Annotated in this window: 48 protein-coding genes and 1 riboswitch (1 of these 49 running past the window's edge); of the genes, 14 read left to right on the top strand and 34 right to left on the bottom strand. The window is 50.0% G+C overall.

Translation table 11 applies throughout. The features are described 5' to 3' along the window. Both dtd and HNR75_RS13740 read right to left on the bottom strand, forming a co-directional pair. Positions 1-308, bottom strand: the 5' portion of a protein-coding gene (gene dtd, locus HNR75_RS13745; RefSeq protein ID WP_188027559.1) for a D-aminoacyl-tRNA deacylase. Its footprint begins 133 nt before the window's first position; the window shows 308 of its 441 coding nt (coding positions 1-308); it begins with the start codon at positions 306-308; its stop codon lies off the left edge, out of view. Between the two features lie 124 nt (positions 309-432). Further along, the gene (locus HNR75_RS13740; protein ID WP_188027558.1) at positions 433-1734 is read right to left on the bottom strand and encodes a multidrug effflux MFS transporter; all 1302 of its coding nucleotides are present in this window, start codon (positions 1732-1734) and stop codon (positions 433-435) included. A gap of 258 nt (positions 1735-1992) precedes the next feature. On the opposite strand from HNR75_RS13740, the gene HNR75_RS13735 reads away from it, so the two are divergent. The 3 genes from HNR75_RS13735 (at position 1993) to HNR75_RS13725 (ending at position 4619) form a co-directional block, all read left to right on the top strand. Next, complete coding sequence (locus HNR75_RS13735) at positions 1993-2940, top strand: LysR substrate-binding domain-containing protein (RefSeq protein WP_188027557.1); 948 nt, start codon at positions 1993-1995, stop codon at positions 2938-2940. Between the two features lie 68 nt (positions 2941-3008). After that, a complete protein-coding gene (locus HNR75_RS13730; RefSeq protein ID WP_188027556.1) occupies positions 3009-3728 on the top strand; it encodes an HAD-IA family hydrolase in 720 nt (239 codons plus the stop codon). A gap of 3 nt (positions 3729-3731) precedes the next feature. Beyond that, positions 3732-4619 (top strand): DMT family transporter, encoded by an 888-nt coding sequence (locus HNR75_RS13725; protein ID WP_188027555.1) that lies wholly within the window; start codon positions 3732-3734, stop codon positions 4617-4619. Here HNR75_RS13725 and HNR75_RS13720 read toward each other — a convergent pair. Further along, the gene (locus HNR75_RS13720) at positions 4596-5231 is read right to left on the bottom strand and encodes a hypothetical protein (protein ID WP_188027554.1); all 636 of its coding nucleotides are present in this window, start codon (positions 5229-5231) and stop codon (positions 4596-4598) included. The genes HNR75_RS13725 and HNR75_RS13720 overlap by 24 nt on opposite strands. A gap of 134 nt (positions 5232-5365) precedes the next feature. Between HNR75_RS13720 and HNR75_RS13715 the strand changes: the two genes are divergently transcribed. Beyond that, positions 5366-6358, top strand: a complete 993-nt coding sequence (locus HNR75_RS13715) for a D-alanine--D-alanine ligase (protein WP_188027553.1) — start codon at positions 5366-5368, stop codon at positions 6356-6358. A gap of 63 nt (positions 6359-6421) precedes the next feature. Here the strand turns inward: HNR75_RS13715 and uvrA are convergent, their stop codons facing one another. Further along, complete coding sequence (gene uvrA, locus HNR75_RS13710; RefSeq protein ID WP_188027552.1) at positions 6422-9259, bottom strand: excinuclease ABC subunit UvrA; 2838 nt, start codon at positions 9257-9259, stop codon at positions 6422-6424. 194 nt (positions 9260-9453) lie between these two features. On the opposite strand from uvrA, the gene ssb reads away from it, so the two are divergent. Further along, the gene (gene ssb / locus HNR75_RS13705) at positions 9454-10008 is read left to right on the top strand and encodes a single-stranded DNA-binding protein (protein WP_188027625.1); all 555 of its coding nucleotides are present in this window, start codon (positions 9454-9456) and stop codon (positions 10006-10008) included. Between the two features lie 111 nt (positions 10009-10119). Here the strand turns inward: ssb and HNR75_RS13700 are convergent, their stop codons facing one another. The 6 genes from HNR75_RS13700 to HNR75_RS13675 form a co-directional block, all read right to left on the bottom strand. Continuing rightward, on the bottom strand, positions 10120-10392 hold the full coding sequence (locus HNR75_RS13700; RefSeq protein WP_188027551.1) for a hypothetical protein: 273 nt from the start codon (positions 10390-10392) through the stop codon (positions 10120-10122). Further along, a complete protein-coding gene (locus HNR75_RS13695) occupies positions 10380-10595 on the bottom strand; it encodes a hypothetical protein (protein ID WP_188027550.1) in 216 nt (71 codons plus the stop codon). The genes HNR75_RS13700 and HNR75_RS13695 overlap by 13 nt, the downstream gene beginning before the upstream one ends. 226 nt (positions 10596-10821) lie before the next feature. After that, positions 10822-11091, bottom strand: a complete 270-nt coding sequence (locus tag HNR75_RS13690; RefSeq protein WP_188027549.1) for a hypothetical protein — start codon at positions 11089-11091, stop codon at positions 10822-10824. 59 nt (positions 11092-11150) lie between these two features. Next, the gene (locus HNR75_RS13685) at positions 11151-11906 is read right to left on the bottom strand and encodes an RHS repeat-associated core domain-containing protein (protein ID WP_188027548.1); all 756 of its coding nucleotides are present in this window, start codon (positions 11904-11906) and stop codon (positions 11151-11153) included. Positions 11907-12058: 152 nt separating this feature from the next. Beyond that, positions 12059-12424, bottom strand: coding sequence for a hypothetical protein (locus tag HNR75_RS13680; RefSeq protein ID WP_188027547.1), 366 nt, complete (start codon positions 12422-12424; stop codon positions 12059-12061). Next, entirely contained in the window at positions 12421-17052 is a 4632-nt protein-coding gene (locus tag HNR75_RS13675; protein ID WP_188027546.1) for an RHS repeat-associated core domain-containing protein, read from the bottom strand. The genes HNR75_RS13680 and HNR75_RS13675 overlap by 4 nt, the downstream gene beginning before the upstream one ends. A 292-nt stretch (positions 17053-17344) precedes the next feature. Between HNR75_RS13675 and HNR75_RS13670 the strand changes: the two genes are divergently transcribed. Next, positions 17345-18088: an Lcl C-terminal domain-containing protein gene (locus tag HNR75_RS13670; protein WP_246358959.1), complete on the top strand. Its 744-nt coding sequence runs from the start codon at positions 17345-17347 to the stop codon at positions 18086-18088. Position 18089: 1 nt separating this feature from the next. After that, the gene (locus tag HNR75_RS13665; protein ID WP_188027544.1) at positions 18090-18611 is read left to right on the top strand and encodes an Lcl C-terminal domain-containing protein; all 522 of its coding nucleotides are present in this window, start codon (positions 18090-18092) and stop codon (positions 18609-18611) included. A gap of 116 nt (positions 18612-18727) precedes the next feature. On the opposite strand, the gene HNR75_RS13660 is transcribed toward HNR75_RS13665, so the two are convergent. Beyond that, positions 18728-19798, bottom strand: a complete 1071-nt coding sequence (locus HNR75_RS13660) for an ROK family protein (protein ID WP_188027543.1) — start codon at positions 19796-19798, stop codon at positions 18728-18730. A 261-nt stretch (positions 19799-20059) separates the two neighbouring features. Here HNR75_RS13660 and HNR75_RS13655 point away from each other — a divergent pair, with 261 nt between their 5' ends. From HNR75_RS13655 to thiD, 4 genes are all read left to right on the top strand, one after another. Then, positions 20060-20461: a DUF2750 domain-containing protein gene (locus HNR75_RS13655; RefSeq protein ID WP_188027542.1), complete on the top strand. Its 402-nt coding sequence runs from the start codon at positions 20060-20062 to the stop codon at positions 20459-20461. 52 nt (positions 20462-20513) lie between these two features. Then, positions 20514-20606, top strand: a riboswitch (TPP riboswitch). 48 nt (positions 20607-20654) lie between these two features. After that, positions 20655-21458 carry a hydroxyethylthiazole kinase gene (gene thiM, locus HNR75_RS13650; protein WP_188027541.1) on the top strand — a complete coding sequence of 268 codons (804 nt, stop codon included), beginning with the start codon at positions 20655-20657 and terminating at the stop codon, positions 21456-21458. Continuing rightward, positions 21455-22090 (top strand): thiamine phosphate synthase, encoded by a 636-nt coding sequence (thiE, locus tag HNR75_RS13645; RefSeq protein ID WP_188027540.1) that lies wholly within the window; start codon positions 21455-21457, stop codon positions 22088-22090. The genes thiM and thiE overlap by 4 nt, the downstream gene beginning before the upstream one ends. Continuing rightward, positions 22087-22884: a bifunctional hydroxymethylpyrimidine kinase/phosphomethylpyrimidine kinase gene (gene thiD / locus HNR75_RS13640; protein ID WP_188027539.1), complete on the top strand. Its 798-nt coding sequence runs from the start codon at positions 22087-22089 to the stop codon at positions 22882-22884. The genes thiE and thiD overlap by 4 nt, the downstream gene beginning before the upstream one ends. A gap of 42 nt (positions 22885-22926) precedes the next feature. Here the strand turns inward: thiD and HNR75_RS13635 are convergent, their stop codons facing one another. The 5 genes from HNR75_RS13635 to HNR75_RS13615 form a co-directional block, all read right to left on the bottom strand. Further along, positions 22927-25224, bottom strand: coding sequence for a bifunctional diguanylate cyclase/phosphodiesterase (locus HNR75_RS13635; RefSeq protein ID WP_188027538.1), 2298 nt, complete (start codon positions 25222-25224; stop codon positions 22927-22929). A 281-nt stretch (positions 25225-25505) separates the two neighbouring features. After that, positions 25506-26225, bottom strand: coding sequence for a two-component system response regulator DcuR (gene dcuR, locus HNR75_RS13630; RefSeq protein ID WP_188027537.1), 720 nt, complete (start codon positions 26223-26225; stop codon positions 25506-25508). After that, on the bottom strand, positions 26222-27835 hold the full coding sequence (dcuS, locus tag HNR75_RS13625; RefSeq protein WP_188027536.1) for a DcuS/MalK family sensor histidine kinase: 1614 nt from the start codon (positions 27833-27835) through the stop codon (positions 26222-26224). Before dcuS ends, dcuR begins: the two co-directional genes overlap by 4 nt. A 131-nt stretch (positions 27836-27966) precedes the next feature. After that, positions 27967-29400, bottom strand: coding sequence for an NAD(P)-dependent malic enzyme (locus HNR75_RS13620; protein ID WP_281364954.1), 1434 nt, complete (start codon positions 29398-29400; stop codon positions 27967-27969). A gap of 62 nt (positions 29401-29462) precedes the next feature. After that, on the bottom strand, positions 29463-30800 hold the full coding sequence (locus HNR75_RS13615; protein ID WP_188027535.1) for a 2-hydroxycarboxylate transporter family protein: 1338 nt from the start codon (positions 30798-30800) through the stop codon (positions 29463-29465). Positions 30801-31136: 336 nt separating this feature from the next. Between HNR75_RS13615 and HNR75_RS13610 the strand changes: the two genes are divergently transcribed. Beyond that, positions 31137-31814, top strand: a complete 678-nt coding sequence (locus tag HNR75_RS13610; RefSeq protein ID WP_188027534.1) for a glutathione binding-like protein — start codon at positions 31137-31139, stop codon at positions 31812-31814. Positions 31815-31880: 66 nt separating this feature from the next. Here HNR75_RS13610 and gshA read toward each other — a convergent pair whose 3' ends face one another. From gshA to tssA, 18 genes are all read right to left on the bottom strand, one after another. Continuing rightward, positions 31881-33491, bottom strand: a complete 1611-nt coding sequence (gshA, locus tag HNR75_RS13605; RefSeq protein WP_188027533.1) for a glutamate--cysteine ligase — start codon at positions 33489-33491, stop codon at positions 31881-31883. 764 nt (positions 33492-34255) lie between these two features. Next, the gene (locus HNR75_RS13600; RefSeq protein WP_188027532.1) at positions 34256-36364 is read right to left on the bottom strand and encodes a type VI secretion system Vgr family protein; all 2109 of its coding nucleotides are present in this window, start codon (positions 36362-36364) and stop codon (positions 34256-34258) included. A gap of 19 nt (positions 36365-36383) precedes the next feature. Beyond that, positions 36384-37283 (bottom strand): serine/threonine protein kinase, encoded by a 900-nt coding sequence (locus HNR75_RS13595; protein WP_188027531.1) that lies wholly within the window; start codon positions 37281-37283, stop codon positions 36384-36386. Positions 37284-37325: 42 nt separating this feature from the next. Then, a complete protein-coding gene (locus tag HNR75_RS13590; protein ID WP_188027530.1) occupies positions 37326-38060 on the bottom strand; it encodes a PP2C family protein-serine/threonine phosphatase in 735 nt (244 codons plus the stop codon). Positions 38061-38067: 7 nt separating this feature from the next. Then, a complete protein-coding gene (gene tssM / locus HNR75_RS13585; RefSeq protein WP_188027529.1) occupies positions 38068-41589 on the bottom strand; it encodes a type VI secretion system membrane subunit TssM in 3522 nt (1173 codons plus the stop codon). Continuing rightward, the gene (gene icmH, locus HNR75_RS13580) at positions 41586-42452 is read right to left on the bottom strand and encodes a type IVB secretion system protein IcmH/DotU (protein WP_188027528.1); all 867 of its coding nucleotides are present in this window, start codon (positions 42450-42452) and stop codon (positions 41586-41588) included. Before icmH ends, tssM begins: the two co-directional genes overlap by 4 nt. A gap of 1 nt (position 42453) precedes the next feature. Further along, the gene (gene tssK / locus HNR75_RS13575) at positions 42454-43797 is read right to left on the bottom strand and encodes a type VI secretion system baseplate subunit TssK (RefSeq protein WP_188027527.1); all 1344 of its coding nucleotides are present in this window, start codon (positions 43795-43797) and stop codon (positions 42454-42456) included. Positions 43798-43853: 56 nt separating this feature from the next. Further along, entirely contained in the window at positions 43854-44447 is a 594-nt protein-coding gene (gene tssJ, locus HNR75_RS13570; RefSeq protein ID WP_188027526.1) for a type VI secretion system lipoprotein TssJ, read from the bottom strand. 5 nt (positions 44448-44452) lie between these two features. Continuing rightward, positions 44453-45745, bottom strand: coding sequence for a type VI secretion system-associated FHA domain protein TagH (gene tagH, locus HNR75_RS13565; RefSeq protein ID WP_188027525.1), 1293 nt, complete (start codon positions 45743-45745; stop codon positions 44453-44455). Positions 45746-45748: 3 nt separating this feature from the next. Continuing rightward, a complete protein-coding gene (locus HNR75_RS13560) occupies positions 45749-45889 on the bottom strand; it encodes a hypothetical protein (protein WP_188027524.1) in 141 nt (46 codons plus the stop codon). After that, positions 45886-46878: a sigma-54 interaction domain-containing protein gene (locus HNR75_RS13555; RefSeq protein WP_188027523.1), complete on the bottom strand. Its 993-nt coding sequence runs from the start codon at positions 46876-46878 to the stop codon at positions 45886-45888. Before HNR75_RS13555 ends, HNR75_RS13560 begins: the two co-directional genes overlap by 4 nt. A gap of 6 nt (positions 46879-46884) precedes the next feature. Then, positions 46885-49500, bottom strand: coding sequence for a type VI secretion system ATPase TssH (tssH, locus tag HNR75_RS13550; protein ID WP_188027522.1), 2616 nt, complete (start codon positions 49498-49500; stop codon positions 46885-46887). Beyond that, the gene (tssG, locus tag HNR75_RS13545) at positions 49487-50503 is read right to left on the bottom strand and encodes a type VI secretion system baseplate subunit TssG (protein ID WP_188027521.1); all 1017 of its coding nucleotides are present in this window, start codon (positions 50501-50503) and stop codon (positions 49487-49489) included. The genes tssH and tssG overlap by 14 nt, the downstream gene beginning before the upstream one ends. Further along, a complete protein-coding gene (gene tssF / locus HNR75_RS13540; RefSeq protein ID WP_188027520.1) occupies positions 50467-52224 on the bottom strand; it encodes a type VI secretion system baseplate subunit TssF in 1758 nt (585 codons plus the stop codon). The genes tssG and tssF overlap by 37 nt, the downstream gene beginning before the upstream one ends. Then, the gene (tssE, locus tag HNR75_RS13535) at positions 52214-52627 is read right to left on the bottom strand and encodes a type VI secretion system baseplate subunit TssE (RefSeq protein ID WP_188027519.1); all 414 of its coding nucleotides are present in this window, start codon (positions 52625-52627) and stop codon (positions 52214-52216) included. The genes tssF and tssE overlap by 11 nt, the downstream gene beginning before the upstream one ends. 2 nt (positions 52628-52629) lie before the next feature. After that, positions 52630-54105 (bottom strand): type VI secretion system contractile sheath large subunit, encoded by a 1476-nt coding sequence (gene tssC / locus HNR75_RS13530; protein ID WP_188027518.1) that lies wholly within the window; start codon positions 54103-54105, stop codon positions 52630-52632. An 18-nt stretch (positions 54106-54123) separates the two neighbouring features. Next, a complete protein-coding gene (gene tssB, locus HNR75_RS13525) occupies positions 54124-54615 on the bottom strand; it encodes a type VI secretion system contractile sheath small subunit (RefSeq protein ID WP_188027517.1) in 492 nt (163 codons plus the stop codon). A 13-nt stretch (positions 54616-54628) separates the two neighbouring features. Continuing rightward, entirely contained in the window at positions 54629-56176 is a 1548-nt protein-coding gene (gene tssA, locus HNR75_RS13520) for a type VI secretion system protein TssA (protein WP_188027516.1), read from the bottom strand. A 285-nt stretch (positions 56177-56461) separates the two neighbouring features. Between tssA and ppnP the strand changes: the two genes are divergently transcribed. Further along, positions 56462-56743, top strand: a complete 282-nt coding sequence (gene ppnP, locus HNR75_RS13515) for a pyrimidine/purine nucleoside phosphorylase (RefSeq protein ID WP_188027515.1) — start codon at positions 56462-56464, stop codon at positions 56741-56743. Between the two features lie 361 nt (positions 56744-57104). Beyond that, the gene (ybaK, locus tag HNR75_RS13510; protein ID WP_188027514.1) at positions 57105-57575 is read left to right on the top strand and encodes a Cys-tRNA(Pro) deacylase; all 471 of its coding nucleotides are present in this window, start codon (positions 57105-57107) and stop codon (positions 57573-57575) included. Positions 57576-57671 lie beyond the last annotated feature (96 nt).

The following is a 57671-nucleotide window of genomic DNA, read 5'->3' as shown; positions in this document are numbered from 1 at the left end:
GCCTGTGCCGGATCGGCGTTACGTTCGGCGAAACTGGCCCGCATCCCTTTGCGGGTATCGGCTGCCAGCGTGAATTGCGAAACCACCAGAATACTGCCGTTCACCTGCTGCACATTCAGATTCATTTTGCCGTCGTCATCACCGAACACCCGGTAACCCGCCACCCGGTGTGCCAGCTTGTCGGCTTTCGCCGTATCATCATCCCGCTCAATGCCCAGCAAGACCAGCAACCCCTGACCAATTTCGCCGGTCACCTCGCCGTCAACGACCACCCTGGCTTCGCTGACTCGCTGAATTAACGCAATCATACTGCTCCCTCTTCCACAATTCGGAGACGCTAGCTTAACGGATTTTTCCGGAATAAAAAAAAAGCGGCGAGAGGAGACTTCCCGCCGCTTAAAGTCCGCTTATTAAGCGTTTCTACAAAGGAACTCAGTGATGGACTGGATGATGGCGTGAATGCCAGTCATCGCAGGCAGGAATCGTGTTGCGGGCATGACGGGTCAGATACAGCAGTACTGCCCCCCCAGCCACCAGCACAACGCCCAGACCAGTAATCGACGTGATGCCCAGACTCACCAGCAGAGCACTGCCCAATGAGGCGGATAACATCTGACCTGCTCCTGCCAGCGCGGTAGCCGTGCCGGCAGTGCGTTTATAAGGTTCCAGCAGGCTGGAGAGTGCATTCGGGAAGGCCATGCCATTACCGAACGCGAACAAAGACAGGCTCAGCATCATCAGGAGAGCGCTATGCGGCAACAGCAGCATGCCCAGACCGGCAACGAGCTGCAGTAATGACGCGGCCTGCAATACGGATTCTTTGGAAAAAAAGTGACGGGTTTTGCTGGCCAGTATGCCGCCCAGCACCAGCGACACTGCCGGTAATAATGTCCAGCGGCCATAGGTATCCGCGTTCATGCCCACCTGCATCTGCATGATGAAGGGCATAACCGAAATGGAAAATACGTTCAGCGAATACTGGATCCAGACCACCCCGGAATAGCAGCGGAAATGATCGCTTTTCAGTAACTGCCAGTACTGATGCACAAAATCACTGACATGCGCCCGCTCATCCGCGGCTTCGGCCGCATGGGTCTCTTCGAAACGGTAGAACAGCAGGATCCACAGCAAACCAAGATAACCGGCCATGGTGAAGAAAATGCTGACCCAGCCGAAATGGGTGGTCAGAAAGCCGCCGGCCAGCGGTGTGATTGTCGGGACAAACGCCATCACAATGCCAAAATAAGCCATGGCCTGACGCAGATGTGCGCCTTCGTAACGATCCCGTAATGACACCCGGGCAATGACCGACGCGCAACCGGCACCGATCCCCTGGAGCACCCGGCCCAGAATGATCATCGCAGCGCTGTGATGTGCAAACAGACTTAACAGGATGCCCAGTACCGCGACCATCAAACCGGATAACAACACCGGACGGCGGCCATAGATATCCGATAACGGGCCATAAAACAGCTGTGATGGACCAAATCCCAGCAGATAGGCAGACACCAGCCACTGTGTCATCTGCGAAGAAATATTCAGATCCTGATGCATGGCAGGCAACGCAGGCAGCAATAAACTCATTCCGGTCTGACCAACAGCAATCAGTAGACAGGAATAGATCACGGGGATCCACTTCTCGCGGCGATTTAATTCTTTTTGCTGACGGTTCTGATGTTGTTGAATGACGGCGCTGTCTTTATAGTATGCGCCATTACCACTGTCACTGCTCATGATTGTTCTCTGGTATTAAACGGGAATACAAAGCCCGAACCATAGAAACATATTTCTATGGTGAAAAACTCTGCCAAATCAGACATTGGCGGTGTTTTTTATAATTATCTGTAACAAAACTGAAAACTGTCTAACGACTAATATTCATAGCCAGTGATAAGAAAAACTTTTCACGACATTTGGCGCAATTTATGCATTGCACATCTGAGTCCTGATTCATAGCCCGCGGCATCAGCATCTGCGTTTCAAGGGGTTAATGTGAACGTTCGTTTTCTGGAAACATTTTTGTGGGTAGCACGTCTGAACAGCTTCCGTTTAACTGCGGAAAAATTGTTCACCACCCAGGCGTCCATCTCTAACCGGATCGCTGCGCTGGAAGAGGAACTTGATGTCAAACTATTCGTGCGCGACAGCAAAGGTGTCCGTCTGACGCCGGATGGTGAAAAGGTCCGTGAATACGCAGAGCAGATCGTCGGGAAAGCCCATGCCCTGCGGATGTCGCTCGGTCAGGCCAACGGCTATGAAGGCAAGGTTCGTATCGGCGCGATCGACTCGGTGGTTCATACCTGGTTTATCGAACTGCTCTCCTGGATCACCGACCACTACCCGCACCTGGAAGTCGAGATCACGGTCGACAGTGCCCGCGGCCTGGCGAATCAGTTACAGAAAGGGTATCTGGATATCGCATTCCAGGCCGACCTGATCCGTCTGGAATCGATCCGCAATCTCGAACTGGCGCGCTACCCGATGCGCTGGATCGTCGCCGCCAATTCGCCGTATAACCGCCAGTTTTCCTCTCTGCAGGAGCTGGCCAAGGAACGCCTGATTACCTTTGTTGCCAACTCGCGCCCGCATCAGGACATTCTGAGTCTGCTGCATGTCAACGGTATCACCTCGCCCCGCGTCAGCTGTGTAAACTCGTTTGCCGCCATGACCCGGCTGATCGAAGACGGCTTCGGTATCGGCGTGATCCCGGCCGCTCTGGTGCGCGAGCAATTGGCTAACGGCTCGCTGGTGATTCTGAATATCAACAACAGCCAACCCGGATCACTGTCGATGTTGACGCAGGCTGCGTCATGGCGAACCGGCCCCGGACTGGATCACTGTGAAGCCATCGTCCGCCAGGCTCAGCGTATCGTACAACGTTTCTGCAATATTATCGGACCGGAACGGGGCATTGCCGCCAGTAATCCCTCTGCCAGCTGACAAGCCGATAGTCGGCCGATAGCAAATAGCGTTACCATAGAGACTGATATTCACTTTTGGAGCTCGTCATGCAGTTCTTCCGCCGTTTACAGGATATTCGAGCCATCAGTTTTGATCTGGATGACACGCTCTACGATAACCGCCCGGTGATCGAAAACGCGGAACAGTGGATGGTGGAGCACATGCGGGATCAGTATCTTGCCAGCGCCATGTACGACCGGGCCTGGTGGCTGCAGCTGAAACATGAATTGCAGCAGGCCGATCCGGCGCTGCATGACGATGTCAGCCGCTGCCGGCTGATGATGCTGGAAGTCGGTTTGCAACGTGGCGGGATGCCTGCCGCCGAAGCCAGACAGGAAGCACAGCGCGTGTTTGCCGAATTTCTCGAGATCCGCTCCCGGGTAACCGTGCCGGAAGCGTCGCTGGAAGTACTGAAAAAGCTCAGCCGGCATTTTCCACTGGTTGTCATCACCAATGGCAACGTGTTGCTGGAACGCATCGGGCTGGACGGTCACTTTAAGCATGTCCTGAAGGCCGGGAATGGCCGCCGGATGAAACCGGCCCCGGACATGTTCCGCATGATGGCGGCCCAGCTGAAATTGCCGCCGTCCCAGATCCTGCATGTCGGTGATGATGTCACCACCGATGTTTTCGGCGCGATAAGAAACGGTTATCAGGCCGCCTGGATCAACAGTCAGGGACAGGAGTGGCGTAACCTGCATACGCTGCCACACCTGATGCTGCAGGATATCCGGGACCTGCTGACCTTGCTGCCGGTACAGAAATAACCCATGACACAATCCGACTACCTGACCGGTTTATCGCTGGCCATCCTGGCCGCGACCGGTTTTGCCTGCAAGGCTATCTTCGTCAAACTGGCATACCGCTACGGTGTGGACGCGACCACGCTGGTGACCATCCGCCTGCTGCTGGTATTACCATTGATAGCAATGATGCGCCTGTTCCGGCGCGCGCAGACAACGCCACTTTCCTGGCATGATCGCAGCATGGTTTTTCTGCTCGGTATCCTGGGATATTACCTGGCCAGTCTGTTTGACTTTATCGGGCTCGAAACAGTCAGCGCCAGTATTGAACGCCTGATTCTTTGCCTTTATCCGACACTGACGGTACTGCTTTCCGCCTGGTGGAACAAAACGACCATCAGCCGCCGGATGTGGTGCTCAATGCTGCTGACCTACTGCGGTATGGCCATTGTGCTGGCACCGGATCTGGCGGGTGCCCGTCTCGATCTGCCGGGGATGTTATTTGTCGTTGCCAGCACAATCAGTTATGCCCTGTATCTGACCTGGAGTCCTCCGGTCATCAAACGGATTGGCGCCATGCGCTTCGCCGAACTGGCTCTCACTATGTCGGCTATATCCATGTTTGTGCATTACGCCCTGACTCGCCCGATCACTCTGCTAACCACGCAGCCTCTACCGGTCTGGGGATACGGCCTGATTATGGCGCTGGTGGCCACCGTATTACCTCTGTACGCGCTGTCTGCCGCCATGGCCCGGATTGGCGCAGGCAAGACAGCCTTGATTGGCAGCCTTGGTCCGGTATTGACGCTGTTCATGAGCATGGGATTGCTGGACGAGTATCTGACGCCATTGCAGTGGGGTGGCGTCTGCGTGGTATTGACTGGGATCTGGTTAGTCGGTCAACGGAAGACCTGATCCCTGCCGCAGCGACACCATCAGACGGGCAAACCCCCGTGCATACTCCCGCCGTGTCTGCCGGTCGATCTGAGGCCAATACGCCATCGGCATAAACGCATATTCCTGACGGCTCAGCACGTCCGAGCCATGCAGTGCGACCCAGCGTGGATTGTAGTGCCGTTGCGCGGTTTTATCCCGGCGCAGGGCCTGGATCATCGCTGCCTCCATCTCCGCCGGATGACTTAACGCATACGCGCTGATCTCTCTGCCGAACTGTTCACTGAGTCTGGATACCCCCGCCTGCACCGAGCTATCCAGTGCTTTATTGGCATCGCTGCGTGCCCGCAGTTGGGCGGTATAAAACCAGAACATCGCATCATGGTAGTGCTGCTGCTGACCGAGCTGATAAGCCAGCGCAAACAGAACCGGCGGCGTCACATCATCCGGGTGGAGCTGTACGCTCTGCAGCGTTTCCTGCTCCCCCTGCAATAGCGCATTGACCTGCCGTTGTGTCGTTTCCAGCGGTAACAAGCGGTATTCCCCCTGGGGCTGTAATGCGGGGGCTGTCGTTTCCTGAGCACATCCGGCCAGCATGATGACCAGCAATAACACCCCTGTTTTCTGCCACATACGCTTCTCCTGCTTGCACTGATTTAACGGGAAATCTGTCCGAAGGCTTTGCCCTGCCGGATCAGGCTTGTTAGACTGCGGGCATGCGGCCGCCGGAGCTGGCGACCCACCAGCCAATTGTAAAGGATATCAAGATGAAACACCTTCACGTACTGCTGCTGTGCGGCGGTGGCGGCAGTGAGCATGAAATTTCCCTGCTGAGTGCCAACTATCTGGAAAGTCAGCTGAACGCCCTGCCTGAAATCAGTGTCACCCGCGTTGAGCTGTTCCCGGATCACTGGCAGACCAGTGATGGCCTCTCCTGCCACCTGGGCATGGATCACCAGCTGCATTTCGATCATGACGCCAGACCGGTCGATTTCGTCGTGCCTTGTATTCACGGCTTCCCGGGCGAAACCGGTGATATTCAGTCTATGCTGGAACTGATCGGACTGCCATATCTGGGCTGTGGCTCTGAAGGCAGCAAGCTGTGCTTCAACAAAGTCAGCACCAAACTGTGGCTGTCCGCACTGGGTATTCCGAACACCCCGTTCCTGTTCCTGTCCGAAAACAACGAAGCCGCCCATGCGCAGGCACATACCGCCTTCCGTAACTGGGGTACCGTGTTTGTGAAGGCCGCCAGTCAGGGCTCTTCTGTCGGTTGCTATAAAGTGACTGATGCCGCGGCGCTGTCAGAAGCCGTCAATGCCGCGTTTGGTTATTCCGATCAGGTGCTGGTGGAAAAAGCCGTACGCCCACGCGAACTGGAAGTAGCCGTTTATCGTTATAACGATCAGCTGGTGGCCACCCGTCCCGGTGAAATCAGTACGCCAAGCGACAGCTTCTACAGCTATGAAGAAAAATACAGCGCTGGCAGCCACTCCACCACCTATCTGGAAGCGCCGGGTCTGAGTGAAGAACAGGTCAGCACCATTCGTGAATACGCTCTGAAAGCGTTCACCCAACTGGGACTGAAAGATCTGTCACGTATCGATTTCTTCCTGACCGACGAGAACGAGATCCTGCTGAACGAGATCAACACCTTCCCGGGTATGACCCCTATCTCCATGTTCCCGAAACTGCTGGAACATCATGGCGATAAATTCGGTCAGTTCCTGGAAGGCATCATCCGTGGCGCAGTGAAATAATTTCGCCGGAGACGGAAAAGCAAAGGGCCGGTGATGATACCGGCCCTTTTTATTGGGCGTTGTTTATGATGCCCGGTCGCGTTCCAGCAGCGGCTTCAGGAAGCGGGCGGTATGCGATTCGGCACACTCGGCCACCTGCTCCGGCGTGCCGGCCGTCAGGATAGTACCACCGCCAGAGCCGCCTTCCGGTCCCAGATCCACAATCCAGTCGGCGACTTTAATCACATCCAGATTGTGTTCGATGACCACAATGGTATTACCATTATCCCGCAGCTTTTCCAGTACCTGCAGCAACTGCTGGATATCGTGGAAATGCAGTCCCGTCGTCGGTTCATCCAGAATATACAGTGTCTGCCCGGTATCGCGTTTGGAGAGTTCTCGCGCCAGTTTCACCCGCTGTGCCTCGCCCCCGGAGAGCGTCGTCGCGGACTGCCCCAGGCGGATATAGGAAAGACCGACATCCATCAGTGTCTGCAGCTTGCGCGCCAGTGCCGGTACTGCATCGAAGAATTCACGTGCGTCTTCCACGGTCATTTCCAGCACTTCGTGAATGGTCTTACCTTTATATTTTACTTCCAGCGTTTCCCGGTTATAGCGTTTGCCCTTACAGACATCGCACGGCACATATACATCCGGCAGGAAATGCATCTCCACCTTGATCACGCCATCGCCCTGACAGGCTTCACAGCGGCCGCCCTTGACGTTAAAGGAGAAACGCCCCGGCTGATAACCCCGCGAACGCGCTTCCTGTGTACCGGCAAACAGCTCGCGGATCGGCGTGAACAGCCCGGTATAGGTCGCCGGGTTGGAACGCGGTGTGCGCCCGATCGGGCTCTGGTCGATATCGACCACCTTGTCCAGATGCTCCAGCCCCTGAATATCCAGATACGGTGCCGGCTCTTCCACTGTCGCCCCATTCAGGTCACGGTGCGCGATACGGAACAGCGTATCGTTGATCAGCGTCGATTTACCGGAGCCGGATACGCCGGTGACGCAGGTCATCACGCCGACCGGCACATCCAGATTGACCTTTTTCAGGTTATTCCCGCTGGCACCCAGCAACTTCAGCCATTTGTCGCCCACCGGACGCCGCTGTGCCGGGACTTCGATTTTCTTGCGTCCGGAGAGATATTCACCGGTCAGCGACGCGCTGTTTGCCATGATTTCGGCTGGTGTTCCCTGCGCAACGATCGCCCCGCCATGAACCCCGGCGCCGGGACCGATATCCACCACGTAGTCGGCATGACGGATCGCATCCTCGTCATGCTCCACCACAATCACGGTGTTACCCAGATTACGCAGATGAAACAGCGTGTTCAGCAGACGCTCATTATCACGCTGATGCAGACCAATCGACGGCTCATCCAGTACATACATCACGCCGACCAGGCCAGCCCCAATCTGGCTCGCCAGACGGATACGCTGCGCCTCCCCGCCTGACAGCGTTTCCGCGGAACGAGACAGAGACAGATAGTTCAGACCGACGTTGACCAGGAACCCTAGCCGCTCAATGATCTCTTTGAGGATCTTCTCTGCGATCTGGGCCCGCTGGCCAGTCAGGTGCAGATTGTTGAAAAAGTTCAGCGCCTCGCCAATCGACATTTCTGCCACTTGCGGCAGCGTCACCCCTTCCACGTAGACATGACGGGCTTCCTGACGCAGACGGCTACCCTGACAGCTCGGACACGGCTGATTGGCGATGAATTTCGCCAGTTCTTCGCGCACGCTGTTGGATTCCGTCTCGCGGTAACGCCGCTCCATGTTGTGCAGCACCCCTTCGAACGGATGGTTGCGTACCACCACATCCCCGCGATCGTTCATGTAGCGGAATTCGATCTGCGTGTGACCACTGCCGTTCAGCACCACTTTTTTCGCCTGCGGGCTCAGCGCATCAAACGGTTCATCCAGATCAAAATGGTAGTGTTCCGCTACCGACTTCAACATCTGGAAGTAGTAGAAACTGCGTTTATCCCAGCCACGAATAGCCCCGCCGGACAGGCTCAGTTCCGGATTGGTCACTACCTTATGCGGATCAAAATACTGCTGTACCCCCAGCCCATCGCAGCTCGGACAAGCCCCCGCCGGGTTATTAAACGAGAACAGGCGAGGTTCCAGTTCGCTCAGGGAATAACCGCATTCCGGACAGGCAAAGTTGGCCGAGAAAATCAGCGGCTGCGCTTTGTCATCGTCCATATCCGCCACATACACCAGTCCGCCGGACAGCGTCAGTGCCGTTTCAAAGGATTCCGCCAGACGCAGTTGCAGATCCGGACGCACCTTGAAGCGATCGACCACCACTTCAATAGTGTGCTTCTTTTGCAGCTCCAGCGTCGGTGGATCAGAAAGGTCACACACCTCGCCGTCAATCCGCGCCCGGATATAGCCTTGCGCCGACAGGTTTTCCAGCAGTTGTTTGTGTTCCCCTTTGCGGTTACGCACCACCGGCGCCAGAATCATCATCTTGCGGTTTTCCGGCTCGGCCAGCACCCGATCCACCATCTGACTGATGGTCTGTGCCGCCAGCGGCAAGTCATGCTCCGGACAGCGCGGTTCCCCCACGCGAGCATACAGCAGACGCAGGTAATCGTAGATTTCGGTGATGGTGCCAACGGTAGAGCGCGGGTTGTGCGACGTGGATTTCTGTTCGATGGAGATCGCTGGCGATAGGCCTTCGATATGATCCACATCGGGTTTTTCCATCAGGCTTAAGAACTGGCGGGCGTAGGCAGAAAGGGATTCAACATAACGGCGCTGCCCCTCCGCATATAAGGTGTCGAAAGCCAGTGATGATTTGCCGGAACCCGAAAGGCCGGTGATGACAATCAGCTTGTCACGCGGCAGCGTCAGACTGATATTTTTCAGGTTATGGGTACGTGCGCCCCGTATCTCGATCTTGTCCATAGAATGCCAGCTGTGAACCATATCAAAGTTTCAGTATGGCATAGCCGGCACTGGATGAATAGCCAGTATTGCTGCAAATATGTTAATGTCCGGTTCGCAAACTATTTGCGGCCTGTCATAGCTGCCGATCTGACTTTAACCACGATTATTGCTAAGATAGCCAGTTATAGCATTTGAACTTTTTTACGGAGCAGATCATGGCCAAAGGCGTGAACAAAGTCATCATCGTTGGCAATCTGGGGCAGGACCCGGAAGTGCGCTACATGCCGAATGGCAATGCAGTTGCCAATATCACCGTTGCCACCAGCGAAAGCTGGAAAGACCAGCAAGGTCAGATGCAGGAGCGTACAGAATGGCATCGTATCGTGCTGTACCGCCGTCTGGCCGAAATCGCCGGTGAGTATCTGCGTAAAGGCTCAAAAGTTTATCTGGAAGGTCGTCTGCAGACTCGCGAATGGCAGGATCAGCAGGGTCAGAAACGCTACACCACCGAAATCATCGCCAATGAAATGCAGATGCTGGACAGCCGTCCAGCGGGCGCAGGCGGCAATATGGGCGCACCGGCACAGCAGTCACAACAAGGCAACTGGGGCCGTCCGTCCGCACCAGCCGCTGCTCCGCAAGGTGGCGCAAACCCGGGTTACGGTCAGCCAGCCGCGCCGCAGGGTGGTTATGCACCGGCTCCGGCACAACAGCAGCCAACCTACAACGAACCACCAATGGATTTCGATGACGATATCCCGTTCTAGGATGGTATAAGTTAAAAACGTAAAGACAGATTTAAGTTAAATAAAAATGCCTCAATCTTTGAGGCATTTTTATTTTGTGTGGAATTTAGTTTGTTATATGGGTTATCAGAATTAATTTTTAGGGCATACCGTTTTTATACCTATCCCATCTTTAAATGCGTAATATTCTATGCAATTTTTATCATTAATCTTCACTGCTCTTTTCCCAATGTCACTTGATTCAATGTATTCAAAGAATGATGTAGTTCCATTTTGATCCCAATCCATTTCCTTCCATGAATAATTTTTACTGAAAGCAAAATAAAACCTGCAAAAAACATAAGAGAATGCAAATAAACCGAGCACTGTTAATATCAAAAAAATAGCCTTTTTTAACGAGCCCATGGCGCACTTGATCCATTAGAAGGTGAAGTAGCAGAATGCGTTGTACTACTATCAGAATAAGCGCCCAAATCTAACAGGCTCATTCCAACATTTGCAGGAAATATTTGATCACCTGTATCAATTCCTGGCTCTTTCAGGCAATCTTGTATTGGTGAGCCACAGTTATTTGATATTGGATCGTAACTACCACGATCTTTTTTCATGCATGCTTCAACCTTTTTCCCTGATCTGGAGTTAATTGAACCAGGATTCCCAGACCATCTCTAAAATTGTTTTTAGCATAATAATAAAAAGCTTTACCTGTCCACATCCCATCACGTCCAAACGAATAAACTGTGCCATTTATATCTGTGGAAACATGACCAAATGAGGGCCCACCCCAGCTAACAGGATGCTACTAGAGCAGGAACCCTCACATACCCATAGATATTAAGTCTTATCGGTTTTGGCTATGAATTCAGTATTCATTTTCCATTGTTTAATTTTTAGTTGCTGTTCGTTGTTCAGTAATGAAAAGTGATGACTTTGCTCAAATACAGATAAACTCTTGGTTAAAGCAGATGCATCTGCTTTAACCAGTTGTACAAACGAATCAACAGACTCTGCATCAAAATCAACATTCAATAGTATAATGGCATAGAAATCCAATCTATCCTGCAATTCAAGTTTTCGTATGTACGATTCTTGAGATAAAAACACTACCCGCACCAATGGAAATTAAAAAAATAATAAGAGTGTTATTCGTTTTAATAAATAAATCATTTTACTGTCACCGTTCCATAAAGAATGATAGGCACAGATGGCTGCTCTGATATTTGATACCAGCGTTTACCTGGATTGTATTGGATTTCACCTACATGTGTATTGGATATAAGTTGCTTAATTAGATTCCAATTTTTGTTATCTTCATCTCTATATTTATCTACTGTTAAACAGCCCCAAATAAATCCCCCATTGTGAAATCTTGCTCCATGCCTCAATTTCCCATTGTCATAGAAAGAATCATCAACATTACTCTTTTGTTCTAACACTGAATACCAATCAGCATGAGCATCCTTAGCTGGTCCAATATTTTGTGTTAACCAGTAAGTTCCATTAGGCAGTGGAATTTCTTTCCATGGTTCAGGGTCAAATGCACTAGGATTATGAGAGCCTGTAAACCCATATGCGGAAACACTTTGGCGTGTATTGTTATCTTGGACCGTAATAACCCCTGATGATTTATCAAGTGTTACATTCACAAGTAACCCCAGTGGGTCGACACTACCCAGCGGATCATTCCCCACATACCCATAAACATTCAGCCCACCATTTTCCCCGATCGGGTCTCGGCTTAACCAGCGGCCGGTCAGTGGGTTATAGGCGCGATACAGCGTCAGGTTTAGTCCAGTTGGTTCATGACGGAACATACCGGCATAACCAAAGCGTGGCTGTGACCCAATGCTCAGTTCGCGTTTACCATGGGCATTCACCAACTCCATCCCCGCTTGTGAGTTTGCTGAGCGCTCCTGCATCCTGAAATCCTTATCCTTTGTTTGTATGTTACTGATTTTTATGTTTTTTAAACAGAGATCTTACATGTGGTGTACAGTTTTTATGAAAAGTGAACGGGTTATTTAAAAGGATGACCTTCTCGCCTTGAAAGGCTCGGAGGTCACCCTATGAATTAATTTGAAAACCTAGAAACCATGATTAAGCACTGAATATTTGCCAATGGTTCCTTGAAAAAATACTTGACTTTATCTAGTGATAAAGTCCAATTTTTTATGGCATGAAAATTAAAATCATATATATATCCGTAATTTTTCTGGTCTCGCACATAAAAGTACATATCTGTTTTGCTATCAAAACAACCAAGTACATTAACTAAAACACCTTCATCTAAAGTGGTAATCTTTACCATTTCATCAACTGAAACATTTTCAACAGATTGATATATATCAGTTTTTTTTGTAATTTTAATGTCATATCCCGACATTGAAAAAACACAAATAAGCACAAAGAACAAACTAAACATTATTATTTTTTTCATTTTTTTGGTCCATACCAATTAAATGACTCAACAGTACCGCTATTTATTAATTCTTGCTGAAATGAACCAGGCATCACAGATGGATTAATATTAACACCTGCATTTATGAGGCAAGTCTGGGCGGCTGTTGTACAGTTATTCAATAACTCATTATATGATTCTTTATTTGTTTTTATGTCACTCATGCAACTATCATAGTTTTTATCTTGTTCTGATGTTAAGTCAACGACAACACCTAACCCTGTTCTTTTATTATTTTGTGTTTGCCGTTCAATGTATGAATTTGCTGTCGGGTATTTTTTATCCCATCCTGAGGGACCAAAAGAATTATTCTCCCCATTGCCACCTCTAGACGATACATGTCCGAACATAGAAGCTAGCTGAGGTAGCGGACTCCAAAATATAACTTCGCGATCTAACCCCAGTGGATCAACACTGCCCAACGGATCATTCCCCACATATCCATAAATATTCAGCCCGCCATTTTCGCCAATCGGGTCTCGGCTTAACCAGCGGCCAGTTTGTGGGTTGTAAGCACGATACAGCGTCAGGTTTAGTCCAGTTGGTTCATGACGGAACATACCGGCATAACCAAAGCGCGGCTGTGACCCAATGCTCAGTTCGCGTTTACCATAGGCATCATAGCGCGACTCACCCAGCAAGGAACCATTGGCATTCACCACCTGCATCACGCTGCCAAGTTTATCGGTAGCGTAGTAACGGTTTTTACCGTTGATTTGTTCCCCCTGTGGATAATACCGATCAGTCACAGCGCCGCTGCTGTCCATCGCCATACACAGTGTATCGCCACACCACTGAAAATAAGAGGTGATGGATTGACTGTTGCCGGCACTGTCTTTGACGGTTTCAGTGTTGCTGATACGACGAGACAAACCGTCATAAGCAAATGAACTAATAGCTCCGCTGGTTTTGTTAGTCGCAATCAGCAGGCGGTTTTCCGCATCCCAGGTGTAGGTGAAACGACCGTCATCCAGCAGGTTGCCGTTGGCATCATAGCTATAGCTCTGGTTGTTTTCGGTTACTACCTGATTCGCGTCATTCGCAGTAAAGGTGGTTTGTTTCCGGCCTTTGGTGATGCTGAGCATGTTATCGGCATCATCATAGTCAAAGGTGGTTTTACCGAAGGGCGGTTTAGTCCAGAAACCATGCTCTTCATGACCCCGGTTTCCCTGCCATTTACCCTGCATCACCGCAGTTAAACGGCCGGCATTGTCATACTCATAGTGGTCATGCTGACCCTGTGGCCAATCATGACGCTGCAGCAGACGTCCTTCTTCGTCGTGGAAGGTGAAGATGGATTTAGCACCGATGAGTTTCCTTGGGTGAGTAATGGCCAGTAACTGCCGGTCGAGTTGATTGCCGCTATACACATAGTCTGTACGCCATGGAGAATGTTGTAAGGCTTCGCTGCGCACCTGATTGGTCTCGCCCAGATAGGTATAGTCAAAGACCCCCAGAGCGTTAGTCAGTTGAGCGACTCGGCCCAGAGTATCGTATTGCCATGAATCGGTATTCTCACCGGCCGTACGGCTCAGTACGCGCCCGGCGGCATCATAGCGGTAAGTGATTGGCTGCTGTTTGCCCGCCGGTGTTTCTTTCACCAGTTGCAATGCGCCAACTGCACCAAGATCACCGTAGGTATAGGTAGTTTCACCGGTACCATCAGTCATGCGAGTCAGCCGCGGAAAGGTACTGTCATAGCTGAATGACACAGCTGATGTGGCACTTTGTGCATTGCTGTAGTTGATGGTTGCGATTTTATCATCGCCGGTATAGCTCAGTTTTTTAACCTGACCAAGCGGGTCTGTCTGGCTGATCTGACGACTACTGCTGTCGTAATCAAAACGGGTGACAGAACCATCCGGTAATAATTTACGGGTCACCCGCCCTTCAATATCGCGGTTCCATGATGTGGTGCGCCCCATGGCATCCGTCAGGGTCTTAAGGCGACCGTTTTCATAATAGCCATATTGAACCGTTCGCCCTATTGGGTCCGTTTCTGATACCAGACGACCCAGTTCATCATAATCATATTGGGTAGTGCGCCCTAAACGATCCTGCACACTGCTGACATTGAGTTTATCCCAGGTGTAAGTACGGGCGGTGCCGTCAGGGTAAGTGGTCTTCGTCAGGCGATCTAACTTGTCATACTCGTAATTGACTGTATATCCCAATGCATCGATGGTCGTGACCACCCGGCCCGCATCGTCGTACGTGTATTGGGTCGCGACTTTGCCTTTCGGGTTGATGATGTTAATCAGGTGACCACTTTCATCGTAGGTATACTGGGTAGTCTCCTTTAACGGATTGGTAACGCTGGTAAGCTGACCATTATCGTTATAGGTCATAGTGGTCGTCTGACCTGCTGCATTGGTATAGGTCAGTGGCAGATGCTGTTCATTCCAGGTATACGCCGCAATTTGTTTACCGCCCTGAGCTACCTCTGTTAAATCCTGCAGATTATCGGCGTAGGTCATGGTCGTGACACGTCCGGCCGGATCGGTGTATTGGGTTACTTTTCCAATGCTGTTGTAACTGATTTTAGTCAGCTGTGTACTACCATCATCCAGTACACGACCAATGATAGATGGTTTATCTAACGCGCCGGTTGCACCACCCCAGCCCTGGTTGGGGTAGTTAAACCAGATCCGGTTTTCAAGCGGATATTTGATACTTTCATGCACCGGTGCGGTCACGCTAGTATTGTGTGTATCATGCAACCAGTGGTGAATAAGCGCTTTGGTATAATCACCGGCACTTTCTTTCATGGCTGTTTTATCCCAGTAATAGGTATTACGGCCATTGATATAACTGTTAAACAGATTCATTCCTCTAGGCACGATTCCTTCGTTGAATGGAATGCCCGCCGCCCCGTGGTTGAACTCAACGCGTTCTTTATTGCCCTGCGGATCCGTTGCCTCCAGCCAGCGCTGAATGCCATTCTGCCCAGTGATGAATGACGTGGTGCCATAAGGCGTCGTCATGGCATTGATAAATGTGCCACTGTTATAACTGAACGATGAACGCATGCCGATACTGTCTGTCAGCGCATTCAGGCGCTGTTTCTCGTCATACTCAATACTCGCATAACGGCCAAACGGGTCGGTGACACCGGTGATCAGCAACGGATGAGCACTATTACCGTATTCCAGTGTGGTTTTCTGGCCCACCGCATCGACAATGGTGGTCAGACGTTGCGTTTCATCATAAATCAGGGTAACCGCATTACCCTGGGCATCCATACGGGAAGTAAGGAACACCCGACGGGTAGATGATGAGCTGCTGTCAGATTGTGTATAGATCTCTTTACTGCCATCCGCAAACCGGCGTTCATATTTGATCGGACTGGTCGATACCAACACCAGTTTCGTGCCGTCAGTGGATTCAGCGGTGAATTCGCCACTACCGCTGTTATAACCACGCTCCGTGCGGGCACCACCGCCAGCCAGTATGACTTTGACATTATTGCCAAGGCTGTTTGGGTTATCCTGTACCCAACTCATCCAGTTATGGTTCCACTTCTGCCCCAGGTTGGAGAAGGTAAACGTAGCTGGTTGAGTGGCTTCCAGCTGGTTGTAGGTCAGTGTGAAATTAACATCGGGGCCAACACTTGCCTTATAACCAACGGGGGTGTCGGTGATGTTCAGACTGACCAGCATAGAGGTCACCGCATAATGAGGCATACCTTTGGAGCTGCCAGCACCCTGACATGTATCGTTGCAGTCTTTCGTATCTGAATCAGAGGTCGCGGTGCTATCACTGCTTCCTGTGTATCCCGCGCCACGTATCGCGTTTGCTGCCGTAAGATCAACGGGTTTACCGATACCGGATAGTTTTTTCTCCACCAGATAATTACCACTGGATTCACGAAGAATACTGGCCGAGGTCATTTCATTATTCTGACCGGATATCGGGTCTGCAACGGTGTAATGATCGCCGTTTTTGGCCAGCACGGTAGCAAAGTGCCCAGACTTCCAATGTACCACTGCCGGAACCGGGATCTGGTGGTTTGTGTAAATGACGCTGGACTGGAAATGATGCTGACCTGCGATATTTTGCAGTTCGGCCAGTGAGAAGCCACCTTTCGGTGCAAGCAGGGAGAAAAGTTGCTGACTACCGGATAATCCACCTTGTCTCAGGAGTTCCGCCAAGGCGACAACGCCACAACGGAGTGACTCCTGCGGGTTATTCTGCATTTCCCACAATCCGCGTTTGGCCTGTGCAATGGAAGCATCTGCAATACCAGATTGATGGGAACCCGTCAGCTTTAATAACTGCTCTACTTGCTGCTGATGCCCAAGCTGGGTATGCAGTGACAATTGGGCTGCATAGATCCGGTCGGACAGCACAGACATATCATGATTTTTTAATACCCGTATCCCTTCGGATGCCTGCTCATATGCCTGAATAGCATCAGAATAACGACCGGATTGCTGATAAATCAGACCCAGGTTCAGCCAAAGAGAGTTTTTCCAGGCTGAGTGAGGGTGAGCACTGAGAAAATTCTCAATCGCTTCTGTCTGCATTGGGTCATGAGCAGTTTTATATTGCTGTAATGCTACTGAAAGATCTGCCAGTTCCGAGGGTGTTGCTGTGCCAGTTACCATCGGCGGCTCTTGGAACAAACCATAAAAAGAGGGTTCAGAATACCCACCTGGATTTTGTGCAAGTACACCTACCGGAAGCCCACTGGCCAGTATAGCGGCCAATAACCAAGGATGTTTTATCCGCATGCTCGATCCTTATTGTTTTATCTTTAAATAAACACATTCATTTGGAACTTATTGAAGCTTACAATAAGGACTCCAAGGAATCCAATAAACTTATGTCTTTTACGTTTTTCTGCTAAGGGAACGCAATATCCCCTCCCTTTCTGTTATCCGGATATTATTTGTGCAAATGGAGTTTCATATGACATGGCATGGTTTGCTGCTGGCAGGGCTTAGCTGCATTAGTTTATCCGGCTGTGGCGATAATGCCGCACAACCAAAAATCAGAAGAAATGACACAGGGATCACCTCCTGTGCTGATAATCAGCATGCCCGTTTACAATGTCCGGTGACCGGTTTTCCTGGCCAGCATGAAAGTGGACGTGATGTAACGGATTCTAATGACAGTGATGGTCATGCTGGTTTTAGTTTCACCAAACTGGATAAAGATGGTCATGATTTATCTTCAGACGCTAAAGCATGGTCATGCGTGCGGGACAATGTCACAGGGCTTATCTGGGAAATAAAAACAACATCAGGTCTTCAGAACAAAGATGCCACCTATACCTGGTATCAGGAAAATCCGAAAATCAATGCCGGTTTCATTGGTATAAAAAATGGTGGCCATTGTGAAGGCAGCGACTGTGACACCTCTGGTTATGTGTCAGCCCTTAATAAGCAAGAGCTCTGTGGATACCATGATTGGCGGATGCCAAACGTGGATGAGCTAAGCAGTATTACCAACCTGAATGAATCAGCACCGGCTATTGACGCCCGGTATTTTCCGGAAACTGTAGCGGCAGCCTACTGGACATCCGTACCAGTGGCGACACTACCAGCTAATGCCTGGGATGTTTATTTTAAAGGTGGTGGGAGCGATTGGGATAATAAACAAAATTTACTGCATGTGCGCTTGGTTCGGGGAGGAAAATAGCATGAAGCATTTATCCGGATTATTGTTTGGCCTGCTGGCAAGTCATGTACTATCTGTCAGTGCGCAAACCTGCGACTATGAGCACACCCCTGTTGATACGCCTGATGCTCGTTATCAAATCGACAATGACGGGACAGTAACTGATCTCAATACCCACCTGATGTGGCAAATCTGCCCGGCTGGCTTATCTGGTAAAGATTGTACGAATGGAAAAGCAACCGAAATGAACTGGCAGCAGGCGTTGTTGTATGCAGAAGAGCAGCGTGGGAAGAAGCTGGCTGGATACAACGACTGGCGACTTCCTACGGTTAAGGAGTTACGAACACTGTCTAACCGGCAGTGTAACTATCCGGCAGTCAACATCCATGCATTCCCCAATACACCATCTTACTGGTATTGGTCGATTTCACCAGTAATCTCAGATGGTGCCTATGCCTGGGGTATTGCATCCGATTATGGCTATGACAGCTGGAGTAATAAGCTTAACAAAGGTCTGATTCGACTGGTAAGAACCATAAGATAAAACAATTTTAATTCACACAAGAGTGATACACCAAACCAAAGTCAAAGAAGCTGGATATCACGCCGAGATAGGTAAACCGGGTACACAATGAACGCTTTTCAAGCCGGCGTTTGCTGCTATACCAGATACGATTCGTTGGTCAGTTCGATCAGCCCCAGGAAAGCCACATTATCATCCGGTTCCCGCAGAATGTGGGTAGATCCTGCTCCATAGCGATAATCGCTGTGCCCGGACAGATAGGCATCAATCTCTTCCTTGAGCAACGGATAAAAAACGCTCACTTCACCGTTAAGAATAATGGTCTTGATATTGAAAATCGTAATCAGCTGACTGAGAACATGTCCCAGTACCCGCCCCGCTTCGCGAATAACCTGTTCACACAGCGTGTTATGCCGGCTCAACTCCAGATTAATCTGTTCAAGTTGCTTCATTATCGAATCATCCGGCAGCAGCCGCGGTTCAGATCGGGCGATCTTGCCAAGAATGGCATGATAGGTCAGGTAGGTTTCCGCACACCCGCGGGCCCCGCAATAACAAAGCGGTCCATGCTCGGAATAGGTGACGTGACTGATCTCAGGCGCGGTGCCCTCGGGTCCCAGAATGATCTGCTTATCAATCACGATCCCCACGCCGACGCCATAACCGAGCAGCACGGCAATGAAGCTGTCATGCTGAGGATAAAGCTGCTGGATACGATGCGATGAGCAATAGGCGATATTAAAGATTTTGCTTTCAACACCGGTCGCAGCCGTAATAGCTGCCGTCAGATTAAAATGCTTGTCTTTAAATAGCTGACTGTAAAATACGTTGCCTGATGCCTGCGCCAGCTTGCCTTGCGTGGCCACGGTAATAATTTTGATGTCTGTGAGTACAAGCTGATTCCGGCCGCAGAGCTGAATGGCAATATTTTTTATCAGATCGACAAAACGCTCTACAGACAAGGCATTTTCAGGCTGAGTTAAATCCCATGTCTGCTGATACGCATCAATAATCGTATTGGTCTGATCAATCAGATTTCCGCAGATATTTTCTGTGGAAACATAGAAACAGAGGCTGTGATTAACCCGGGGCGTTAACTGCAATAATGTCTGCGGCCGCCCACCGGATCGGGGTTGGGATGAGGATTGGGTAACATCGACCTCCTCGATAATGCCATCATTCAGCAATTGCTGCGTTATTTTGGTCAAGGATGACTTTACCAGTCCCGTTTGTTTTGCAAGCTCAACCCTGGAATGCGGATGCTGTCGCAGCAGGCTGACCACTCTGTTCTTTCCATTGATATCCATTGTTACGTCTCTAGGCAAAGTATCCGACCGGCATTGCGCGGGGAATTCAGCCTATCGATATTAGCATTGTATACCGCTCGCGGGTGAGCTTATGATGAATCGATGTTTGTTCCTCCCGAATGATGCAGATATCATCGGATATTCCATTACAGAGCGTAAATCATGACTTATCAATTATCCCCGGAAGAATTTCAAACCATTCAGGCTCAGGATGCCGAGCAGCGTTATCACCATTTCCTGCAGCAGGCGGTGACGCAGGGAGAGATCTGGATCCTGAAAGATCAGGAGGGTTGTGTCTCGTTGTCCGCTGACGATGAAGACTGTATTCCGGTATGGCCACACCCGGACTATGCCAGAGCCTGGGCTGGTGATGAGTTTGCCGATTGCGAAACCTATGCCGTGCCATTGAAAACGTGGCTGGATCGCTGGGTTAAGGGGATGCATGAAGACGGCGTCGCGGTCGCGGTATTTCCATTAGCCGATGCCGATGGGGTTGTGGAAGATCCGGAAACCGTCGCGGATGATCTGTTGCGGAAAATGGCGAAGCTGAACCGGAAGAAATAATCCGCAACGGAGTTTTATTGACAGTCGTACCTCCCGACCGCCAGAATGCAGATGAATGTGACCGGGGTGCCACGCTGTGGCTGAGAAATACCCGTAACACCTGATCTGGATCATGCCAGCGTAGGGAGTTCACGACTGTGAAATCGTCCTCCTTTCTGCTGCGCATTTTGTCTGCCATTTTGAAGGAGGACTTATGCCGCAAGCTTTACCCGCAACCACCATTATCGCCCAGCTTGATCGTTTCCGCCGCACAGCCCCACTCACGCATGTCATCACCAACGATGTCGTGACCGGTTTTACCGCCAATGTCCTGCTGGCACTGGGCGCGGCACCCGCCATGATCACCGCGCCGGAAGAAGCCGGCAGTTTCGCGGCCATCGCCTCGGCCCTCTCTGTTAATGTCGGAACGCTGACATCTGCTCAGGCGGCGACGATCCGCATCGCCGTGCAGGCCGCCAGCCGGGCCGGCACACCCTGGGTGTTAGATCCGGTCGCGGCAGGAGTGCTCCCTTACCGGACCGAATTGTGCCAGGAACTGCTGCAGCAACATCCGGCCGCCATCCGTGGCAACGCGTCTGAAATCATGGCGCTGGCGGGCCAGGCTGCAGCGGGTAAAGGCGTCGACAGTGCCAACCAGAGCGACCAGGCCATTGATGCCGCCAAGGCTCTGGCTACCCGCAGCGGCGCCATTGTCGCCGTCACCGGAGAAATAGATTACATCACCGATGGGGAACGCGTCGTCAGTATTAAAGCCGGCGATCCGCTGATGACCCGCGTCACCGGGACCGGTTGTGCACTTTCCAGCGTCGTGGCGGCGTTTGTCGCCGGCTGTCCGGCCGAAGAGAGACTGAACGCTGTCGCCAGTGCCTGTGCAGTAATGGCGATTGCCGGTCAGCGGGCGGCCGCCAGAGCCAAAGGTCCGGGCAGTTTTGTACCGCTGTTTCTGGATAATCTCTATCTGCTGGATGCGATCACCATTACAGAGGCGCTGGCATGAAACCTGACTTATCACTCTATCTGGTTCTGGATCCGGTGATGTGCGGCGGCTTTGAGGCGGCGGTAAGCCTGACCCAGCGGGTACTGGATGCCGGTGTGACCACGATCCAGTTGCGGGCACCGCAATGGAAAAAACGCGACTGGCTGCGGCTGTCACAACAGCTGCTGCCGCTCTGCCGTGACGCCGGTGTGCCTTATCTGATCAATGACCATCTTGATATCGCGCTGGCCTGTGATGCCGATGGCGTTCATCTCGGCCAAAGCGATCTGCCGCTGCAGGTCGCGCGACGGTTATTAGATCCGGACAAAATCCTTGGTCTGTCGGTGTCAAACTTGCAGCACCTGCAGAGTGATGATTGCGCACTGGCCGATTATCTTGGGATCGGTCCGGTATTCCCGACCGGCACCAAGCAAGATGCAGATCCCGCGATCGGCCTGGTACAATTTTGCGACTGGATGACCCGGATCCGGCAACCGGTCGTCGCCATCGGCGGGATCGGACATTTGGAGACAGCCGACGTGATCCGGGCCGGAGCGGATGGTATCGCCGTCGTTTCCGCGATTTGCGCCGCATCCGATCCGGTTCAGGCGACCCGGACATTAGGACAACTCATTCAGGAGGCCAGACAATGATCACTCACGCATTAACTATCGCCGGTTCCGACAGTGGTGGCGGCGCCGGGATCCAGGCCGATCTGAAAACCTTCTCCGCCCTCGGTGCCTATGGCATGAGCGTCATTACTGCCCTCACCGCGCAGAATACGCAGGGCGTGCAGGCGGTCCATGCGGTGCCACCCACCTTTATTTCGGCCCAATGTCAGGCAGTCTTCAGCGATATCCGGGTCGATGCGGTAAAAATCGGTATGCTGGCGGACAGTGACATTATCACCGCCGTGGCAGCGGCCATCCGACAATGGCAACCCCCTTGTGTGGTGCTGGATCCGGTCATGGTGGCCAAAGGCGGTCATCGTTTACTGGCCGATTCGGCGGTTGAAGCATTACGTCAGCAACTGTTGCCGCAGGCCAGCATTGTGACGCCAAATCTGCCGGAAGCCGCCGCATTACTGGGGTGTGATGAGGCAACGACTGAAGCCGAAATGGTCTCGCAGGGACAGGCGTTACTGAACATGGGATGTCAGGCGGTACTGATGAAAGGCGGACACCTGAACGGCGATAACAGTCCGGACTGGCTGATCACGGCGCAGGGAACCATGCCGTTTACCGTTCCCCGTATTCAGACTAAAAATACCCACGGCACCGGCTGTACTCTGTCGTCTGCGATCACTGCGTTATATCCGCGTTACCGTAACTGGCCAGAAACCATCGCTAACGCCAAGACCTGGCTGTCGGGCGCCCTGGCTCACGCCGATGAGCTGGATGTGGGACAGGGCATCGGTCCGGTACACCATTTTTACCAGTGGTGGTAGGCAGGAAAACGCAGATCCGGGCTGATACCGGATCTGCCGTTATCAGGCGGCCGCCTGTGCCCGAAGCCAGTCGATCAGCGCGGATTCAGGCATCGGCCGGGCAAACATAAAACCCTGCATCTGACGATAACCGATCGCCTGCAGTTCCTCATATTCCGCCTGATTCTCCACACCTTCGGCAATTAAATCCATCTGCAGACCGGTCGCCATATCAAAGACGGCCTGTGACAGCGTGGTATCCCCTTCGCCGAGCATCATGACAAAGGAACGATCCAGTTTGACCGTATCAAACGGTAAGTCACGCAGTCGGGCCAGCGAGGAGTAACCGGTGCCGAAATCATCCAGATGCAGGCTGACCCCGGCATCCACAAATTGCTGCATCGTCTGTTCCACCTGTTCCGGATACAGCGACATCGCGCCTTCCGTCAGCTCCACGGCCAGCGCGGTTGACGGCAAGTCATATTCCGCGACCAGCTGCAGTATGCTGGCTGCCAGCCCGGGATCCGCAAATTGCAGCGGAGAGATATTGATCTGCAACCGCAGCTCCGGATAGTGACTGCGGAAACGGCGTAAGGCCTTAAGCCCCTTCTCCAGCAGTTGCATGGAGAGCTGGCCTATCAGCCCCAAATCCTCTGCCAGACGGATAAAGCCCAGCGCCGGAACCGGCTGATTGTTGCGCTGCCAGCGTGCCAGCATTTCTACCGCCACCACGTTGCCACTGCCGGTATCAATCACCGGCTGGAAATGAGGCTCAATGTTCCGTTCTGCAATAGCCCGGCGCAGCTCCTGTTCCAGTGTCATGCGTTCCGATGCCACGCCGCTCATGCCCTTCTCGAACAGACGGACACAGGATTTACCATCCCGTTTCGCGGCATACATCGCCAGATCAGCATGACGCATCAGCTCTAGACCATCGGCTTCACCGTCCCATTCCGCCACACCAACGGAGCCGGTCACACTTAACTTATGATGACCGAAGTGGATCGGGTCTTCCAGGATATCCAGTAACCGCTGAGCCAGCAGCTGTCCCTGTCCGGCAGTCGTATGCGGCATCAGTACCGCAAATTCATCTCCGCCCAGACGAAATAATTTATCCTGCCGGCGCATGACCTGCCGCATCCGCTGGGCAACTTCCTGCAACAACAAATCACCGGCAGCATGGCCGAGACTATCATTGATCAGTTTAAAGCCATCCAGGTCCATCAACAGCATGGAAAGCGACGCCCCCAGCTGGCAATTGGTCATCATTTTTACAACGTGTTCTTCCATGCCCCGCCGGTTACCCAAGGATGTCAGTGGGTCGGTAATACTGAGGTCATACATATTCTTTTGTGCCGATTGCACCTCATCCATCAGCTCATTGAAGGTGCGCGCCAGCAGATCCAGCTCATTTTGCCCTTCAACCGGCCAGTAAACCCGCTCGCCCTGCTTGCGACGCCATGCCAGATCGGCAAAGGTTTCAATTCGAGCGACCACCAGCCGATTCAGTAAATGCTGTAATGACCAGGAAGCAAATAACAACACCAGCAGCAAACCACCTGTAAAGAGCGCCATCACCATATAACGGGGCTGCCAGTTAATGTCGGTGCTGACCTGCAACCAGAGTTCCGGTACCTGCCAGCCGGTCAAACGCTTACTGGCTGTTTCTTCCGAGTGAAATGCGGTGCGGGCGACCGGTTTTTCCGGCGTGTGCACTGATAACTGCAAACGGCTTTCTGCGAGTTGTTGCAGACGCTGCAAATACAGACCATCCAGATAGCGACCGAAAATCATCAGGCCATTATCCGGCTGTTGTTGTAATGAATCGAAGATGCCGGACACGGCCAGTAATAACGGGCGTCCGTTGATGAAGGTCAGATATGATCGGGGTTGCGTCTTCTCCCCGGTACTTTTCTGCCAGTCCGGTAATTTTGCCAGCATCGCGAACAACGAAGGTGAATTGATGGCTGGGGTTGTTTTCGGGTCCGGGATGACCGCATTAATTTCGGAAGAAAATAGCACCTTATCCGGCGCCGTCATCATGGCAACAAAGTCCAGCTGCATCACATTCAGTGATTGCTGGGTAAAGTTATCCGTTTCAAATTTGAGATTAGGCCGGGACATGTACTCATAGGCGTCATTCCAGACAGCATAATCCCGCACCGCCCGGCTCAGTTCATCCTGCTCATTGTGCAGTAACAGCTCTACCTTTCCTAACCCGGCAGCCACCTGTTCTGCATCGGATTTGTGATAAAGCCAGTTCATAACGCTGATGCAGCTTGCCGTTACCAGAAAGGCCAGAACAATCACAATCAAACCAACCCGGTTGACAATCTGACGGTGCAAGCGGGTTGTATGCATTATTTTTTTCACTAACGAGAAGTCCATTTAGTTAGCCGGTTCATGACGCATACTCTTGCTGGCGCATCCGGTGTGAAAATTATCACGAGGCAGACAGACCGATGGAATTCAAATATAAATCCGACGATTTATATACAGAATAATTTAATTAGTTACATAAAAATAATGATTTTGCGAGAAAGCTCTAAGATATACATGACATAGCAAGTCAGTGTTGTTTCGTTATGAAATCTACAAACCCTGCCGGTATCGTCACCCCTAGATACCGGCAGTTTTTTCGGTCAGCGCAGCAGTGCGTCCATGACATCGGCTTTGGCCGGAACCAGTTTATACAGATAAACCGGACGACCTACCGAGCCGTAAAAAATATCGGTATCCAGTACGCCGATTTCTGCCATATACACCAGATACTTGCGGCAAGAGACGCGCGAAATACCGATCTCGGTGGCCATTTCTTCTGTCGAGAAGCCCTGTTTATGCCCCTTGATCCACTCCCAGATCGATTGCAGTGTCAGTTTGGTTAATCCTTTCGGAAGCCTGATCCTGTCTGTCGGCGATGGCGTATTGCTACGCCGGATCAGATTGTCCAGCTCAGCCTGACTCAACGTATCCCGTTGCTCCTGCACCTGATGTTTTTCCCGGTAGGCCGACAAGGCTTCCTGGAACCGGGCGAACTGGAACGGTTTGATCAAATAATCGACCACACCATAACGCAGCGCTTGTTTGATGGCCGGCATATCACTGGCCGAAGAGATCATGATCACATCAATATTGTTCTGCATCTGCCGGATCACCGGTAACAGCTCGAGGCCGTTATCCTTCTGCATATAAATATCCAGCAGCACCAGATCGATCGGTGGATCATTCACCTGTAATTTCTGCTTTGCCGCCTGAATGGTAGAGACAGATCCCTGCCAGCAGAATCCCTCGACCTGCTCCAGATAGCGGCGGTTGAGTTCAGCCACCATCGGGTCGTCATCGACAATCAGTACATTAATCACAAACTGAACTCCTTGCTGGCATAAGGTAATGAAATGATGAAACGGGTGCCCTCACCCGGTTTCGACTGGCATTCAATCGTACCACCCAGTTTTTCCAGGCTCTGCCGGACCAGGTACAACCCGATGCCACGGCGGGTGCCTTTGGTCGAGAAGCCATGCTCAAAGATATGCGCAGCGACTGCAGGCTCGATCCCCTTACCATTATCGCTCACAGAACAGCGCAGACGATCCTCATCGTGATCAAAGGTCAGCACAATCGCCGCCGAATCATATCCATCCAGAGCCTCCATGGCATTTTCCATTAAATTACCCAGTATGGTGACCAGTTCATGCGTCACTTCCACCCTAGCCGATTCAGGCAAATAGCTGGTTGGCGTGACACTGATCTCGACTCCCAGTTCCCGGCCTCGATTCATTTTACCGAGAATAAACCCGGCAATAACCGGATCTTTAATCTGACGGATCAGGGAACCCACCTCCTCATGGTAATAATTGGCAGTGTCCATGATGTAATTTTCCAGCTGATCGTACGCGCGGATGTTGACCATCCCCAGAATGACATGCAGCTTGTTCATGAACTCATGCGCCTGCACACGCAGTGCTTCCGCATAATGCGAGATACCGCTCAGCCGCTGTATCAGCTGACTGACCTCGGTTTTATCGCGGAACGTGACAATCGCGCCGGTCACCTGACCATTCACCCGCACCGGCACACTGTTAGTCAGCAAGGTACTGCCGTTCAACTCAATTTCTTCGTCCCGACGGGCATGACCGCTGGCCAGTACCTGGCGTAAATGCAGTAATGCCGGCCAGTGTTTGCTGCCTTCGGTCTGCAGCAGATTTTCCAGATCCCCGTTCTGTCGTAACAGGCGTTTTGCCTCGTCATTAATCAGCGTGATCTGTTCCTTCGCGTTTACCGCAATAATGCCTTCGCGGATGGATTGCAGCATGGCATTGCGTTCCTCCAGCAGACTGGCAATCTCTGAAGGCTCCATGCCGAACATGATTTTTTTGATCTTTCTCGCCAGAAAGAAGGCGCCGAAAGAGCCAATCAAACCGCCAAATGCAATTGCCCAGTAGGTAAACCAGCGATTAGCGGCAATGATTTCCTGTACCTTTTCGGTCGAGATCCCGACCGCGATGGCACCTATCTGCTGATGCCGGACATCAAATAACGGACTGATAATGCGTAATGAGGGTCCCAGCGTCCCTTTGGCTTCGGAGACTGACTCCTGGCCATGCAAGGCCTTTACCTCATCCCCACCGATAAAATGTTTGCCAATCAGTGACGGATCGGGATGTGTATGCCGGATCCCCTGCATATCCATCACCACAATAAACAACAACTCGTTTTGCTGCCGGACCTGTTCAATATAATCCTGTAAATCCGTTTTGTTACCGTCGTCGCTGCTCAATGCCTGCGCAACGAACGGCGATACCGTCAGGGTATGCAATACCGCTTTGGCCTTATCCTCAAGACTTAAACGGGATAACTCGGTGGATTGCGTGACATAGACGGAGTGAACAACAAACAGAACCAGAGCGATGACAGAGCAGACCAGTAACGTGATGGTGGAACGAAGTTTTAGCGGTGAACGTTGTTTTAACACTGACGGTTTTTCCTTTCTCGATCGTGACAGCGATTATACCTGCGCCACGCAACCGGGATTGTTAGATCCCGCACGTCCCGCGATTCTCCTGGAATTAGAGTGCGGAACGTGCGCTGTTACATCCCTTGGTTTTACACAGTCAGACTTTCCAACTTGTTATTTCTGATCTTGGCCATGCCGGTGCGGCGTGCCGTTTCGGCCACAACTTCACTCACCCGTTTCACCACATCTTTATTGAAGATGTTCGGAATGATGTAGTTTTCCGACAGCTCTTCATCAGACACGACCGACGCGATCGCTTTCGCCACTTCCAGCTTCATTTCTTCGGTGATCTGACGGGCGCCACAGTCCAGCGCACCACGGAAGATCCCCGGGAAGCAGAGCACATTGTTCAGCTGGTTCGGGTAGTCGGAACGACCGGTCGCCATCACGCGCACATACGGCGCCGCTTCTTCCGGTGAAATTTCCGGTGCCGGATTGGCCATCGCAAAGACGATCGGATCTTTGGCCATCTTCTTCAGATAATCGACCTTCAGCACACCCGGACCAGACAAGCCGATAAACACATCCGCGCCTTCAATCACATCCGCCAGCAGTCCCTGTTCGTTATACGGGTTGGTGATGCGGGCATATTCGTTCCAGCTTTCATTGCTGTATGGCTCGCCACGGAAGATAGCGCCATGACGGTCGATACCAATCAGGTTTTTCACCCCGGCATTCAGCAGCATTTTGGAAACAGCAATCCCGGCAGCGCCAATGCCCACCAGTACGACTTTCACATCGGCGATGTTTTTCTGACACACTTTCAATGCATTCAGGAAACCGGCCAGTACGGTGACGGCAGTACCATGCTGATCATCATGGAATACCGGAATATCCAGTTCCTGTTTCAGCCGTTCTTCGATTTCAAAACAACGCGGCGCGGAAATGTCTTCCAGGTTGATACCACCAAAAGTCGGCGCCAGCGCCTTCACAATCGAGATGATCTCTTCCGGATCTTTGGTATTCAGACAGATCGGGAACGCATCCACCCCGGCGAACTGTTTGAACAGTACCGCCTTGCCTTCCATCACCGGCATGGCCGCTTCCGGACCGATGTCACCCAGCCCCAGTACCGCAGTACCGTCAGACACCACGGCCACGGTATTTTTTTTCACGGTCAGGTCATAAGCCCGTTCCGGATTATGTGCGATATCCATACAGACCTGCGCCACACCCGGGGTATAGACCTTGGCCAGATCGGCCATGCTGTCGATGCTGTGTTTCAGTGTGGTTTCCAGTTTACCACCCAGATGCAGATGAGTAATTTCATCCATAAACTGGATATCCGCTTCGCCAAAGCGGTTTTCCAGCGTCTCTTTTATTTTGGCAATACTGGTCAAATCATTGACATGAAAATGTACCAGCACCGATTTGTCATTATTTCCTTTATATGCTGTTTCAATTTTCTCAATTTCACCCAGGTTGGATTCAATGCCGTGAATAATTTCATTCACATATTTAATCTTTTCACCACCGATGGCACGAACAATATAATTGTGATGTTTAACTGCATTAATAGTCATATTATTTACTCTCAATCTTTTCAGATATTCATTTTGGAAGAGTACGGATTATTCATCGGATCTCAGTGCCACATTTGCAGCAGAATTGTTGCCGCAATGACTGTCGCTGCCCCGCCGATACGGGTTGAAATCTGAGCAAAAGGCATCAAAGACATGCGGTTTGCCGCAGAGAGAATCGCTACGTCACCGGTACCACCCAGACCACCACGGCAGCCGGTCACAATCGCTGCTTCGACCGGATACATGTTGATCTTCATGCCGATATAGAAACCGGAGATGATCATCGAAATTACAATCGCCACACAGGTCAGCACATAAGGCAGAGAGATAATGGCGGCAACGTCTTTCAGTGGCACATACAGCATGCCCAGACCCACCATCAGCGGCCATGTCAGGTTGCCGGCGATGAATTTATATAGCTGGAACGCACCGGTTTCTAAACGTTCAGGAATGATTTTCAGCGATTTGGCCGTTGCCGCAGCCAGAATCATCACGATAGGACCCGGAATACCGATGAAATGAGCCAGTACCGTACCTACGATGAAGAAAGAGCACGCCATCAGCAGACCTGCGCCCATGATAGAGAAATCGATCGGTTTATCGGCGGCAGAAGGCATATTCGCCAGATTCTCGCTGCTTTTCACCAGCACGCCGTCACCGTTGTATTCCGGTTTACGATCCGCGATGCGCTTCAGCACACCTGCCGCAATAATCGCCACGATATTGCCGATAACCGCCGCCGGGATCATCTGCGCCACATAAGTACCCGCTTCATTGCCCAGAATGCCGGAGTACGCAATCGACAGTGGCAGAATACCCTCACCGACACCACCACAGATGATCGGCACAATGATGTAGAAAATGGTGTGATGAACACTGTAACCCAGCGACACCCCGACCAGCAGACCGGTCGCAATCGCCACGGCAGTACCGACAATCATTGGAATGAATATACGCGCCAGACCATTGATCAGTGTCTGACGGTGCATGCCCAGCATACTGCCGCACACCAGAATGGAGATATACAGATACAGGAAGTTGGCCTTTTTCATCAGGGTAGTCACTGAATCCAGCACCCCTGACGGTAATACCTGCCAGTACACCAGGAAGGATGGTACCATCAGCGCCAGAATCGCCGGGCCACCAATATTTTTCAGCAGCGGCAATTTCATGCCTAATTCACTTAAGATCAGACCGAGCACCATCACAACTGCAAAGCCGCCAATTAAATCATTTGGCAGATTCCCGGTTTTGGCAGCCATTAAAACAATCAGGGATAAAACCAGATAAACCGGTAAAGAAATAACCCCTACCTTAATATCCATTAATTTACCGAAAAATCCGGACTCTTTTATTTGTCCGCTATTTTCCAATACAGATGACGGATTTATTTCACTCATCTTTGTTGCTCCTAAGCAGTGTGGTTGCTATTTCATTTTGATTTATGACAACCAAACTATATAAGGTTTTAATGAGCAGACTATTTAATGAAAATAATTTGCCGATTATGAAATTAAAGTAAGCAGACAAAGATTAATTTTGTATGGTAGAGGAATTTTACGCAGTCATTTACTATTATTTGTCTGTGACAGACCTAACGCTTCATCTGATTTATTTATAAAAAATGTGGCGTTGTTCAAATATTTGGATATTTCAGCCAGCAAGGTTTACGCGCGGTTATTATAGCGATAAATTAAAACAATTCGAATTCATTTGTAACTCAGCAAGGGGACAGTATGTACACATTGTTCTATGCGCCAACGCCAAACGGGAAAAAAATCACGCTGATGCTGGAAGCGCTGGATGTGCCATATCAGGTCATACCGATCAATATCCGTAAGGGCGATCAGTTCCTGCCCAGTTTTCTGGCCATTTCGCCAAACAACCGGATCCCGGCGTTGATCGATCATGACACCGGTATCGGGATCTTCGAATCTGGTACGATCCTGACCTATCTGGCAGAAAAACATGGTAAGTTCCTGCCAGCCAACGGTTCTGCCCGTTATGTTGTCCTGCAATGGCTTCATTGGCAGATTGGCGGACTGGGGCCCATGGCTGGACAAAATCACCATTTCAATCATTATGCCGCGGAAATCGTACCGTACGGCATTAAACGTTATACCGAGGAAACAGCCCGCCTATACGGCGTGTTAAATAAACAGCTGGCGGATAAGACCTATATCGCCGGCGAGGAATATACGATCGCGGATATGGCGATTTATCCCTGGATCACCCTGTATGAACATCAGAAACAGGATATCAGCCAGTTCCCGCATATTGCCCGCTATCTGCAGATGATGGCGGCCCGGGATGACGTACAACGCGGCATGCAGAAATATGCCGATTTTGACTGGGAAACCAGCCTGACCGAATCACAGCTACAGGGATTAATTGAACAGAATCTACAGAGATAACACCGTACAGGCCGAACGGTAAAGTAACCGCGCAGCCTGTACCAACACGTCTGACGTAAGAAAGGATTACTCCGTACCGCAGGGAACATAGCCTGCCGTCGGCAGTTGCAGATAATGCCGCAAAAAATCATCAAATGACTGATGATCATCCGCTTCCAGTTCAGCCTGTTTCAACAAAGAAGCCTGCGCCTCGTCAGCAAAATAATTCGCCTCCCAGTATTGCAGCGGCGCATGCAGCAATTGCTGGCGGAACAGTTCGGCCTGTTGCCGTCCGAATTCGTCATTATCCAGATCATGCGCCAGTAAATGCGCCAGCACCTGAGCCGACAAGGTCTTTTCCGGATCGGCTAGCTTGTCATGCTGAGCCTGCAGCGCCAGCTGATAATGCACCCGGCCATATGCACGATCCAGTAACTGGGCGACAAGCTGTAATTCATCAAACAACTGCTCACTCCAGACCCGCAGCGGTATCTCGCCCTGAGCAGTCCGGAGCTGTAATCCCGGACGACGTCCCTCCAGCGCAACCTGATTCATGTTGTAGTGGTTACGCTCAATTTCCGCCGCATCCAATACTGGCGAAGGTCGCAGCAGGCACCAGACCAGGAACAGATCCAGAAAACGTAGTTGCTGCAACTCAACACCGCATGGAGTGAAAGGATTAATATCCAGCGTACGCAGCTCAATGTAATCGATCCCGCGTCGCTCCAGGGCCACCAGAGCCCGCTCTCCCGAACGCGGTGTCCGTTTCGGACGAATCGGCGCATACAGCTCGTTTTCAAGCTGTAAAACATGGTCATTCAACTGACGATATTCATCACCAACCTTGATGCCCATCGCGGTGAAAGTGTCATCTTTGGTATCCAGTGCACGACGGACCGATGTCAGATAATCAGGCAAACTGCTGTGACTGATATTAAGACCCGCCTGTGACTTATTGGTATAACCCAGATCAGAGAGCCGGAGTGATGTCGCATACGGCAAATAGAGCGTGCCTTTGCCAACCCGTTCAAACGGCAAGCCGGTATCACGCCCCTGCAGGAATGAACTGCACAATGCCGGAGAGGCACCAAACAGATAAGGGATCAACCAGCCAAAACGGTAAACGTTACGAATCAGCCCCATATAACTATCAGAGATCAACTTGCACTGACAACACTCTGGGTTCTGTAACTGCTGCCATTCACTCCAGAAACTGTCCGGCATCGAAAAGTTGAAATGCACCCCGGCAATCACCTGCATCATGCTGCCATAACGGTGATGCAATCCCTGACGATAGAGCGTTTTCATCCGCCCAATATTGGAACGTCCGTATTGTGCCAGCCGGATAGACTCTTCCCCGCCAATAAAACACGGCATGGATAACGGCCATAACCGCTCATCACCAATATGCTGCATGGTAAAGAGATGAATATCACCCAACTGCGCCAGCAGTACATCCAGTGAGTCTGAAACCGGCGTAATAAACTCCATCAGACTCTCGGAATAATCGGTCGTGATGTTGGCATGTGTCAGTGCCGAACCAAGCTGACGCGGATGATCCAGCGATGACAGCCGCCCTTCCGGCGTGATACGCAACGATTCACGTTCAATGCCACGCCGGATCCCCCGCACAGCAAACACCCGTTCCGGTGCACTCAACTGTTCGATGATTTCAGACAAAAAAGACGGTGACGACATAGAAGACCTCATGACGGGACAATGATTGCAACAAGCGATAAATCCGCAATCATGTCATATGGATACATGATAATAGCTACAGAGCATAACGTGCTGTGGTTCATTCGTCACGCTTATCTGAGCTATAGCCCTCCGTGAAAAAGAGCGCTTTGAGCGAAAACGACCTTGTAATCAGCTCGATGTTTTATCTCATAAAAGATAAAGCGTTTCATTGACCATGGTGACAATAAAATTGTATATGTAAAAAATGATTGTCAATTAGCATTTATTTTTATGTCATTTAAAATTCAATCGTTAGCAAGCCCGACACCACTATAGATATTTCTTATGAACAGGATACTATCTATTCTTATCTCGTGGACTTGAAAATTTAAAAGAAGAACCTGGATTATATGTATTCATGATTTCATTAATTATCACTCATCTGGCACACACATTAATGTTGTTTTATTCTTACTATATTTTTTTAGTGTTAGCTCTGTATCTTAATAGTCTTCCTTAGCATTGAAACCAAGCCGTTCCTTCAACATTATACAAAGGTAGGTCAATATAGAATGCAACAACAGGCAATGGATCTGGGATTACTTTCTTTATCACTGGCAACCCATGAAATATATCTTTAACACAAAATTCAGCAATTGAATCTTCTTGTTTGCAAGGCATCATGTTTCTTTCTAAAAAATCAGGGGGTTGATCTTCTAATGTTTTTGCATGAACATGCAGAACAAAAAAAATTAACAAAAATATATATTTTTTTCATTCCTCTAATCCGAATACACAAATGGATAAGTTTTCTTAGGTTCAATTTTGATTATTTTCTCCGGTATTTTAACTACCGGCACTTTCCCGGTGCCCGCATAATGTGCTCCGGTTGGTTTGGCCGGTAATTCTGCCGCTTCTGCACCCACTGACAGAGCACTGCCGCCCTGATTCATTGTCACCACCGGGCCGGATAACGTAATACCGCTGGGATCAAGCTTGATAAAACTGCCACCAGCGTTGATCGTCATTTCCGTGCCGGCATGGAAAATCATTTGGTTCTGACTTTGCCATGCAACCGACTGACCGGCCTGAATCAGGCATTTTTGTTCCAGATGTTGTTCTGCACTACCGTGGATGGTGCCATGCTGATCAAGCGTGATTTCTTTTTGCGCATTGGCTTCCAGGCGAACGTGCTGTTCTCCCTGAATTTCCCGGTAATCGTTGCCACCGATAGTGCGGTCATGAGTACCATTGATCTGCGTATGACTGCTGGCTTTTATCTGTACGTCCCAGTCTTTTTCTGCCAGCCAGCGCAGCTCTTCTTTTCCTTTTTTATCCTCAAACCGCAGCTCATTAGCACCTTGTCCTCCGGGACTACTGCCGGTACGTAATCCGCTGCGGGTCATATGGACAGGCTGTTCCCAGGGCGTTTTCTGCCGCGCATTGTGCAAACAACCGGTGATCAGCGGTTTATCCGGATCGCCCTCTTCAAAACTGATCTGAACTTCTTGTCCGATCCGCGGTAAACGCACTACACCGTAGCCGTTGCCAGCCCAGTCATGCATCACTCTGATCCAGCAGGATGTTTTCTCATCCTCTTTACCTTCCCGATCCCAGTGAAACTGAACTTTTACTCGCCCGAATTCATCCGTATAAATTTCCTCACCCGCTGGCCCCGTCACTGTGGCGGTCTGTATACCGCTCAATCTGGGTTTAGCCGAAGCAACATCAGGGCGCCATGGTGTATCCCAAGGGATCGCGCTGAACTGGCAGTTCAGGCTGGATTGACCGCCACTAAACTCTTCCAATACCTGCGGCTGTTCACCACTGACTGTCAGTGATGTCAGCAGCCAGTTGCTGTTGAATTCAGCCCGATTGTGTCCGGTCACGGGTAATAGCCAGCCACAATGTAATTGAGACAGATTGCCACGTCCCTGCGCTGTCACCTTTTCTCGTTGCAGCGCTTCCAGATGGCGCTTAACGCGTGAAGATGCCTGCGTGGTATCGGCTGTATCACACTGATACAAGTAATAATTCAGGTGCTCCCGGCCTGCACTTCCGGCACTGTTTTGTGTCTGTGCGCCAGCCACTGCAGGCATCTGCTGCCGGACATCCGTCAGATGCAGTGGTTGATGAAAATCAAAATGACGATGGCAAGTTGCATTGACAGATACTGAGTGCCTGACCAGGAATGACTGCAACGTATCTGCATCTGCCGCCTGTCCGGTTCCCGGTTTGTATTGCACCGCATTCAGACCGGTGCTCCACCCTGCCGGGTGGTCAGAGAGGATAAGCTGACTGCCCTTTTCTGAATGCAAAAAATGATAATGAATACCCTCTTCGCCCAGCAAACGGTGAATGAATTGCAAGTCGCTTTCACCATACTGCACACAGTATTCGTGTAGAGGATAAACCGCCGTTAATTTCCACTGCACCTGATCACTGGCAATATGCTGTTCCTGAAAAAGCAGCCGGATAATGTCTGGCACACTTTTATGCTGGAAAATTCGCTGATTTCGTCCCAGCTCCAGCCAGGCCAGCGCCGGACGCATCATGAGCTGGTACTGCGTCAGGCGTTTTCCCTGTGTCTGCCGGCGAAACTGCCAGACCTGACCATGAAAATAGCCCGGTGCGTTGGAGCCAAGCAGTGTCAGCGAAGCTTCCGAACCAATCATCGCTTCCGGATTAAGATCTGAAGCCTCAGAAACCAACGTAATATTCACGCTCCAGGGGGTACTCAACGCTTCTTCTGCACTGAAGCGCAATACCTGCACTTCTTCACGACAATTTTTTACTGTGAGCAGGAAGCGGGCCTCATCAGCACTGAACAAGCCACTGCCCGATGAACCCAGACCGGATAACAAACCACCCAGATTATCGCTGAACGACATCGCGTATTTTCCTTGTTTATTAGAACCAGCTGGTTTTGAAATCATCAGAAGTCAGTTGCCACAATACCCGTGTCAGTGGTTCAAGATTGCAGCTACGCGCTTTATGCGACCAGTTCAGCCCTTGCAGCAAAGCCTTATCCAGCAGGTGACGGCGGTGAAATAGCGGTTTAATGACATCGCCTCTTGCTGCCGCTTCATCCGTTGTATCCTGAAACGGGTGTTCGCCACTGAATAACCGGTAGATGACGCAGCACACCGCAAAAACATCGGTGGCAATAGTCGGAATATGCTCTTCAAATAGCTCCGGTGCGGCATAGCGGCAACTGCAGGCCCGGATCGCACTCCGGTGTGCGGAGGTTGGCTGATACAGCGAGCGGCTGATACCAAAATCAAATAGCGTTAAATGATTATTGGGGGAGATAATGATGTTGGCGGGTTTGATATCGCCGTGCACAACGCCCTGCTGATGACAGAAAGAAACCGCATCGACCAGTTGCCGGGACAGATGCAGTGTAATATCCGGCGGGAGCGGTTGCCGGTAAAGCAGCTCTTCCAGCGACAGTCCTTCAATCCAGTCCATGATCAGAAAGGCTTTCTGTTGCTGACGGCAGACATCAAAATGGCGGATCGCCACCAGATTAGAGTGCTTCAGACGAGAACCTATTTCATATTCGGTAAACAGCAGATTATCCGCACCGGGATAATTTTCGTGTTCTGCACAGGCCATCTTGATCGCAATGTAGTTACCCGCCGCACCAAATGCCTGCAGCATGGTATCAACACCACGGTAAACAACGCCCATTCCACCCACACCCAGAATATGTTCCTGGGTGTATCGTCCACACAGCATCGTATGATTCACCGGCAATTGCTTTGAAGATGCCTGTGATGTCGTATCTTTGAACAGAGCTATATTCATCCCGCGCCTCTGTTTGGCTGATTGTTTTTTGTTCTGGCTCGTTTAATTATTCCGGACAACAACAGCAGTAATATTATCTTTTGCCTCTCCGGCCAGCGCATGCTGCATCAACCGCCGAACGGCCTTTTCCGGTTCAGACTCACTCAAGCTACGAATGATAATGTCTGATGATAATTCCCGGTAAAGTCCGTCTGTGCAGAGCAGCAACATATCCCCCGGATACATTTCCAGTTCGGCACTTTCCAGCACCAGTTCCCGGCAGACACCTATCGCCCGGGTCACAATATTACTTTTAGGGTGCAGCATCGCCGCTTCAGGTGTGAGCCGCCTGGCATTGACCCACTGCTGTACCAGGCTGTGATCTTCGCTGATTTGATACAAGACGCCACGCCGTAATAAATAACAGCGGCTATCACCAGCCCACAGGCAGGCAGCGCGGTCAGGATGTGCAATCAACGCCATGACGGTCGAGCCAATGATTTGTTCCGGTTCGGTCAGGGTACGTTCGCAACTGAGGTGAAAATTAACCCACTGCAGCGCATTGGCGGCATATTCCAGCCGCCTATCCAAATCAGACTCATAAGGAATACTAAGTAATGATTCGGCAACCATCCGACTGGCAACACATCCAAATTGATGTCCGCCCATTCCGTCAGCCACAACCCAGACCCCATTCCGGGCATCAATAAGATAAGTATCCTCATTGGCACGGCGGACATTCCCGGCACTGGTCGCCGCAGCGGACGACCAGCGTTTTCCTGTGCTACATCTCAGCATGGTCTGCTCACAGATGTGCCGGTAGTTCAAATCCGGTTAACAAGCTACGCCGCAGCGGATTCGGACTATGACTGCCGGAGAACAGGTATTGCGCCTGAGAACCCTTATTATCAATCGTCATTTTCAGCTGATCTTCCCCCCCAACAGTCTGCACACGGCACCGATCCAGTAAACGGAATAAAGACCATGGACCACTTTGCTTGGTCAGTAATGATTCCCGACCATTCAGATCCTGCATGACGATACTGGCTTCGCTGTTACCCTGAGTCATCGGCCAGCTCAGATCCATCGGCACGATCGGGCCATGCTGATACACCAGCGATTGGCCGGAATAGGCAAATACCGATTTGAGTGACCCTGGATCCAGTTCCAGCGGCTGAATTTTAAAATTCACACCCGCCTGTCCGTTGGCACCGGTAAAGAATGCTTTCTGGATTTGTGTGGCGCGTTGAAATTGCTGCAGTGTGACCCGGCTGAGACGAATACTCTGCCCGTCGATGGAACGGGATAATAATTCTCCGCTTCTGACCATAAAGAAGGGCTTCAGTGGCCCGGCGACAAACTGATCCAGTACTCCTCCCTTTTTGAAGAACTCATTGAAATCGCCTAAGGTGACGTCTTTCTCGGCATCGACAAACGGATAACGCCCTTTGATGGTGTTCTCATAGGTTGCCAGTACATCAGTCCGGTATTGCATCTGCACATAATCCGCCGCTTTATCCAGCGTCAGACGCCAGGTCAGATCACCGATTTCAGTAAACCAGGAGCGAACCGGCTCAGGCAGTCGTTCTGCCGCAATCCTGATCTGAGTTAACTCGTCAGGCCGACCGGACATGCGGTTACTGGCCATCTGATAGGCGGCAGCATCCATATCCGGCGCATGTGCCAGCCCGGAGAACATGGCCTGAATGGCATTCAGTGCGGTCAGGGCATCCGCCAGCGCCGGTGATGGCGCACCGTTTTCCTGAACCAGCTGATGGAATGGCGCGAACTTCAGCGCCAGCGCCTGCTTGGGCCCTTTACTCTGCGCTTCTTCCAACGCCGACCCGGCTTTGGCAACCAGCGCCTTCGCCAGTTTATTTTTACCCGTCTTTTTCAGTACAGCATCTTCCGCATCATCTGTTACGGACTCCGGCAATTGGAACAGGGTGTTATCCCGAATCAAAGCCAGCATGCGCTGTATCGGCTGGTTATTATTCAGATTGCTCAGGGTATTGCTGGCATCCTGGATATCGCTCATGGCCACCAGTTGCAGTTGACCAATCGCCTCATTCCAGTAACTGATGTAATCCTGAAAATAGAGGTTCTCCACGTCGGCATATACCTTCTGGAACTCTCGCTCACTCATATCATCAGACGTGCCCAGTACCCAGTTATCCCGCATGATATCTTTGATTAAGGAAAGACCTTTACGCAGGAACACATCCTGGTAACCCCGTTGGGTGTAAAGTCCAGGAATGTTGTATTCACCGCCAATGAAGCTGTGATACTGCAATCCCTGCACATCATCAAAATGTACAGCCGGCAGGGTAATGGCTAATGGATCCTCCTTGATCATCCGGTAAACCAGCCTAGCTGGCGACTCCTGCTTCAGCAGGTTTTGAGTATCCTCCACCAGACGATAATCCAGCTCGACCGGCTCAAAACCGATGCTCAGCAGTTTGTCGAAATGATCCTGCAAACTGTTTTGCAACGTTGCCTGCCCGCTATACAGATCCGCCCAGGATAGGCTGATCCAGTGACGCAGGTAGCTTTTATCCAGGCGGGATTTATCATGCAGCATCAGATAGGCCCGCAACGTCTTCATCAGATAATCCCGATCATCGGTGTCGGCCCGCAGTTGTTCTTCCAGTAATTGTTTGACCTGCGGCAGCATGAGTTTGCGGAGTTGCTGTTCATAGGCAGCGCCTACCACCGGATTAATCCGGGTTCCCTGATGCAGGCTCAGCTTATAAATCCAGTCCGCCTGGTTACTTTGCGGATAAACGTCAGTAGCCTGACGCAAGGTATGTAATACCGGCAGAACAGCCGGAGCATCAGCTACCAGCGGGATCTTCTGCTGTTCATTACCCACTTTCACATAGAGATCCCGTAGGGTCTGCTGACGGGTACTGTTGTCATAAAATACCCGCATCCAGGCCGAGCCGAGCCCCAGCACGACAATCAGGGCACTCAGACAGGCAAAACGGTTGGTCCAGCGCATGCCCCGGTCATAACGGGTATCTATCGTCGCCAGATCGCCTTCATTAAAGACGATATCCTCAAGCACCCGGCGAATAAAAAATCCGCGGTTCTGTGCTGCAAACGGCAGCAATTCCCGTTGTAATCCCAGACTGCGACCAATATTGATCGTCTTTTCATTCAATGAGTTATGCACATCAATATGCGGCGCACTGGTCAGGTAGATGCCCCGCAACCGGGTCGGCAGATGATAGCGATTACGCCCGAAAGCGATTTCCACAAATAGCGCCAGCGGTTCAATAATGGCCGCAAATTGCAGCGGGAAACGGATGATGTCACCACGCCGCTTGATATCACGTTCATTGTGGATCCGCGATAACACCATATCATTGATACGGCGGATAAGTTCTTCAAACTCCGTATGCAATACATCTGCCCGGGTACCGTCAGTGTTGTCTTTAAAGGTTATCCCGACGATCTGCTCCCGTTCTTCCTTGGTCAGTTGCTCAAAAAAGGCATTGAACCCTTCCAGATAATCACCTTTGCTCAGCACCAGATAAACTGGGATATCAGAGCAAAGCTGAGACTGGATCTGTTGTACCCGCCCGCGAACTGTCCGGGCATATTGCTCAAGTGTTCCCTCATTCTGGTTTAGCAACTGACCAACATCCAGTGTAAATACGATGCCATTGAGCGGACGGCGCCGGCGTTTCTGATAAAGCATTTGCAGAAATTGCGGCCAGACTTTTGCCGCGACGGAGTGTTCTTCCTGCAGCATATAGCGACCGCTGGCATCAATCATTACGGCCTGATTGGCAAAATACCAGTCACAATAACGGGTATGACCGATATCTTTCGTCATGCGCTCATCAGTTTTATTCAGAGGAAAATCTACTCCCGAATTTTCCAGCAAGGCAGTTTTGCCACTGTTCTGATCGCCCATGAGCAGGTACCAGGGCAGCTCATAACGGGAGGCCCGGCGCTTACCGTAAAAGCTGGAGTGTCTGATCACATGAATGGCCTTAGCCAGACGCTCTTTCAGAATGTGCAGTTCATCGTCAATCTGTTCATCGTTTTCCAATTCGGTTTTTAATTGTTCCGCATTCAGCATTTTCCGGCGACGTCGTTTCTGTAATGGCTGCGCCAGCAACAACGCTACCAGCCAGCAAGCCAGTAACAGGATCACCACCATAATACGGGTATCTAATGGCCCCAAAATGATGCGACCGGCGATGGCAATCAGCGGTCCGACGAAGAACACCAACGCACAAAAGGCTAATGTCAGCAATAACGTCCAGCACCAGGTTTGCTTTAATGTGTGGCCACAGCGGCGAAAGAAATTTCTCATTGTGCGTTATTTCCCTGTTCCTGAGCGGCTTCCTGATACAGCGAGGTCACAACATGTGTTTGCTGATCTAGTACATAATCAAAACCGGCATAGACCAGCCCAAGACAACAGAGCGCCATCATCACGATCAGCCAGACCGGAACATACAACGGCAGTTTCTGCCTGCCCGGTGTGACTGATTGCCAGTTGATCGCAAGATCCTTTTGCTGTTCACCACGTATCATACGGATCTGCTGATATAAGCTGTTGCGGATGGCATCCAGTTCAGACAAGCCCCGTTGCAGCACCCGGTATTTACCTTCATAGCCAAGGCTCAGGCAGACATAAACCAGCTCCAGCACGTTGATATGTCTGGCCGGATTACGGGATAACTTGTCGAGCAATTGGAACAGCTTTTCCCCGCCGCTGGTTTCGTTATGAAAAATGATCAGCAGGCTGTTTTTGGTCCAGTCCAGACGGGCACTCCAGGGTTTTGTGGTAATCGCCTCATCCAGAGCAGTACACAACACATAACGCGATGCGATAATTTCGGTGTTGTCACACCCCTGAGATAACGCCATGAACTCAAAATCTTTAATGCGTTTGACCAGTTCATCTTTCAGGCCGGCCGGCGCGGCGTAACCTTCGGCAGCAACCTCCACAATAGCCTGAAACAAAGGTGATGCAGCCGCCAGCAGCGGATTAATCCCAATGTGCAGGACTTTCTCATCTCTCAGCCGCGCGGCATAAATCATCCGGTCATCCAACTGTTGATAACGCGCCGAGGTATTCGTTTTCGCTTTGGGTAACGGGACGATAATTTCTTCATCATCCGTCTCCCTGTGTCCGAGAAATACAGTATGTTCAGTGTTCGCCATGGCCATGTCAGCTGTTCCTTATCGCCCAGAGATTAAGTTTTAATTCCGGAAATTCACCGGCGACATGCATCGCAAAACCACCGGAGCTTTCCAGCTGAGAGCGCATAGCAGCATCCACTTCCAGCGAGAAATAGAGCTGACGGGCATGAAATGGCAGTTGGCGGGGTGCGGCGGCAAGCGGGCGCAGGCTGATCCCAGGCAGGTGAAGATTGACCATCTGCCGGATTTGCTCAACCGGCCCGACTTTCATCTGTGCCGGTAAACGGACACGCAATTGTTCCTGTTCACAGTCAGCCTGTACCGTCAGAATAAACTGCGCATTCTCAAGTAATGATTTGTCCTGCAGCGGGGAAACCAGGATGCCGTATTTGCGGGTCTGCAGGGGCAGCTCCAGCGCATGTTGTTCAATAACCTGACTGAGATGCTGCCGCAGTTCACCCATAATCCTGCTGAAACAGGCTTGTTGTGCGGCATGGGAGTACGTCAGATCCGTCAGTGGGCGACGACTGTCGCCGCTGAATGATGCCAGTTCGCTGTGCAGCGACGCCATTTCCATGAATACGCGTTCGGGATGGATCTGTCTGAGTTGCAACAGATGGCGCAGCCGTGTTTCGTTTCGGTTGATCAGCGTCAGCATCAGGAAGTCACCGACTTCTGATGTACCAAAACGCCCGGTATTGCGGATCCGCCCAGCCAGTGTTTCACCCCGGTTCGCCAGCATATTAACCAGTTCCCGCAGATAGCTCTGGAACTGGTCGCATTCACCGAAATGCAGATAACTAGGCTGGAACTGCGCATCCAGTGTTACCACCCCGTCGGAACCAACATCCGCGATGCGGCATAACGGCATTTTTATCCAGCTGGCTTCGTCCTGAAGTGCATTGTTATTTTCGCTTTGCCCGACTAACAGGCGAAAATCATGCCGGCAACACAGCACAGCACAGCTGTTTCGTTCACCGTAATTGGTGTCATAAACCAGCTTCTCAAAACTGACGAACGGCGTAATGACCTGCTGTTCATCTGCCAGCCTGTTTTCAACTGTATTACCCGTCACTAACGGCAACGCCAGATACACCACCGCATCGTAGAGATCTTTTTTGACCTCTATGACGGGCTGATCACTTTCACCGATCCTGAACAGCGTTCCATCCGGCAGAATACCTGCGGCATGGGAGATAACGATTTTGCCCATCATCAAATATTGCTGATCAATGGCTATTTCAAAAAAACCCCAATTATTCGGTGTTGCGGTTTGCAGCAAATGCCGGGTTTGCTGCTGATAATACCGATCCTGCTGTTGAAGATGCTGCGGCCGTAGCAGCATCCCTTCCTGCCATACGATTTTGTCCATGTTTATCCCGTGTTATTATTTTTTAAGATCTGGCCCGGTTTACGTATTAACCACAGTTACTTTGCCGGAATGGCGGAAATGACGTTCGTAGCCTGGCTGGTTCCGGTCGCCATGTTATATCCGCTCTGAACCGTCGATGCGTGTTGCTGCACCTGTGCAGAATTGATTGACATACCATCCTTTTTCTTATCGTCATATTTGATATCAGTCAGCGGTCGGATTGCGTCTTTAGTCAGCGCCAGGTGAATATCCGAAAAGTCCTCGGTTTTTGGCTGTATGACATAACGCCAGACGGCTTTATCAATAGTCCGGTATTCGGCAATGACCCCGATAAAACCGGTATCCGGATGCATGCGTAATTTAAATTGCTTACGTTCGCCCGGTCTGATCGGTAATGTTTCCTCTGCCACAAAATCCGGCCCCAGAACACTTTTGGTATTGCCCACCAGCGAGAAATAATCTGCATTTTCAAACGCCGTGTGTGATTTCATTTCCACCAGTTTGACGACCATCGGTGATGGTCTGCTAGCGAGATCCGGATTCAGGTCAGCATCCGCGGTCATCGTCAGATCCAATAACGTCGGATCCGGTGTACTACTGCATGCTCCCAGCAATAAACCCAATGTGGTTATCAACATTATTTTTTTCATTGTCATCACCGTGCGTCGAACTCTGACCAGGCCGCATTAATGTATTGCGCCTGCTCTTCATATACCCGTGCGTAATCTTTAATAAACTGGCTCTGCCGCCACTCCTGATCACCAGACAGTTTCTGATGGTGTAACTGGTATTGTTGCCAGTAATACGCATCCTTATTACTCCACTTCCCTGGTTTACTTGCAGTTTCAAAGCGATAAACCAACTGTGTCGGCGATAGCTGTTCGAATGCAGCATCGAGGAGCGTTCTGCTCGCGGCGAAACTGGCGACCTGATGCGCCTGAATATCCTTTAACGCCATGCGAACTGCCTGCGGACCAGACAAATACCCCATTTGTCCGAGCAACATACAATTCAGCGTCTGCTCATAATTACCGGACAGTTTCAGCGGGTTATTGCCGCTTTCCTGCACCATCGTGCTGCCAAGACGCAGCTTGTTTTTGATATCAGCCCGCGTTCTTAATACCTGCTGTAAGCCCTGTACCGCCTGTCTGGTCAGCGCCCCAAGATTCCGCAACACCGGTTCCAGCTCCTCGTCAGTCAGGCGGGTGAAATCAAAATCCAGCGTCTCACCTAAAATCTGTAACACCTTTTGTGGTACTTCACCGGCATCCGCGATTACTGCCGTTGATTCAATCTGTGGGGGTGTCATCTTCCTGACTTTGGACGGCACAGGCCGAATAGGCACCGGATGAGAGATACCCAGTTCAGCGAGTGCCGACGCTTCTTGTGGCGCAAGCGAAACTGATGTCAATGTGGGGGAAATAAACGGCTCATCCAAATCATCAAACGGATCATTCAAGGCAAAATCATCACTCCAGCCCGCCGTGAACGCCCCCAAATCAAAATCATCTGTTTCTGGCACATCTAACATCGCCAGCGGATCCACCTGCAGAAATTCGTCATCCGGGATCAAGGCAGCAATATTCGCTGCACCACCGACACTTTGGCGTGCGAAATGATCGGCAGCCTGCAACACCCGCGCTTTAAACACAAAATCCCCCATCCGGAAACTATCGCCATGCTCAATCGGGTATTCTTCGTTTTTCTGTAAACGGGCATTTTTATTCACATCGTAGGTACCGTTGGTACTACGATCCGTCAGATAATAAACGCCTCTTTCATAGCTGATTTCGGCATGAACACCGGAAATATGACGGCAGCGATCAGTCAATACCCAGGTCGCCGTTTCCGAGCGGCCAATGGTTCCGCCCACTTGCCGGAATGTCGCCACACTTTTTTGTGCCGCAGATCGCTCAGCCGCGTTCACCAGATCCAGAACCAGTTGCATGACCTACTCCTGTTCATTCTGCTGAGGCTGTTGAGATGCCTGCTGGTTTGGCGCGGTATCACCTAAATAACGATATCCTTCCCGTTTCGTACACGCCGTGGCTAACACACAGGCTAAACATACCGAAATGACAAGACGCATCATGCTCTCCACTCCTGCGAATTGATGTTGTGTTTATTGAGTTTATAAAGCAGAGTGCGGCGCGCGACCCCCAGTGCCATCGCGGTATTTTTCTGATTACCTCGGTGCTTTTTCAGACTGTCGATCAATACCTGCCGCTCATAGCGATCGACCATGTCTTTCAGCATGCCACCGTGTACAGGTGATACTGTCAGCGGAAGGTTGGGAAAATGATGAATTTCAATACTGTCCGTATCATCAGCCAGCAACACCGCCCGCTCGATCATGCTTTTTAATTCACGAACATTGCCGGGAAATTCATATCGTTGTAACGCTTGCTCTGCTGTGGCAGAAAGCCTTAGTTCGGCCCGGTGATCACGCTCTGCCACTTCATCAAGAAATGCCTGCGCTAGTTTTCTGATATCGTCATCGCGCTCACGCAATGGCGGTAATTCGATCGGAAAATGGGCCAGGCGGTAATACAAGTCACTACGGAATTCCCCTTGGGCCACCATCTCTTCCAGATTCCGGTGCGTGGCAGCAATCACCCGGACATTAATCTTGTGATATTGCGTATTCCCCAACGGACGTACTTCCTGTTCCTGCAGTACCCGCAATAATTTCGCCTGTAATGTCAGTGGTAAATCGCCGATTTCATCCAGAAACAAAATGCCATTATGGGCGGCATCAAACATCCCCTGATGATTCCGGTCAGCGCCAGTGAAAGCACCTTTCTTATAGCCAAACAGCTCACTTTCCAACAACCCGTCCGGTAAGCTGGCACAGTTCTGCACGACAAAAGGCTGCGTACGCCGATGTCCATACTCATGAATCGCTCTGGCAACCAGCTCTTTCCCGGTTCCCGTCTCTCCGGTTAACAGGATGTTCGCTTCGCTGTGCAACACTTTAGAAATCAGACGATAAACCTGCTTCATTAATGGGCTGCCGCCAATCAATGCATATGGATTATCCGGCTCCTGCCGCTGAGCGGCTTTCTTTGTTGTAATAGTCATTAGGGGTTATCCGATAATCAGTTCAAAATCACCGTTTTCATCTTGTGTCACCCGGATTTCATGGAGACACTCTTGCTGTATCAGTGCTTTCAGTATCCGGTCTGAAATCGCAGGCAACAGGTGGTTATTCACCAGAAAATCAATATTTCTGGCACCTGTATCGGTACGGGTACAATTGTCGGCAATGGCCGTAACAACCGCCGGTTCAAACGTCAGCGCAATCCCTCTGGACGCAATCCGTTGTGACAGTTTTTCCAGCCGCATGACCACCAATTCGTGCATGACCTCTTTGGCGATGGGCAGGTAAGGGATAATGCTCATGCGGGCCAGCAATGCCGGTTTGAAATGCTTTGCCAGTACAGGACGGATCGCTTCGGTCATCGCTTCTGTGGTCACAGGCTCTTCACTGGCAGCCAGTTTACTGATTTGTTCTGATGCCAGATTAGATGTCATAAATATCAGTGTATTGCGGAAGTTGATGGTTCTGCCTTCACCGTCATTGGCTATCCCTTTATCAAAGATCTGGTAGAACAGGTTCAGAATATCCGGATCCGCCTTTTCCACCTCATCCAGCAAAATGACAGAATAAGGACGCTGACGCACGGACTCAGTCAATACACCACCCTCGCCATATCCGACATAGCCGGGAGGCGAACCAATCAGACGGGAAAGTGCGTGTTTTTCCTGAAATTCAGACATATTGATGGTAGTCAGGAACCGCTCTCCACCATACAGCAAGTCAGCCACGGCTACGGCGGTTTCTGTTTTACCAACCCCGCTTGGCCCAGCAAGTAAAAACACCCCGGTCGGCGCCTGAGGATTCCCCAGACCAGCAGCTGTGGCTTTGACTGCCCGCTCAATTAATGAAACGGCATGTTCCTGGCCGCGAATACGCGCACGCAGCCGATCGGCAAACTCAACTACTCTGGCCGAAGGTGCTTCAATCAGATTTTCAACCGGAATAGCAGTCCAACCTGAGATCACGTCGGCAACCACATGTGGCGTGACTTCATAATGGAGCAGGACACCATATAACTGCTGATGTTCCGTCAGCTTCATCAGCAGCTTGGTAGATGCCTCAGCTACTGATTCATAACTTGGCTCATGTTCCGTCTGCTGGCTGGTATCAGGCTCAATACAAGAAGCAGAAGCCGGTGCAGCCGACCGACGGGCAATTAATTGCCCGGCCAGCACTTGTTGTTCCTGCCAGAGCGCCAGTAACTGGCCATGAGCCTGTTCTAATTGTGGGATAATCTGGGCCAGCTTCGATAGTTCATCTGTGTCAACGGCCTGACCATGTTGCTGATCCCGTAATAAGGCCGACTGCAGACGTTGTTTTTCCGCCAATGATGACGCCAGTATCTGCAATTTCACAGGTGTGGCATGCTGACTGTTTTTCACACGGGCACAGGCTGTATCCAGCAGATCGATAGCTTTATCCGGCAGCTGACGGCCTGATAAGTAACGAGCCGACAATTCTGCGGCTGCCACTACAGCATCATCACGCAGATACACTCCGTGCGCCATTTCATAACGGGAAACCAGACCCCGTAAGATAGTCACCGCCTGCTCGACGGTCGGCTCCAGCACCTGAATAGGCTGAAAGCGACGAGCCAGTGCGGGATCTTTTTCAAAATATTTTTTATATTCACTCCTGGTGGTCGCTGCCAGCGTGCGTAATTCTCCCCGAGCCAAAGCTGGCTTGAGCAGATTGGCCGCATCACCGCCGCCAGCTTGTCCACCGGCACCGATCAGGGTATGAGCCTCATCGATAAATAAAACAATCGGCTTCGGAGAGGCGATCACCTCATCGATCACAGCCTTCAGACGGCGCTCGAACTCCCCTTTCACACTGGCCCCAGCCTGCAGCAGTCCCATATCCAGCTCCAGCAGCTCAATGCCCGCCAGCGCCGGTGGCACCAGGCCAGCCACAATCTGCTGAGCCAGACCTTCAACTACCGCAGTCTTGCCCACTCCCGCCTCACCAACCAGAATGGGATTATTTTTCCGGCGACGGGAAAGAACATCGATCGCCTGCCGGATCTCTTCATCACGGCACAACACCGGATCCAGCTTTCCGTTTCTGGCCAGTTCTGTATAGTTTTTCGTGTATTGCTTTAAGACAGAGTCAGCGCCGTTCTTTGGCAAGCCGGACAACGCTTCTGCCTGCAGGCCATCCAGCAACGCCATCAGCTGTTCACGGGGAATATCAGAAAAGAATTGTCCGTAACAGGTACGCGCATATTTTTCAGGATGATCTACAATGGCCAGGATCAATGCGATACAGGAAACCGATGCTTGCTGCAGCTGTAATTTGACAATGAAATAGGCCTCTTCCAGCCAGCTCACCAGCGTCGAAGAAAAGACCGGATTACGGCTTTCCTTTTTGAAACGTTCAACCGATTTCAGCAATGCGGTCCGCAACATCTCTGCATTCAGAGAAAACTGCAGAAAGACCTGGTTGAGAAAGCTATCCGGTTTATCCAGCAAAGCCAGTAAATAATCCTCGACCAGAATTTCACTGCCCGCCCGCCCAACACAATAATTAGCAGCTTGTTCCAGCGCTTGTTTTTCTGACGAAGCCAGAGCATCGATCAGCTCGTCTAACTTAATGGTTATCATTGATATTTCCCGCGACTGTAATGGTGCCGTCGGCAGCCTCCAGACCAAACCAGGAGGTCCAGCCCAACCGGCATTTATTATTGGAAAGCATCATGGGCTGCGATGACCGTGCCGGCATCGACAAACTGATGTCATATTCCAGAGGTTCCCGTAGGATGAATCCCACCAGCTCACGCAATACGGCATAGCCTTCGCCGATAGGAAGAAAATAGTGAAAGGTATCCCAGTCCAGCTCCCGGATATGGATACGAAATGTAGTACGCCGATCCGCTATGCTGTCGCCCAGCACCAGACTCTGGCTCAAGCGATGATTGGCTTTACCCAACTGATTCCGTTGCTGCACCGGGATCTGAACCTGACGCAATACACACTGTTCAATAAACAACGCTTTGTGATTGAAGTAATACCTCAGCACCGCTTCCAGTAGCGCCGCCGATTGCACTTTAATACTCAGTAGACCGAGGTAGGGCAGCAGCTTGGGCCATTGAATCCGGCTGCTGTGACGCAGTTCCGGATAACCCAAACCAATCAGTGCAAACATCCGCGCGGAAAATGCGTCATTCGCAGACGATGTAAACTGCATGTAGTAGCGGTATTTTTTCCAGATCGGATAAATCAGTGCCTGCAGCCTCTGATTGAACAAATCCAGAAAATCACGAACCCGCTTACCCTGCTCATCATCACAGGCAATCGATTCATAATAATGGGCAGGCAATGGCGAACCGGCACCAAACAAATTGATGCTGTTAATGACAAACTTTGCTCTGACAACGTTGTCTTCCAGATAAAAATAAGCTTCTTCAATATCGGTTTTCGGAAATGCCAGAGAGGTATTCCCAACGAAAGCAATAAGCTTATAAGCCTGAATATCATCCATCTGATTAATCTGTGCCAGCCATTTACAGCACAAATCAATCGCCTGAAATAAACTGTAACTTCTGACTGAGCCAACGAAGGGCCCGGCCATCAGTTCAGCACTTGCTGACCCATGCGCGGTACCCATGTGTAAATCGCTCCGTCACTGCTTTTCACCTGTAACTGATGAAACGTATTAAGACTGGTAAAACTGCAGAAAAACTCATTCAGAATCGCTGCAAACAAAAACATATCGCCTTCACACAGGAAGTGAGACACATCCATCTCAATTTCAGTGCACATCCCCCGGACAGGTAATCCATGCCAGATACGATCACTGGCCTTCTGGGTAATACCCCGGATCCCTTCCAGCATTTTCCGGGTGCGGCGCGCCTGCTTGTCGTCATAGATGCCCGGGAAGTCATACGTTTCCAGCACCACACGCAAAGCCTGAACATCTGCCAGCGATTGATAGTTCAGAGACATATTTGAGATAATGCGCCACAGCGTATCGCCTGACATCGGTGGAGGGTACGTGACTGATAATCCTGTGATATTGCGGAAGCTGGCATATTGCGGCATGCCATCGCCAGCAACACACAAATCACCCGGCGTTATATGCTGAGCCAGCGTATGATCACAGCATGTCAGTTCGACAGAGATCGTCTCCGCTATCTGTCCGCCCAATTGGGTATTATTAAAACTCAGCCAAGTTTCGGAGCCATGATGCCCGATCCCGGGTTTATAACGGACACGATAGTACGCATGACCGTCTTCATCAGCGTAGTTACGGAAACTTTCAAATTGAGTGAATTCCCGCATGCCGATATCACCCGGCAACCACCCCGTCACGCTATCTACAGACACTATGTTTGATGTTTCCAGTCCATTCTCCGCCGGAATAACTTTATATTCCGTCTGGCGCTGATCGTAACGAACTGGGATCGCATGCGTTTTAAAGACATTAGCCACTGGCGAACAATGCAGATGCACATTTTCTTTCTTCGGCTGAAAATGCAGCATAGGCGTACGGGATAATTCAAATTCCAGTGCAATACTGCATGCCTGTTCTTTATGCTGAGCATGCTGCAACACTGCCAGACCATCGATGTCCACAAAAAGAAATTTCTGCGGGAAACAGAAATATTCCTGCAGCAATACATAGCCATCAAAGCAGTTGAGCGGATAATCCAGCAAGCGTTCATGTTTACCGAAACCGACTGCACGGATCTCGTTCGCATCCAGAGCAAACCGCTCCAGCGTTTGCCCGAGCTCATCTTTTAGCAGTAATGCCGCACGCTGCGTCAGTTGCAATAAGCTGAAATACAATGAAGTGGAAATCGCCCGTTCACCGGAAAAATGCAGACGCAATGATGAAAGGGACAGCTCGGCAATCATGACATCCGCTATCGGCAACAGCTGGATCTGTATCATGCCCGCATCACCTTGCGGATAGAAATTCACATCCTGTATCTGCAAAGGCTGCAAAGTAGTATCAAAACATGTCAGGAATTTCCCGTTCACTGATTTTCCTGGCATAGCAGAAAGACCGGCATCTTTGGGCACGACCGGCGTTTGATTGGCCTGATATACCGGCTCAAACTCCAGCATACTGAAACTGGGGATCGGCCGCAGGTAATTTGGCCACAACAACTGCAGCAATGAATGGCTCAGCTCTGGTAATTCGTCATCTATTTTTTGCCGCAGACGACCAGAGATAAACGCAAAGCCTTCAAATAAACGTTCAACATCGGGATCCCGGCCATCCTGACTGAGAAAAGGCGCCAGTGCAGGATTCCTCTGGGAAAAATCCTGCCCCAGTTCTTTTAGTGCCAGTAACTCATTCTGGAAATATTGGTTAAACGACACGCTGTAACCTCAGTTCAGAACCACCACAAACATCAACGCCAACCGCCAGCGCCCCAATAAATCCATCTTTCTGCATCGTTCCTGTTATGCGGAATTTCAGCGCAAGAGGATTCGCTGCATCGGGCGCATGCGCCACCCTGACATTCGTCAATCTTGGTTCATAACAGTTGATAGCCCATTCCACATGACGACGGATACGGTTAATCGAGTCATAGATACTGGCATTTGCATCATTCAAATCCGGCAATCCGTATTCAGGTAAGCAATGCACCGTGCCCTGCCGGGTTTGCAGTAATTTATTCAAATGATTCAGTATGGAAGCAGCCAGACTCTCCTCGGTCAGCCGCTTATCGCGGCCGACCGTTTCGCCGTTCAGTCGTTCAAACAGACTGCCATAGCCCACTCTTATTCCTTATCGAGCTTGCCGACGAGAGAAAGAGTGAAATCGGCACCCATGAATTTGAAATGTGGACGGACTGCGATACCAACGCGGTACCAGCCTGGCTCACCATCCACATCTTCTACGGTGATCTGTGCGGCCCGCAGCGGACGACGACTACGTACCTCTGCCGGAGGGTTTTCCTGATCGGCAATGTATTGTCGCAGCCACTTATTCAGCTCGGTTTCCAGCTGAGTGCGTTCTTTCCATGAGCCAATCTGTTCACGTTGCAGAACCTTGATGTAATGAGCCAAACGGCAAACCACAAACATATAAGGCAACTGAGTACTGAGCTTGTAGTTCAATTCTGCTTTTTTACCCTCTTCGCTGTTACCAAAGAATTTTGGTTTTTGCGCTGAGTTAGCCGAGAAAAATGCTGCATTATCAGAGCCTTTACGCATCGTTAGCGAAATGAACCCTTGTTCTGCCAATTGATATTCACGACGATCTGAAACCAGTACTTCCGTAGGGATCTTGGTTTCAATTTCCCCCATGCTCTCGAAATGATGCAATGGAAGATCATTCACCGCACCACCGGAACGAGGGCCAATGATATTCGGACACCAGCGATATTTGGCAAAACTCTCAGTCAGGCGGGTGGCAAAAGCATACGCAGAATTACCCCACAGATAGTGCTCATGCGTTACAGAAACATCTTCGTTATAAACGAAAGTTTTTACCGGGTTATCTTCCGGGCTGTACGGTTGACGCAACAGGAAACGAGGTAAAGTCAGGCCAACATAACGACTGTCTTCCGTTTCGCGGAAGCTTTGCCATTTCGTGTATTGAGGGCCATCAAAATGATCGTTCAGATCCTTAATATTCGGCAACCCTTCAAAACTTTCCAGTCCGAAGAATTTAGGTCCGGCAGCTGAAATAAAAGGCGCATGCGCCATAGCTGCGACTGAGGATGCATATTGCAGCGTTTTCACATCGGGCGCAGACGGACCGAATGCATAGTTCGCAATGATCGCACCAACAGGCTCGCCACCAAACTGCCCATATTCGGAGGTATACATATGCTTATATAAACCAGAATGTGTAATATCTGCCGCATCTTCGAAATCATCCAACAGATCTTCTTTGGATATGTTCAGCACTTCCAGCTTAATGTTCTGATCGAAATCCGTGCGATCAACCACCATTTTCAGACCACGCCAGGCCGACTCTATTTGCTGAAAACGGGCATCATGCAAAATCGCATCAACCTGACGACTTAACTTTTCATCAATCGCGGCAATCATTTTATCGACCAGCGCTTTTTTAACCGGCTCGCCCGATGATTTACTTTTCAATAGCTCCTCAATAAACGCACTGACACCACGTTTAGCAATGTCATACGCTTCATCCTGAGGTGTCAGTTTGGTTTCTGCGATAATGCGATCTAAAATATTCACAGGCTCCAGCGTCGCGACAGCCTGTTCATTTGCTCGTTTTTTCATATCCCGTACCCTTTATTTTTATTCTTTCATGCCAAGCTCAGCCAATACCTTTTCTCTGGCATTCTGATCGGTCAGCACTTCTTCAATTGCTTTACGGAAAGAGGGAACATTCCCCAACGGTCCTTTCAATGCCACCAAGGCATCACGGAGCTCCATCAATGCCTTCATTTCCGGCACTTGTTGCACCAGACTGGCAGGATCAAAATCCTTCATCGTCTTGAATTGCAGATTCACAGCTAATTCATCATCTGTAGCGTTATCTCTGAGACGATTAGGAACTTGCAGCGTTAACCCCAAGTCATGATTTTCCAGAACCTCATTGAAGTTATTTTTATTAATGTTAATCGCTTTGCGATCTTCGAGTTTCTGTTCATCCTGAACTAAGGTGTAATCACCAATCATCATCAGTTTTAGAGGTAATTCCAGTTCTTCCATTCCTTCACCGGTGGAAGGTTTGAACGTAACATTAATGCGCTCCTTCGGTGCCACAGAGCCTTCTTTTCCCGCCATTTCTTGCTCCTGATTAAAATGCGATGGATATATCCATGCGATAAAGATTTGTTTTTATTTCGTTGATTTTGTCCTGATGCTGCTTGGCATTTGTTTTTTCCAAACTGGTGTGCCACAGCAATAAAACCTCTTTAACCAACAAAGGTTCCCAGTACTGAAGGCGATACTGTGCAATGGATTGATAAAGCTCATCAAGAATCAGCACAGCTAAATCATGACGTTGGTATTGTTGACAAAATTTAGCCAAAGAAAGCTGCCACATAGCTTTGTCACGACCAGACTCTGCGGCATTCGCCAGTATTTGCAAAGCCCGCATTTCTTGCTTCAGGCACGAACTGTCACGTCTGGCATTTTCCTGAGCAGACGTTAATGCCGCCAGCCACGGCTGGTCTTCTGATGTGTGATGGGTGAATGAAATATGATCAGCATCCAGCTCGGCCGAAGAGTTGGATAACCACCCTTTCGTAGATTCAGAAGCAAACGGTGAGCCATCATCAAAATGTAAATCAATTAACGATGGAAATTTATTCAGAAAAGAGCACAAATAATTCCGCAAATGAGTAGCCATTTCACAATGCCCTAACCCTTCAAGGGCCTGTGCGCACCAATGATGTCCATCAAGCCAGAAAGGCGCTTTAGACAAGCTGATTTCCAGCTCAGGAATCAACGACGAGTATTCTCTTGCCGCCAGTCTTTGCTGGTACTCCTGCAATTTATTGGTAGTTACTGGTTTTAACTTTGTTACGCCTTGGGCATCTGCAATCGGAGCGGACACTATTTGTAACCAAGCAGAACTGCGGGTTAATAAATAAGCTCTTGGATCTGCGATATCTTTGGTCAGAAACCAGCTGATTAATACCCGAGATTGTTCCTGCAGATAACGGGCAATCCTAACTCCTTCGCCCTCTTCTGCAATCGTGGTTGTCGTGGGTACAATAGAGCTAATAGTTACAGATGAACTGACTACCGCGGAATTAATAACTGTAGCAGTATCAGCTACATATTGTTGCTGTCTCCGATGCCGGATATCACGTAGTTGCTGAAGTTTAGGTTGCAGAAAAGGGGCATCATCTCCAAATTTCTCCCCTAGAATCTCAATGCATGATTCAAACGATGCAATAAGAGAGCCCAGAGATTCTATAGATAGGTTTTCAGCGTATTCTTTTTCGTTATAATCAATCCGTTCAAATAGCCAGTTTAGTATGGCTAACCGAGCCCGAGTTTTTTGTGGGAAACACGAATCCCAATATCGCTTTATAAATTCTTGTAAAAGAATAAATATTTCTGATAACTGTTCACAACCATCATTTTTAAAAACTGAAAAGGAAAACCAGCAAAGAACTCGTAAATCTTTACTGTGATTCACTAAAATGTTATATCCCAAATATCTGACATTCTTCCAGTCTGTTTTTTGATCTCTGTGAATGCTGGTCAGCTTTGATATTTCATTTTCGATTTCCTCAAATTCAGCATCATATCGAATATCTTCTCCTTCAGGATTTTCGAACCCAATAACAGGAGCAACAATATTATCAATAACACCAAAATCCGTTAATTTCATCTTATTTAAAATCCAAAAAATCCATGCGCAAGAATGGTAAATAAGAAACAATTTTTGCTCAACATAACGAACGGGAAATTAACTATCTTTTTATAATTTCTGTCAGAAATAGCAGAATAAAAACAAATGAATGTAAACATTCAAATAAATATAAAACTGTAATATTTTACAGAAAAAACATTAAACTTAATGAAACTGTCAACCTTGTCAGACGCTGAATTCCGATGCATAAAATGCAGCCCATGTGCTATGCTTTGAGCGTTTATCTACAAGGAAGCGTGAACCATGTTGCAAGTTAATGAATATTTCTCAGGTAATGTAAAATCAATCGGTTTTGATAATGCTGATCAACGGGCTACTGTGGGTGTGATGGCTCCGGGAGAGTACGAATTTGGTACTGGTGCACCAGAGTTAATGGTTGTAATCCGAGGAGCATTGACAGTTCTGCTTCCAGGCGCAACAGAATGGCAAACTTTTACCGCAGGTCAGGAATTTAACGTACCAGGTAATAGCAAGTTTCAACTGAAGGTTGAGACAGATACAGCCTATCTGTGTGAATTTAAATAATCAAATTGTGTTATTTCATGGCCAGACTAGAGGTCTGGTCATATGGTTATCATGAATAAAGAGCCTGCTTAATGAACACAAAATTTAATTGATCAAAAAACTGTGTAACGTTATGAGCTCCCAGTTTTCTGTATAGAACCCAATCATTTTCGACACAATCATCTCTGCACAAAAAACACACCATCACCTATTAATTTATTGATTTTTATATATTTATCTTTGATTTAACCTAATGCTCAACTGCAACGATAACGATCTTGTAGTGGAATATCATAAATTAAAGCGTATTCTTATAAAGTTAATAGTTCACTGCCCACCAACAGTAGCTCTATGTTTTTTATTCCTGATTTAGGAAACAGAAATGACTCCCGCTATACGATATTTAAAACATATAGGCTCAGAGTTCAAAGTGCATACATATGAATGTAATGTGAATGATGACTTCGGCAAGCACTGTGCCCAGCAATTAGGCATGGATGAGGAAAAAGTCTTTAAAACTTTGTTACTTCAACATGAAAAACATGCAATAACAGCCATTATACCGGTAAATATGCGACTAAGTCTGAAAGCTTCGGCTAGAGCAGCACATCTGAAACAATTAGCCATGATGTTACCAACTGAAGCAGAACGAGTGACTGGATATAAAGTAGGAGGTATTAGCCCGTTTGCACAAAAAAGAATATTACCCACATTACTTGATGAAAGTGCGTTATATCTTGATTCGATCTTAGTCAGTGGAGGCAAACGAGGCATATCAATAGAAATAAAGCCGCTAGAGTTAGTTCGGCTATTGAATGCCACTGTATCTGATATTGGTGAAAAAAGGCTCTAGGCAGATCGCCACGAAAAGCAACCCAGGCAGACAGCACAGCTGAAAATATATTCGTACGTTGTTACTTTATTTTTACCAAAACAAAAACCCCGCTAG

The sequence above is a fragment of the Tolumonas osonensis genome (assembly GCF_014202415.1).
Classification (GTDB): domain Bacteria; phylum Pseudomonadota; class Gammaproteobacteria; order Enterobacterales; family Aeromonadaceae; genus Tolumonas; species Tolumonas osonensis.
The sequence above is the reverse complement of the archived record's forward strand: the minus strand, read 5'-3'. Positions and strand labels throughout refer to the sequence as shown.

Bases quoted from the DNA above. Each gene is read 5' to 3' on its own strand.
- HNR75_RS13675 (WP_188027546.1), bottom strand. From the start codon at position 17,052: ATGGTAACTGGCACAGCAACACCCTCGGAACTGGCAGATCTTTCAGTA.
- HNR75_RS13700 (WP_188027551.1), bottom strand. From the start codon at position 10,392: ATGGGCTCGTTAAAAAAGGCTATTTTTTTGATATTAACAGTGCTCGGT.
- HNR75_RS13615 (WP_188027535.1), bottom strand. From the start codon at position 30,800: ATGAGTGAAATAAATCCGTCATCTGTATTGGAAAATAGCGGACAAATA.
- HNR75_RS13655 (WP_188027542.1), top strand. From the start codon at position 20,060: ATGACTTATCAATTATCCCCGGAAGAATTTCAAACCATTCAGGCTCAG.
- tssH (WP_188027522.1), bottom strand. From the start codon at position 49,500: ATGATAACCATTAAGTTAGACGAGCTGATCGATGCTCTGGCTTCGTCA.
- HNR75_RS13620 (WP_281364954.1), bottom strand. From the start codon at position 29,400: ATGACTATTAATGCAGTTAAACATCACAATTATATTGTTCGTGCCATC.
- tssG (WP_188027521.1), bottom strand. From the start codon at position 50,503: ATGGGTACCGCGCATGGGTCAGCAAGTGCTGAACTGATGGCCGGGCCC.
- HNR75_RS13560 (WP_188027524.1), bottom strand. From the start codon at position 45,889: ATGATGCGTCTTGTCATTTCGGTATGTTTAGCCTGTGTGTTAGCCACG.
- uvrA (WP_188027552.1), bottom strand. From the start codon at position 9,259: ATGGACAAGATCGAGATACGGGGCGCACGTACCCATAACCTGAAAAAT.
- HNR75_RS13685 (WP_188027548.1), bottom strand. From the start codon at position 11,906: ATGCAGGAGCGCTCAGCAAACTCACAAGCGGGGATGGAGTTGGTGAAT.
- thiD (WP_188027539.1), top strand. From the start codon at position 22,087: ATGATCACTCACGCATTAACTATCGCCGGTTCCGACAGTGGTGGCGGC.
- HNR75_RS13635 (WP_188027538.1), bottom strand. From the start codon at position 25,224: ATGCATACAACCCGCTTGCACCGTCAGATTGTCAACCGGGTTGGTTTG.
- HNR75_RS13670 (WP_246358959.1), top strand. From the start codon at position 17,345: ATGGAGTTTCATATGACATGGCATGGTTTGCTGCTGGCAGGGCTTAGC.
- thiM (WP_188027541.1), top strand. From the start codon at position 20,655: ATGCCGCAAGCTTTACCCGCAACCACCATTATCGCCCAGCTTGATCGT.
- HNR75_RS13740 (WP_188027558.1), bottom strand. From the start codon at position 1,734: ATGAGCAGTGACAGTGGTAATGGCGCATACTATAAAGACAGCGCCGTC.
- thiE (WP_188027540.1), top strand. From the start codon at position 21,455: ATGAAACCTGACTTATCACTCTATCTGGTTCTGGATCCGGTGATGTGC.
- tssJ (WP_188027526.1), bottom strand. From the start codon at position 44,447: ATGAAAAAAATAATGTTGATAACCACATTGGGTTTATTGCTGGGAGCA.
- tssK (WP_188027527.1), bottom strand. From the start codon at position 43,797: ATGGACAAAATCGTATGGCAGGAAGGGATGCTGCTACGGCCGCAGCAT.
- tssB (WP_188027517.1), bottom strand. From the start codon at position 54,615: ATGGCGGGAAAAGAAGGCTCTGTGGCACCGAAGGAGCGCATTAATGTT.
- tssC (WP_188027518.1), bottom strand. From the start codon at position 54,105: ATGAAAAAACGAGCAAATGAACAGGCTGTCGCGACGCTGGAGCCTGTG.
- tssA (WP_188027516.1), bottom strand. From the start codon at position 56,176: ATGAAATTAACGGATTTTGGTGTTATTGATAATATTGTTGCTCCTGTT.
- HNR75_RS13725 (WP_188027555.1), top strand. From the start codon at position 3,732: ATGACACAATCCGACTACCTGACCGGTTTATCGCTGGCCATCCTGGCC.
- ybaK (WP_188027514.1), top strand. From the start codon at position 57,105: ATGACTCCCGCTATACGATATTTAAAACATATAGGCTCAGAGTTCAAA.
- HNR75_RS13595 (WP_188027531.1), bottom strand. From the start codon at position 37,283: ATGAATATAGCTCTGTTCAAAGATACGACATCACAGGCATCTTCAAAG.
- HNR75_RS13715 (WP_188027553.1), top strand. From the start codon at position 5,366: ATGAAACACCTTCACGTACTGCTGCTGTGCGGCGGTGGCGGCAGTGAG.
- HNR75_RS13680 (WP_188027547.1), bottom strand. From the start codon at position 12,424: ATGAAAAAAATAATAATGTTTAGTTTGTTCTTTGTGCTTATTTGTGTT.
- HNR75_RS13695 (WP_188027550.1), bottom strand. From the start codon at position 10,595: ATGAAAAAAGATCGTGGTAGTTACGATCCAATATCAAATAACTGTGGC.
- HNR75_RS13730 (WP_188027556.1), top strand. From the start codon at position 3,009: ATGCAGTTCTTCCGCCGTTTACAGGATATTCGAGCCATCAGTTTTGAT.
- icmH (WP_188027528.1), bottom strand. From the start codon at position 42,452: ATGGCCATGGCGAACACTGAACATACTGTATTTCTCGGACACAGGGAG.
- HNR75_RS13555 (WP_188027523.1), bottom strand. From the start codon at position 46,878: ATGACTATTACAACAAAGAAAGCCGCTCAGCGGCAGGAGCCGGATAAT.
- tssM (WP_188027529.1), bottom strand. From the start codon at position 41,589: ATGAGAAATTTCTTTCGCCGCTGTGGCCACACATTAAAGCAAACCTGG.
- HNR75_RS13720 (WP_188027554.1), bottom strand. From the start codon at position 5,231: ATGTGGCAGAAAACAGGGGTGTTATTGCTGGTCATCATGCTGGCCGGA.
- HNR75_RS13600 (WP_188027532.1), bottom strand. From the start codon at position 36,364: ATGTCGTTCAGCGATAATCTGGGTGGTTTGTTATCCGGTCTGGGTTCA.
- tagH (WP_188027525.1), bottom strand. From the start codon at position 45,745: ATGCAACTGGTTCTGGATCTGGTGAACGCGGCTGAGCGATCTGCGGCA.
- HNR75_RS13665 (WP_188027544.1), top strand. From the start codon at position 18,090: ATGAAGCATTTATCCGGATTATTGTTTGGCCTGCTGGCAAGTCATGTA.
- gshA (WP_188027533.1), bottom strand. From the start codon at position 33,491: ATGTCGTCACCGTCTTTTTTGTCTGAAATCATCGAACAGTTGAGTGCA.
- ppnP (WP_188027515.1), top strand. From the start codon at position 56,462: ATGTTGCAAGTTAATGAATATTTCTCAGGTAATGTAAAATCAATCGGT.
- HNR75_RS13610 (WP_188027534.1), top strand. From the start codon at position 31,137: ATGTACACATTGTTCTATGCGCCAACGCCAAACGGGAAAAAAATCACG.
- HNR75_RS13590 (WP_188027530.1), bottom strand. From the start codon at position 38,060: ATGCTGAGATGTAGCACAGGAAAACGCTGGTCGTCCGCTGCGGCGACC.